Source organism: Streptomyces odontomachicola, from assembly GCF_039605595.1.
Taxonomy (GTDB): Bacteria; Actinomycetota; Actinomycetes; order Streptomycetales; family Streptomycetaceae; genus Streptomyces.
In genome coordinates this window covers 115,343-173,013 of record NZ_JBCFOK010000003.1, presented here as the reverse complement: position 1 = coordinate 173,013, position 57,671 = coordinate 115,343, and the positions used below count along the sequence as shown (strand labels likewise).

Below are 57,671 nucleotides of genomic sequence, written 5' to 3'. Positions count from 1 at the left end.
CCGCCCAGGCCTCCACTCTGGGTGCCCCAGCGGCCGAGAGCGGACGGCATTCCGGGGCCGCCGCGGCCGCCACCGCGCTGCCCGGCAGTTACGCGTGGAATTCCAGCGGTCAGCTGATCTCGCCGAAGCCCGATGCCACGCACAAGATCGCCGGAATCAAGGACCCGACGGTCGTGAAGTACAACGGCAAGTACCACGTGTTCGCCAGCGTCGCCAGCTCCTCCGGCTACAGCCTGGTCTACCTGAACTTCAGCGACTGGTCCCAGGCCGGCTCGGCCACGCACCACTATCTGGACCGCACCGCCATCGGGCCCGGATACCGGGCTGCCCCGCAGGTCTTCTACTACGCGCCGCAGAAGCTCTGGTACCTCGTCTACCAGACCGGCGACAACGCCTCGTACTCCACCAACTCCGATATCGGCAATCCGAACGGATGGAGCGCGCCGCGCACCTTCTACTCCTCGATGCCGGACATCATCCGGAAGAACATCGGCAACGGCCACTGGGTCGACATGTGGGTGATCTGCGACAGCGGCAACTGCTACCTCTTCTCCTCCGACGACAACGGGCACCTCTACCGCTCGCAGACGACGGCCCGGCAATTCCCCAACGGCTTCGGCAACACCGTCATCGCCGCCCAGGACTCCAACAAATACGCACTCTTCGAGGCGAGCAACGTCTACAAGGTGCAGGGCAGCGGACAGTACCTGCTCCTCGTCGAGGCCGTCGGCTCCGACGGCCGGCGCTACTTCCGCTCCTGGACCTCGAGCAGCCTGGCCGGCTCCTGGAAACCCCAGGCCGCGACCGAGAGCAACCCGTTCGCCCGGGCCAACAACGTCGCCTTCCCCACCGGCGCCTGGACCCGGGACATCAGCCACGGCGAGATGATCCGGACCGGCTACGACCAGACCCTCACCATCCCCGCCTGCCGGCTCCAATACCTCTACCAGGGCATGAACCCCAACGCGGGCGGCGACTACAACCTCCTCCCGTGGCGGCTCGGCCTGCTCACCCAGGCCAACCCGGCCTGCTGACCGACCGGGCCGCGGGGAGCGCTTCCGATGGGAGCGCTCCCCGAGCCCACGACCGGCCGGGTGGCGGCGCCAGGACAACAGCACCAGTGCGGGTCTGTCCTCCCGTCGCCCGCGAGGGTGGAGACCCCCCGGCAGTCCCGATCAGGCCATTCAGCCAGTTGGTGTGCGTGATGTGGCAGCCTTCGCCCTCCGCCGGCCCAGGCCGACGGTCAGGCGGATTCCCCATCAATGCGTCCCCCGTTGCGATACCCGCGAGCGGGTCAGACGGTGAGAACGAGCTTGCCCTGGAGGTGACCGTCGTCGAGCAACCGGTGCGCGTCGGCGACGCGCTCGAACGGGAACGTCTCCTGCACATGGACCCGGAGTCCGCCCTGTTCGACGAGGGCGACGAGGCCTCGCAGGGCGACCGGGTCGGGGTCGACCGCGATGCCGCTGAAGCGCATGCCGGCCGCCTCGGACCGGGCGGCGAGTTCCACATCCTCGTCGGCGACCGCCGTCACCAGGTGACCGCCCGGGCGGAGCACTTCGAGCGACCGCGCGGCAGTGTCGCCGCCGAGCGTGTCGAGTACGACGTCGATGTCGCGGACCGCCTCGGTGAAGTCGACCGCGGTGTAGTCGATCACCTCGTCGGCGCCGAGCCCCTCGACGAACCTCCGCTTGCTCCCGGCGGCGGTCGCGATGACGTGCGCGCCGAGCGCTTTCGCGACCTGGACCGCGACGTGACCGACCCCGCCGCCACCCCCGTGGACCAGGACGCGGTCGCCCTCGGCCACGCCCCCGAGGTCGACGAGGCCCTGCCAGGCCGTGAGCCCGACGACCGGAAGCGCGGATGCCTCGACGTGCGAGAGCGATACCGGCTTGCGTGCCAGGTGCAAGGCCGGCGCCGACACGGCCTCGGCGTACGCGCTCGCCGCCCGAGGGAACAGCGGCATCCCGAACACCTCGTCGCCGGGCCTGAACCGCCCCGTCTGCGCCTGTTCGACGACGCCGCTGACATCCCAGCCGAGGATGAACGGCGGCCGGCCGATCAGCGGGAACTCGCCGGCGCGCAGGCGCGCCTCCAGCGGGTTCAGCCCGATCGCCTTGACCCGGACGAGGACTTCGGTCGGCAGAGGCCGGGGCTCGGGCGCGTCCACGATGGTGAGTACCTCGGGACCGCCGAGCGTGTGCTGGGTGATGACTCGCATGACTCTCCTGGCTGAAGAAGGGGAGAAACCACGCTAGGTATCCGAAAGGAACCCGCGGGTACCTTTGGCGCCATGAGCGATCTTGGTTCCGGCGACCTCTTTCTCGCCGACTGCCCCGCGCGTCTGGCGGTCGAGCTGATCGCCGACAAGTGGACGGTGGTCGTACTCGCCGGCCTCAGCAAGGGACCGGTGCGCCATGGCGAGTTGATCGAACTGATCGGCGGCATCTCCCGCAAGATGCTCACCCAGACGCTCCGACGGCTCGAGGCGCACGGACTCGTCCGCCGTCATGCCTATGCCGAGGCGCCGCCCCGTGTCGACTACGAACTCACCCCGCTCGGGGCGACGCTGATCGACCCGATCCGCCTGCTGGCCGATTGGGCGAGAGAGAACGGCGACGCGGTGCTCGCTGCACGCGAAGCCGATCCCGAGACGATGGCCCACGGCGACTGAAGCCCCACCAGGGCACTGAAATCCCTCTGGCCGCTACTTGGCGCAGGCCCGGCCGCGCCCGCGAGGCCCTGCAACTCCCCTGCAACGAGTCCTGCAACAGGTGCTGCAACGCGGACTTGCACGATGAATTCCACGTGCCGTCGGCGGCCGCATGCCCAGCCGCGCGGCTCGGTCACCGCATGCCCGAGAGAAACCCAGAGCACCGAGGGCAACCGAGGGCAGCCCAGAGAAACCAAAAGCGACGGGGAGAAAAGGAATGCACATCCTCACCGGAGTCAACATGAAGTCCAAGGATCTCGTCCTGGTCCATTCCGGGCGGGACAAGTTGGTCAGGGTGCCGCTCGCGGACATCGACGGCTGGGTGCCGGCGACTCCGCAGCACTCGTGGATCGCCTCCGACGAGGTCACCGTCTACATAGCCACCGACGCCGTCCCGCCCTTCCACGCCTCCATCGTCACGCTGCACCTGAACGACGTGAACTGGGACGCCGGAACCGCCGACGTGGAGCTCCGGCAGATCTTTCCGCTGGACGTCTCCGGTACGCCGTCCGACATGCCGAACCTCCAGCAGACATCGCCGAACCAGCCGGTCATGCCGTGGACGCGGCCCTTCTACACGCAGACGCACGGCCCGACCTTCCTGCCGCGCTCGAAGTTCACCTATGTCACGCACTACACGGACGACCGCGTGCGCGGTTTCAAGATCAAGCCGGACGGCACGCTGGAGCAGCGCGTCCTGTACTCCCGGCGCGGCCTGACCCGGCAGACCCACGGCGTCAACTTCAACCCCGAGGGCACCGTCGGGCTCGGTGTCGGCTACGACTACGACATCGGTGAGGTGCGCGTCTACCGTTCCGACCGCCACACCGGCGAGGTCGAGGCGACCCACACCATCACGCTGGGGACGGAGACCGAGTACGGGGCGTTCGCGCACTACGCGTCATGGCTGGACAACCGATACGCCTACATCGGGGCCATGCAGATCGGGCCCACGTCGAGGACGCCCTTGGGGGCCACGGTCGTCGGACAGAGCGTCTGGCTGATCGACACCGAGCTCGACACAGCCGAACGCGTCATCGGCCCCACCGCCAAGCCGGGCGGCGCGGGCATGTACAGGTCGCCGTCGGATCTGGCCATCGCCAAGGGCAAGTTGTACGTGGCGGAGGAGGACTCGTGGGCCGGCCAGACGGACGACCCCTTCGACTACGGGCGCGACGGTTACATCTCGGTCTGGAACCTGTACGACCGCGACCGCCCCAGTTTCATCAAGCGGCTGCGCCCCGGCCGTGAACTGCCCGCAGGCTTCCGCAACGCGCACACGGCCACGGCCATGTTCAACGAGGAGTCGGTGTTCGTCTCCAGCTTCGTCAGCGATCACCTCATCCGGATCGACACCTCCACCGACCAGGTGGCGAAGGTCTACGACGCCGACGACGGACTGAGCATGTTCCACGGGGAGTTCGCGACCGGAAGGAACCGGTGACCGACGCAACCGGTTACCGGCGGAACCGGTAAGCGACGGAACCGGTGAGCGAAACGCACGCCCGGAGCCGTAACCACAGACGCACGACCAGAGCCGCATTCACATCGGAGCCGCAACCACATCGGAGTTGACCCCTTGAGCGAGGACAACGGGGGCCCGGTTCTCCGGGCTGAGCAGAACGACGCGCAGCACGACGACCTGTCGCACACCAAGATCATGCTGGGCCGGCTCGCCGCCAACTGGCCCCGGCGCGCCTACGTCAAGAAGGACGAGCTCGATCCGTTCTTCGAGGCGGGCGAGCCGGGTGAGCCCGGCAAGGAGGACTTCCTCGAAGGGCTGCTGCCCTTCAGGGACTTACCGCAGTACCAGTCCAGTTCGCCCGAGATGAAGTCCCGCGCCCTGAGCTGCGGCTGGCTGATGTACAACGCCAAGACCACGCAGATCGAGACGGAGATCGTCAATCCGTCCTGCCTCGACATCATCGCGGGGGCGATGCCGGGGCTGCGTACGGCCGACGCGCAGAAGGCCGTCTGCGAGACCATGGTCGACGAGTCCTACCACGTACACCTCGTGGAGCAGTCGAGCCGCCTGACGCGCAGCCGCCGTGGTCTCGAGGACCTGCACATCCCGCAGTTCAACCTGGTCAGGCACATGCGCGAGCGCCAGCGGACGGGCACGGACCCCTGGCACGGCCGGATGGTCCAGTTCGCCACGGCGGTGGTCTCGGAGATCTTCATCAGCGACTACCTGCACCTGCTCAGCGAGAGCGAGGAGATCCAGCCCTTCAACCGCATGACGGTGGCGGCACACCGGCACGACGAGATGGTGCACAGCCCCCTGTTCCGGTCCATGGCCCAGCTCTTCTCCCATGACCTGACGGTGGAGCAGCGCGCCGCGTTCGCCGACGTACTGGCCGAACCCGTCGTGTGGTTCGCCGACCGCGAGCTGGACATCTGGCTGTCCATGCTGCGGCAGATCGGCTTCCCCGAGGCCGAGGAGATGATCCGCGAGTGCCGGTCCCTGGGAGCCGCCGACCTGACGTCCCTGGACTACTCGGAGATCGTCACGCTGGCCGAGGAGATCGGCCTGCTGGACTCCGCCGCGGCCCGCGACAGCTTCGCCAGGCAGGGCCTGATCGCCTGAACGCACCCGAGTGGCGGGGCCGGGCGCGCCACCGCGCCCGCCCCACCACTTCCCATAACCCCTTTTCCGTACGAACTTTCCGTACGAGCTTTCCGTACGGAGGAAGTGCAGGAGCCAAGCACGTCATGGCAGTCGACACCGCGACACCGACGCTGCGCGGGGCGCCCAGGCCCCCTGACGAAACCACCGCCCAAACCACCACCGAAACCACCACCGTCCTCCGCGTGAGCGGGCGGACCAGGGGAGCCGACGGAGTGCTCACCCTGACCCTGGTCGATCCCTCGGGCCGGGAACTGCCCGAGTGGTCACCGGGGGCCCACATCGATCTGCTGATGCCCGAGGTCGATCTCGTACGGCAATACTCGCTGTGCGGCGACCCGGCGGACCGGTACGCCTGGCGCGTCGCCGTCCTGCTCGAACCGGGCGGCCGCGGCGGCTCGCGCCATGTGCACCAGGCGCTCCGCACCGGCAAGGCGGTGCGGGTCAGGGGCCCGCGCAACAACTTTCCGCTGGAGCCGGCGGCCCGCTACCTCTTCATCGCGGGCGGCATAGGCATCACGCCCATCCTGCCGATGGTGGCCGCCGCCGAAGCCGGGGGCCGGGACTGGCAGTTGGTCTACGGGGGGCGGTCCCGCGCGTCGATGGCCTTCCTCGACGAGTTGGAGGCTTACGGAGACCGCGTACGGGTCCACCCCCAGGAGGAGAGGGGACTGCTCCCGCTCGCCGAACTCCTCGACACCCCGCGCCAGGACTGCCTGGTGTACTGCTGCGGGCCCGAGGCCCTGCTCGGCGCCGTCGAGGAACGCTGCGCCGGATGGCCGTCCGGCGCGCTGCGCACGGAGCGCTTCGCGGCCCGGCCGGCACCGGCCGGCGACGGCGGCGGCACCGCCTTCGAGGTGGAGTGCCGGCGCTCCGGCCTGACCCTGGAGGTCGCACCGCACGAGTCGATCCTCGACGTGGCCGACCGGGCGGGCGTGCTGACGTTCGCCGCCTGCCGCGAGGGCGTCTGCGGTACGTGTGAGACGAGCGTCGTCGAAGGCGTTCCCGAGCACCGCGACGCCCTGCTCACCGAGGAGCAGCGGGCCGCAGGGGACAGCATGATGATCTGCGTCTCGCGCGCCCGCGGCTCCCGGCTCGTCCTGGACCTGTGAGCGACCGCTCGGCCTGTGAGCGACCGTTCGACATGTGAGCGACCGCCCCCTACCACCCGACGTTTGCGAGGCTGATCGAGATGACAGAGGCGCTGGCCGTCCGGCACGTCGCCTTCGAGGACCTGGGCACCTTCGAGGAGGTGCTCGAGGAGCGGGACATCCAGGTGACCTACGTGGATGCCGGACGCGGCCGGCTCAGGGAAGAGGTCGAACGGCGCTCTCCCGAGCTGCTCGTCGTCCTCGGCGGCCCCGTCGGCGCGGGCGAGACCACCGCGTACCCCTTCCTCACGGAGGAGATCGAGCTGGTCAGGGCCCGGCTGTCGCGCGAGGAACCCCTGCTGGGCGTCTGCCTGGGCGCGCAACTCATCGCCGCCGCGGCCGGCGCCAAGGTCTACCCGGCCGCGGTGCAGGAGATCGGCTGGCAGCGCGTCGACCTGACCGCGGCAGGGGCCGACTCCCCCCTGGGGGAGCTGACCGCGCCCGTACTGCACTGGCACGGTGACACCTTCGACCTGCCGACGGAGGCCGTGCACCTGGCCTCCACCCCGCAGTGCGCGAACCAGGCCTTCGCCCTCGGGCGTCGTGCTCTGGGAGTGCAGTTCCACCCGGAGGTCCGCGGCGCGGCCATCGAGTCCTGGCTGATCGGCCACGCCCATGAGATAGCGCACGCGCCCGGGGTGTCCCCCACCGGCATCCGGGAGGACACCCGCCGGTACGCGGGCCTGCTGGAGAGCCAGTGCCGGAGGTTCTTCGGCCGCTGGCTCGACGACGTGGGCCTGTAGAAGGGGTCATGGGCCCATGGCCAGCACGCGTTCGCGAAGGGCACAGGTTCACGGGCGGCATGGGTGCGCGGACGGCATGGGTGTGTAACGGAAGACGACACCGCCTACGCACTCGTACGCGGCGAAGCAGCCACCGCTCACCGGGCGCGCCTGGCCAAAAGCCATACCCCCGCCTCTTGTTGAAGGACCGCCGTGTCCCGTACCGCATCCGCGCCGGGCGGGGCGGCGGCTCCGTCGTGCGGGGCAGTGGGGCAGAACGGGCACCCGTACCGGACACCGCGGTGCGGGTGCGCTCCCGACCGGCGAACCGGTGCGCGGCGCGCCGGTTAGGTTGGGGGCGACTGCTTCACGGGGGAGGCGGTGATGGGCGATCCCATGACGTCCGCCACGCTGCAATTCGAGGTGCTCGGTCCGCTGCGGGTCCGGCGGGACGGCCTGGAACTGGACGCCGGTCCTGTGCAACAGCGGGTCATGCTGGCCGTGTTGCTGCTGTCCGCCAACCGGCCGGTGTCACGGGAGCGGCTCATCGACGCGATCTGGGGGGAAGCGGCCCCCGGGCGGGCGGTGAACCTCCTGCAGCGCCATGCCGCAGGCCTGCGCCGCGTACTGGAGCCCGAGCGCCGGGCCCGTACGCCGTCGAAGCTGCTGACCTGGACCGAGGCGGGCTACCTGCTGAAGGTGGCGCCCGGCGGCCTCGACCTGGACACGCTCACCGCACAGGTGGACAGGGGCCGTTCGGCGCGGGCCGCGGGGGACCTCCCCGCGGCCGCCGAGGCCCTGCACGCCGCCCTGCGGCTGTGGCGGGGCAGGCTGTGCGAAGGGCTTGGCGGTCCTCTGCTGAGCGCGGAGCGCGACCGTCTCGAGGAGGACCGCCTCGGCATCGTCGAGGAGCGCATCGAGGCCGACCTGGCGCTCGGCGCCGACGCCGGACCCGTGGCCGAACTGCGCCGTCTGATCGACGCCCACCCCCTGCGCGAGCGGCCGTACGGCCTGCTCATGCGCGCCCTGCACGGCTCGGGGCGGCAGGCCGAGGCCCTCCAGGTGTACCGGGACGCCCGCCGCCTGCTGGCCGACGAGCTCGGCATCGAACCCGGTGCGGAACTGCGCCGGGTGCACGAGCAGATCCTGACCGCCGACGCCGCGCTGAGCCCGGCAGCCGTGAGCCCGGCACCCGTGAGCCCGGCAGCGCCGGCCCGCGCGGAGGCGGCCGAACCGGCGCGGGACGAGGACGGCCACTCCGACGACGCCCACTCCGTCGACGGCCACTCCGACGACGGCCACTCCGTCGACGGCCATTCCGCCAGCATCGCCGCCAGCGCGGGCCAGCGCGCGGCGGGCAACCTGCCCGCCGAGCTGACCAGCTTCGTCGACCGGCAGCGGGAACTGTCCGAGATCGGCCAACTGGTGCCCGCCACGCGCCTGGTGACGCTCACCGGGGTCGGCGGCGTGGGCAAGACCAGGCTCGCGCTGCGCGCCGCGCTGGACCTGCGCCCGTGCTTCTCCGACGGCGTGTGGCTGGTGGAGCTCGCGGGCCTCTCCGACCCCGGACTCGTCGGGCACACCGTCGCCACGGCGCTCGGCATCCAGGACCAGTCGGGCCGGCCACCCCTGTCCGTGCTGGTCAGGCACCTGCGGAACCGGCACGTCCTGCTGGTGCTCGACAACTGCGAGCACCTGCTCAGCACTTGTTCCCTGCTCGTCGACAGCCTGCTGCGCGCGGTGGAGGGCCTGCGGATCATCGCCACCAGCAGGCAGCCGCTGGCCATCGACGGCGAGCGCATCTTCGCGGTGCGGCCGCTGTGGGTGCGCCCGGACGCCGCGTGCCCGCCCGCACCGGACGCGGGGCGCGCGGCCGAGGCCGAGGCCGAGGAGGACGGGGCCGCCGTCACCCTGTTCGCCCACCGGGCGCGCGCCGCGGTGCCCTTCGGGTTCTCCCTCTCCCCGGAGAACCGGGCGATCGTGACCCGGATCTGCCGGCGGCTCGACGGCATCCCGCTGGCCATCGAGCTGGCGGCCGGACGCCTGCGCGCCCTGTCGCCCGCGCAGCTCCTCGCGCGCCTCGACGACCGCTTCCGGGTCCTCGCGACGGCGCGGCCCACCGCGCTGCCGCGCCACCAGACGCTCCAGGCGACGGTGGACTGGAGCTTCCACCTGTGCACGGACGAGGAGCGGCTGCTGTGGACCCGGCTCTCGACCTTCACCGACACCTTCGACCTCGAAACGGCCGAGGCCGTCTGCGCCCTGGACGACCTGCCTCCCGAGGAGGTCCTCGACCTCGTCGACGGTCTCGTCGACAAGTCGGTGCTCATCCGCGAGGAGTCCACGGGCGGCGTCCGCTTCCGGCTCCTGGAGATGCTGCGCGAGTACGGGCGGAAGCGGCTGTCGGACAGCGGACTCCAGACGGCGCTCCGCCGCCGCCACCGTGACTGGTACCTGGCCCTGGCCGAACAGGGCGAGGCGGAGTGGTTCGGTCCCAAGCAGGCGGGCTGGGCGGCCCGGATGCGCCTGGAGCACGCCAACCTGCGCGAGGCCCTCACCTTCTGCCTGACCACACCGGGTGAGGGCCGGGCCGGTGTCCGCCTGGCGGCCGCGCTGTGCTTCTTCTGGGTCTGCTGCGGCCACGTCGAGGAGGCGCAGCACTGGCTCGGCCGGGCGCTGGCAGCGGACCGCGAACCGTCCCGCGAGCGCGCCAAGGCCCTGTGGGTGCTGAGCCGGATCGCGTACCTGCGCGGCGACATGCCCGGCAGCACCGCCACGTCGCAGGAGTGCTGCCGGCTGGCCAGGACGCTCGGCGACGACGCGGCCCTGGCCTACGGCACGCACATGGCGGGGGCCGCCGCCCTGCTCGGCGACGACCCGCAGCGCGCGCAGGACCTCTTCGAGGACGCCCTGCGGCGCTATGCCGCGCTCGGTGAACTGAACAGCGTGGTCGTCATGGCGCAGGTCCAGCTCGCCATGGCCGGCGTCTTCATCGGTGCGCCGGACCGCGCGGTCAGGCTCTGCCGCCGGGCGCGGACCTTCTGCGACGTCCACGACGAGAGCTGGACGCTCGCCTACGTCCTCTACGCGCAGGCCTTCGCCGAGTGGGCCATGGGCGACCGCGGGGCGGCGACCCGCCACGCCCGCGAGAGCCTGCGCCTGAAGCGGGACTTCTGCGACCGCCTCGGCATGGCCATGGCCGTGGACCTGCTCGGCTGGATCGCCGCCGCCGAGGGCAGGAGCCACCGGGCCGCGGTGCTGCTCGGCGCGGCCGAGGAGGCGTGGAACACGATCGGGCTGCCGTGGTTCGGCTCGGCGCACTGGCGGGCCCCGCACGACGAGGGGGAACGGCTGGCGCGGCAGGCCCTCGGCCACGAGGCGTGCGAGGACGCCTTCCGCACGGGCTCCCGCCTCGACCCGTACGAAGTCGTCGCGCTGGCCCTGGAGACGACGGCCGCGCCGAGTACGGGACGCCGCACCCCGGAGCACACCACGGGAACGGGCCGGCACGGGTGAGCCGCGGGGCCGAGGGGCGGGGGCCGAGGGGCGGGGTCTTCGGTCCCGCGTCAGGTCCGTTGCTCTTCGGTGGCGTTGTCGCTGATGATCCGGGCCTGATAGATATCCCGCATGGCCAGTCGAACCCAGGGCGTCCAGCCCATGACCGTGCGCGTCTCGGACGCCCTGCAGGACCGCCTCGACACCTACTGCGCCCAGGACGACAGCCGTACGCCGACCGCGGTGGCCCTCACCGCCGTCGAGCACTTCCGCGACGAACTCCCCGATCTGCTGCGCAACGCCCGGGCGCGCTACGCCTCCCCGTGGGCCAACCAGGACGTGCACTACCTCGGATCCGGACGCGTCCAGATCCGCATCCGCCCCGACGAGACCCAGCAGACGATGCTGGACCAGGTGTCCGCGGAATTCGGCGCGCCGCCCACGATCTGGCTCCCGCCGCTGCTCAACGCGTACCTGCCCGGCATCAAGGAACCGGGCAACATGCCCTGGCTCGTGCTGGAACGCTAGCGGCGCCGCGTGCCGTGGGCGCGGTTCACACCCTGTGCCCCGGGGCCCTGGGTCGGTCAGGCCGGGTCCTCCAGGGCTTCGATGAGGAGATGAGACAGGCGGCGGAACTCCTCGGCGTTCGCCCTGCCGAACTTCTCCAGCGCCGGGTCCAGTTGGGCCTCGACCTGGACGAAGGTCTCCTCCACCACCTTGTGCCCCTTGGCGGTGAGATGGGTGTCCATCACCCTCCCCCGGGCCGGGGAGCGCTCCACCAGGCCCTCCTCCTGCAGGGTCCGGATGAGACGGCTGACGGCCTGCGGCGTGTGGACCGCGGCGCGCGCGAGCTCCGAGGCGGAGGCGCCGGGCGTCCGCTTCAGCTCCCGCAGCACCGTCCACTGCCCGAGGGTGAGCCCCAGAGAGTGGATGACCTGCTCGATCCGGTCGGCGAAGTGCTGCCGGATGATCCTGGACAGCGCACCGATCTCGATGCCTTGGGGTAGCGGGTCGCCCGAGCTCTTCATCTTTGACAGTGTACTCGTCACGTTCTACATTGAATCCAAGTTCAATATGGAATCACAGTTCTAGGCCGGTCGGCTGCTCGCGCTCGCCGGAGCGGTCGAGGCCCACATCCGGAGATGGACCATGCCCGTGCCCGCAACCGCCCGTGCCACACCGGAGTCGAACGCGCGACAACAAGCCCCGCCCGGCTGGCTGGTCGTACTCCTGGCCACGTCCTGCGGGCTGACCGTCGCCAACCTCTACTACGCCCAGCCGCTCCTGGAGATACTCCGCCGGACCTTCCAGCTCCAGGACTCCACCGCCGGCCTGCTGATCACCCTGACCCAACTCGGGTACGCCGCCGGCATGGTGTTCCTGGTCCCCCTCGGCGACCGCATCGAGAACTCCCGCCTGGTCTCCGTCCTGCTCACCATCACGGCCCTGGCCATGGCCGCCGGCGGCCTCGCCCCCACCTTCACCGTCCTGCTCGTCGCCGCGCTCGTCGCGGGCGCCACCTCCGTCGTCGCGCAGATCCTGGTCCCCTACGCCGCCGACCTCGCCCCCGATCACCTGCGCGGCGCCGTGGTGGGCAGGGTCATGAGCGGACTGCTCGCCGGGATCCTGCTCTCCCGCACCCTCGCCAGCCTGCTCGCGGACGTCGCAGGCTGGCGCACCGTCTACCTGGTCTCCGCAGCCCTGATGGCGCTCCTGGCCCTCGTCCTGCGCCGCGCGCTGCTCCGCCGGGCCCCCACCAGCGCCGATTCGTACGCCGCACTGCTGCGTTCCACGGCGCGCCTGGTCCGCGTGCACCCGCAGTTGCGGCGCCGGTCCTTCTACCACGCCTGCATGTTCGCGGCCTTCAGCGCGTTTTGGACGACCATCTCGTACGTCCTGACCAGCGCGCCGTACCACTACTCGCAGCTCCAGGTCGGCCTGTTCGCCCTCGTCGGCGCCGCCGGCGCGCTCGTCGCCCCTCTCGCGGGCCGCCTCGCCGACCGGGGGCTCGTCCACCGGCTCACCCCCGTGACCTGCCTGCTCGCCTCGGCCAGCCTCATCTGGGCCGGCCTGGCCGCCCACCAGATCCTCGTACTCGCCGCCGCCGCGATCCTCCTGGACTGCGCCGTGCAGTGCTCCCTGATCTTCGGCCAGCACACGATCTACCAGCTCGACGCGGACGCCCGCGCCCGGATCACCAGCGTCTACATCGCCACCTTCTTCACCGGCGGCGCCATCGGCTCCCAACTCGGCACCCTCGCCTACCACATGGGCAGTTGGCACACGGTCACCGTCACAGCGGCAGCCTTCCCCGTGATCGCCGCACTGGCCTGGACCACCGACCGCACCCACACCAGCGGGAAGAGCCGGTCAGCGGGCACCATGTGAAGCCTGCTCCGCCTGCCCTCGCCATCTTCGAGGCCGGCTGCGTCTCGAACACGTTGCCCTGTGCCGGCTCGTAGCGCTCGGCAGCCATGACCAGTGCGATCGCAGCGACCTGTTCGAGGCCCTCCAGGGCCTCGCCCCGGTTGCGGAACCTGCAGGGCCAGCCGGTGTGCCATGGTCAGCCAGACAGTGACCATCTGGTCCCGCAGCATCCGCTCGGCGGACCTGTCAGACAGGTGAATCAACTCGGCGAACCCCGAGCAGAGCGACCGGCAACACGCAGGCCGGTACCGAACTGAATCTTGCTGGAAGCGCTGACCAGCGGATAGGGCGAGGCCAAGACCCCACCTCGCTGAAGCCGAGGCTGCGCAGTCCGTCAGACCTTGCAGAACCCGGTGGACCTGAGCGCGTCGTTGATCGCCCTGCCTTGGTCTTCGCCCGTAACGACGTCTTTGTACGTGAACCGCTGGGACGCCGACCAGTCCAGCCGCTTCGCGTTGCCATTGATCGCCTGGCACTGGTTGCGGGCCGCGCTGACGGCCTTGTCCTCGTAGCGGATGACGTCCGGCGCGACCTGAGCCAGTGCGTCGAGGAGCTTCTGCCGCTCGGCGCCAGTGGGCTTGGGAGGCAGACCGGTGGCTTTGGAGATCTGGTCCTTCTGGCGCTGGGTAAGTTCCTGCTCGGCCGGTGACGCAGAGGCAGGCGCCTCAGGCTTCGCATCATCCTGGTCGCCGCCGCTGCCAGCATCGCAGGCGGCGAGAGCAAAGGCCGCCGCAGCGAGCATGACAGCGGCGTGTAAGGCGGTGCGGGTGTTCACAGCTCTCCCATGGGCGTGGCACGTTATTGGCTCCCATATGACCCGTAAGGCGCTTCCACCGTTGCCCTGCATCACATGTGGTGACAGTCACAGGTGCAGCCTCCGCTTGCCGACGTCCGCACAGGCGGCATGCGTATGGCCGCAGATGTAGCGCGGACCAGCGCGGCGGCATGCGTCCTGAGGCATGCCAAGTACCTCCACCACGGCCGGGAGTTCCACTTCCTCAGCCAATTCAGATGCCGCCCACCTGTGCAGCGGACCCCAGCGCTCCGGAGTCGGTCAGGTCGAGACCCTTCACGGCGGATTCGGAGAGATAGCGGGCCAGTTGGCCTGTCACGTCTTCCGCGGCCTTCAGGAAATTCTCGGGGCTGAATGCACTGGAAAGCGTCCCGCCCTGGCTCAGAACTGTTTCAAGCACAATTTCCCTTTTCCTAGGAAGAGGAACACCGGGCGGCCATGGCGACCGCCCCGCGCATCGCACGTACACGCCGGCGGAACACGGTGCGACCCGGACCGGGCGACGACGGGGGTCGACCACCGGCGGGACGCCGGCGCACCGTCGGACTTGGTCACTCCATGTTCTTTCCCGTGTACGAGAAGTGACGCTAGGCGGTGCTCGCCGACCTGTGGCCGACCTGTGTGGGGGTAAGGAGCCATGACACCGCACAGGATTTAAGTAGCGGGTTCCCTCTCATGAGGGAGAAGACGTTGAACGCCGCCGGCGCACCGCCCCCGATCCCCCGGCAAGCAGCGCGCATGAATACACGGGCAAGCGCAAATTGATCGAAGAAGGCCGTTCTCGCCGATCAGCCGGACACACGGCCCGACCACGAGGATGGCCGGAACTAACGGCTGCTCATCACACCGGAGGATGAACGTCGCCGAGCCATGACAACAACTGGCAACCCTCACTGCCGGTCTGCACGGCGGTGCCATCCTCCATGCCTCCGGCTACGAGGCGTCCGAACTCCCGCCCTTCACGAGGTAGTTCAACTCGGCGCCCCGCTCCGCATGCTCATGGCATGATCGACAGAGCAGCAGCGTGCGGTTGGGGGGCGTGTGGCACGGGGGATCGAGCGGCTGAAGCACGATGTACCGCTGTGGTTGCTCTCTTCGGGACTGGCATACCTGCTGTGCGTGCCGCTGTTGGGAGGTCTCGGGGCGCTGGTCGGCACGCTGCTCCCGCTCGCCGTCTTCCACCCCGCCGTGGAGATCGTCGAATGCTGGCTCAGAACCCGTTCTCTTGACCTGTCACGGCCGGAATGGTCGTGGCGCGGCTTGGCGCGCCCGCAGAACCTGTGCAGTCTGGCTGCGCTGACGACGATCGTGATCGTCCTGTGGCCCATGTATGGAATGCCTGCGCAGCCACACCCCACCGCCGCGCGGTTCGCGCTTCTCGTCTGCGTCGCGTTGTTCCTGCCCCTCGGGGGATTGAGGATGCGGCGCAGCGGTCCGGACGGTGCGCGGCTGCCCTCCCCCTTTCTGACAGGGTGGACGCTGATCGGCGCAGGGCTGTTCGGCGTATCGGGCTGGATGGTGCAGCGCGTAACGCTGCCGCTGGCTTACGGCAGCGTCGCACCCACGCCGCCGACAGCGCCCTTCTGGGCGCCTGTCCGATGGCTGGACGGACAGATCCAGTCCTCGCTGTTCGCGCCTTCCTTCACTCAGTGGTACTGGCCCCTCCTTCTGGCCGGCGCCGGCCTGCTCACAGGCGGAGTCAGCGCGGGGCTGCGGGCCTGGGCGCTGCACAGTCCCGCAGCGGCGCCGAGCCCGCAGGCGCCCTTCGACCAGGTCTTTCTCAGCTACTCCCGCCAGGACATCGACAGAGCGCGCACGTACGTACAGGCGCTTGAGGACTCCGGTCAGACCGTATGGGCGGACTGGCAGGACATCGAGCCGTCCCAGGAATGGCGCCGCGAACTCGAAGAGGCCATCCGTGACTCGGGCGCCCTCATCGTGCTCCTCAGCCAGGCGTCGCTGCGCTCCCGGTACTGCCTGGAGGAGTGGCGCCAGGCGTTCGACGAGGGAAAACGCATCCTGCCCGTGCTCATCGACCCCGAGCTCGAAGCGCAGGGCGTCACCGCCGCTCTGCGGGAGGCCGGCTGGGACGAGCTCACCGCACTGCAGAGGCTGCCCCTGTGCACGCCGGAGGAATGGGAGCCGGGGGTCCGTGCGACGCTCGCGTTCGTCGACCGCGAGCACACTTGGGTGGCGCTGCACACCCGCCTGGGGAAACAGGCCCACGATTGGCACGAGCGCGGTCGTCCCGCCTCCCGGCTGCTGCGTCGGCACGAGACGGCCGAGGCGGAGGCATGGCGCACCAACACTCCCCGAACACCTCGCTTCGATGCCCACCCCACGGACCGCCAGTTGACGTTCATCGACGCCAGCCGGGCCGCCCTCCGCCGCCGTACGCGCAGGCTCGTCCTCACCGCGGTGGCCTCGGCCACCGCGCTCGTGGCACTCTCCTCGCTCGTCGTGGCCTCGCAGACCGACGCCCGCAGCCAGCGGCAGGCGATGCTCTCCCGCGCGCTCGCCGAGGCGTCAGCAGCCCATCCCGACCCGGGCGTCGACGAGTCCTCGCTGCTCGCCGCCGCAGCCTACGGGCAAGCAGACACCGCCGAAGCACAGCACGCCATGCTCACGCAGCTGTTGCGCTTCAACCACACCACCCGGCTGCTCATGGGCGCCAACCAGAACATGCTCTCCTCCGCCTTCAGCGCGGACGGCTCCGTCTTCGCCCTCGGCACCGGACAGGGCTCGACGCAACTGTGGGACCCCGTCCACTGGCGCCTGAAGGGCACCGTCCCAGGGGACATGCCCGATGTCGCCACGCATGCGCTGAGCCGGAACGGAGACCTCCTCGCGGTCCGGCGCGAGGGGCACGTGGCCACAGTGGACACCTCCCGGCTGCGTACTGTTGGCCAACTGCGCCCCACTGAGGCGCCCTTGGCGGGCAAGTGGTTCGGGGGCATCACGCCGGACGGCAGTCGACTGGTCGTCGGTGTCGACCCCGTCCCCGAGTGGACGGGCCCGGCACACGCCTGGACCGCACCGGCCCGCCGTACCTCGGGCGGAACGCACTTCTCCTGCCTGGAGCCGGACTTGTCGCCCCGCGGCACCTACGTCTGGTGCAGCGGAGGCACCGGAGACGCCTCGACCCTCCGCACGCTGCAGACCGGACGCAAGGTCCGCTTCTCCGGCAGACCGAACCTGGCCGGCTGGAGCGCGAAGGAGCACCCCATCGCCGACTCCCGGGGCACAGCACGGGTACTGGATCCCCGCGGCCCCGCACACACCTGGACCCCGCAACGCGGGATGGCGTTCGCCGCCGTCACCACCGACGGGCACCGCCTCGCCCTGCACCGCGCCGACTACGGCTCGCCCGGGCGATACGACGTCTGGGACCCCGACACCCACCGCAGGATCGCCCGCTCGACAAAGGACGGTCCGGCGGACGATCCGGAGACCAGGGATCGCGAACTGCCGGGCATCGTGGAGAACGTCCCCGGGCACAGCGGCTGGACAAAACCCCACGGCTCCCTTCCCCTGGCCGTCACCTACAGCCGCGACCGCCGCGCCGCCATCAGCCCCACCTCGGACGGTTCCGTGCTGGCCTGGCGCCTGGACGGGCGCGGGCGCATCGTCACCCGCACCCCGGTGCCCGCACTCGACAGCGAGTCCGGCGCGCTGAGTCCCGACGGCCGCACGCTGGCCGTGGTGCAGAAGCGACAGGTACGCCTGCTGCGGGTCCGTGATGGTCGCCAGCTGCGTGCCGTACGGCTGGCCGGAACCGGCAACACCGTCGCCTGGCGCCGTGACGGCCGTGCCCTCGCCGTCAGCGAGACCGTGGGCACGGGCGAGCAGACCGGCATGGGTGAGCGGCAGCGCACCCGGATCGAGCTGTTCACCGGCAACGCCGGACATCGCACCGGGACGCTGAAGAGTCCCGCCCCCGCCGATCCGCGCGAATTCCACCCCGCGATGTCCTTCTCCCCTGACGGCCGACGCCTCTTCCTGGCCGAATCGCAGGCCGGAGCCGTGCGGGAGTGGGACATCGGGAAACGCTCGCTGGCCCGCACCTACGGCGGAGGGAGTGCGGCGAACTATCTCGACGCCATGGATCTGAGCCCGGACGGCCGCACGGTGGCCACCGCCGACCGCAACAGATTCGTGCGGCTGTGGGATACCCGGACCGGCAGGCAGGTGTGGCAGCGCCCGGACGCGGGCGACATGGTGGCCTACTCGCCGGACGGCGGAAAACTCGTCACGGGGAACGGCGAAGGCGGCGGCGTCCAGGTGTGGAACGCGCATACGCGGCATCGGGAAGGGCCCCGTCTCAACGTCTCGCCGTCCGCGGGCGAGTCACTCCTCAGCCTCGGCTTCACCCCGGAAGGCCATCGGCTGCTCGTCGCCTCCTCCGACCCGGTCAAGGAGCGTTCGGTGGGCCGGATCCGGCTCTGGGACTGGAAACAACAGACCCGTGTGGGCCCCGTCCTGGCCACGGTGGGCACCGACACGCAGATGCACATGACGCCGGGCGCCGGCCGCGCGGTGGTGGCAGGGCGCGGGGAGATCGTCACGCTGGAAATGGACCCCCGGCGCTGGCAGTACTCCCTCTGCACGCTCGCCGACCGTTGGCTGAGTCGGTCGGAGTGGCGCGCCGCTGCCCCCAATCAGCGCTACCCCACCGCGTGCACGCCTCCCGCGTCGACCACCGGCTGACGGCCACAGCGACAGGCAGTCGGCCCAGGGCTGGGGAGGAGCATTTCGTACGTGAAATCTCTCTGCGGGAGGATCATGCAGTCGATCACAATCCCCCTCATGAGCGAAGGTGAGGCGGCAGACCCCCTCCGAGCGGTCTGGGACCAGCAGAGCGTGTGGTCACAGGCCGCCGACCGGCTCAAGACGACGGTCGCCCAGGCACGCGCCGCCTCGCTGGTGTCGGGGATCGCGGCAGCCGTCCTGGGTACGGCCGCCTCGCAGGTCATGGCATGGAACGGAGGCTTCGGCAAGGCCCTGGCCTTCGGGGCGGCCGTGGCAGCGGGCCTGGTGCCGGTGTTCACGACCCGTTCGGGGCCCCAGGCCGTGGCGAGCTGGACACGTCTGCGCTCGGTGAGCGAAGCCATCAAGAACGAGTGCTACACCTACCTGGCCGGCGTGACGCCTTACCGCGGCGCACAGGCGGAGGCGGAACTGCTGCGCAGAGTCGAGGAACTGCGTGCCGAAGCGTCCGATCTGCTGCCCCACACCATGGGCCTCCAGGCCACCCCGCGCACTCCTCCGGCGGTCACCGACGTGGATTCCTACATAGAACTTCGCCTCAAGAACCAGATCGAGGACTACTACCGGCCGAAAGCCGTGCACATGGGCCGGAGGGTCGCGGCCGTACGGCGTACCGAATTGCTGCTGGGCGTGGCGGGAACAGTGCTGGGCGCCCTGTCGGGCGCGCTGGGCGTGGAATCGGCAGCAGCATGGGTGGCCGTGCTGGCCACCATCGGATCGGCCGTCACCGTGCACGCGCTGGCGTCCAAGTACCAGTACCAGCACATGGAGTTCGCCCGCACCGCGGACGAACTCCAGCGCCTCACCAACCGGTGGGCGGCCGAAAGGCAGACCGATCCGGACGCGCAGCGCGAGGACGATTTCGTCCACTCCTGCGAGCGGGTCATTTCGGTCCTCAATGATGCCTGGATGGTCAAGTGGACCACCGAATGAGCGCCCGTCGGCGCAGATTCCGCTCCCGGGCCTCCTGGCTGACAGCGTGTCTGCTCGCCTGGCTGGCGGCACTTCCCTTGGTGGGGCCCTGGGCCGCCTTGGCCGCGATCGTTGTACCAGCCGCCGTCTTCGTGCGCTGCGACATGTGCTGGGCGATCCTCCGGTTGCAGGACATCCCCATGCGCAAGGTGCGTCTCTCCTGGTCGTGGCGGGTCTTCACCCAGCCCGAGCGACTGCTCCTGATCTTGACGCTCATCGGGCCGGTCGCCGTACTCGTGTGGGCTGTCTCCACGCCCCGCTGGGCACTGCTGTGCTATCTGGCCGGACTCCTGCTCGCCGTCCAGGCGCTGGTGACCAGCGGCGCGTGCCTGCCGGTCCAGGGTGGCCGGCAACTGCCCCCGGAGTTCCGGACCGCGCCAGGCCCCGCCGCCCGGCCCGGATGGTTCGTGGCCTGGTCAGCCGGTGCGGGAGCTGTCGTCTTCGGGGCGGGAGCCTGGCTGGCGCGGGCCGGCATCGACCATGCGGTCACCGCCGCCCGCCTGCCCCCTGCCTGGCGGGACCTCTCGCGCATTCTCCTGTGGCTGGAGGACCAGATCGCCGACAGCGTCTTCGGGCCGTCCTTCTTCCAGCCCTACTGGCCGCTGCTCGCCGCGGGCGCTGGGCTGGTCGCGGGCGGGGGCGCCGCCTTCGTACGGGAGTGGTCCGTCCGCACCCCGCAGACCGCCGAACTGTTCACGGAGGCCCTCGAGTCGGGGGCGCTGGGCCCAGGCAAGGGCGGCAAGGTCTTCGTCTGCTACTCCCGCCGGGACGCAGACACCGCCCGCGAGCTGAGCGGACTCCTCTCCGAACGGGTGCGCAAAGTGTGGATCGACTGGGAGGGCATCGAACCCTCCGAGCAATGGCGCCAGTCCATCGACGAGGCGATCCGCACCTCCGACGCGCTGGTGGTCCTGGTCAGCCGGAACTCGCTGGCCTCCAAATACTGCTGGGCAGAGTGCGAACGCGCAGTGGACCTGCGCAAACGCATCCTGCCGGTCATCATCGACCCCGAGCTGGCCTCCGGCACCACGGCAGCCATGAAGGAACAGGGCTGGGCCAGGCTGACCCGGTACGAATTCCTGCGGGCGACAGGCCCGGCCGGAGTGGGCGGCGCGGCGGAGGACATCGAGAGCTTCGTGGTGGAGCGCTATCGCTGGACCGCCTTCCACACCCGGCTGACCATCCAGGCGCACGAGTGGGAGACCGGCGGACGTCAGGCCGGAATGCTCCTGCGCGGCCATGAGTTGCTCATCGCCGAAGCGTGGCGTCGCGGCGCGCCCCATGAGGGCGCGTTCGGATCCGGACTGACCGAGCCCCAGCGCATGTTCCTGGAGGCCAGCCGACGCGCGGTACGCCGCCGTACGGCACAGGTGCGGACCGCGGCCACGGCCGTGACCGCCGCCCTGGCGGCTCTGGCCTCCCTCACCGTGTCGTTCCAGGACGATGCGGAGGCCCGCCGACGTGAGGCCACCTCTCATCGCCTCGCGGCGGAGGCCGACAAGCTCAGCGCGGGAGAGGTTCGGCGCGCGGCCCTCCTCAGCGGCGCCGCCCATGCCGAGGCCGACACCGATGACGCGCGCGCGTCCATGCTGCACCAGCTCCAGCGGTTCAACCGTGTGCGCGGTGTCGTCGACGCGAAGACGCCATCGATCAGCGAGGTGACGCTGAGCAGCACGGGACGTCTGCTGATCATCTGGGGTGAGGACGGCACGGCGGAGCTGTGGGACACCGTCACCATGCGCTCGCGCGGCACGGTCGCCGGAAGGCCGGTCCCCAGCAGGTCGCTCGCCGGCTCCGGCGGTGGCGAACTGTCCGCCGACGGGAGCACGTTGGCGATGATGCGCGGCAGCGGCACGATGGCACTGGTCGATACGCGAACCCTCCGCGACAAGGCCGTCGTCGACCTCTCCGTCTATGGGGTCACCGGCGCGTGGAGCGAGACCGTGGATCTGGCTCCTGATGGCAAGACGCTCATCGTCTGCGGCACGGGCACCGTGCTGGTCTGGGACGTGGAGAAGAAGAAGCTGGTGCGTCGGCTGCACGGTGACCATGCGGCAGGTGGACGCCGCGCATCCGCGGTGGTGGACCTGGGAGAGACGGGAAAGGAAGACACGCGGCTTCGCCCTCTGTCTCCCGGAGGAAGAGTCGTACGCGAACCGCGGGACGGGCACACGGTCGGCGTGAGCGAGAACGGCTCCCCTCTGATCAACGACGACGGCACCGCCCGGCTCCTCGACACCTCGGGGCGCAAGGGGTGGACTCCCCATCCGGGCGTGCCCGCCGGTCAGATCTCCTCCAACGGCCGCTATGCGAGTCTCTCCCGCCCGGACGGCAAGGGGCGCTACGAGGTGTGGGACCTGCGCTCCCACGAGCGCGTAGGACGCATCGACACTCCCTTCCACGGCGGCCGCGAAGACTTGAAGCTGAGCGACGACGGACGTTGGCTGGCAGTAAGCGATCAACCGGCCAACCCAAGCGGGGTGTTGGAGAAGAATTCCACGTTCCGGCTGTACGACGTCCGTTCCGGAAAGCTCATCGCCACCGCCCCAGGGGCACAACTCGCCCTGGCCGGACGAGGCCGGCTCGCCGCCGCAGCCAACTCCCGTGGCACCGTGACCCTGTGGGACCTCGGGGGCAAGGGACGGCTCATCTCCCGACACAAGGCTCCCAAGGCGCAAAAGGTGGCCGTCGCAGGTACCTCCGGAAGCCAGGTGACAGCACTCCTCGGCGACGACCGCACGGTTCGGTTGGTTCGCCGCCGCGACGGGGCAACCCTCCGCACGATCCGGCTGAACGCACCCGGACAGGCACTGGCCCTCTCTCCCCGGGGAAAGCTCCTCGCCGTAGCCGAAGTCGAAGGCAGAAACTACGACCGGAAATTCAGCGTGGAGGTCTTCCGTCTCTCCGATGCACGCAGACTGACGCGCCTGCACGATCCCGGCGCCGGGAACCCGACGGTCCAGGTGCCCCAGATGTTCTTCTCCGCAGACGGTGGGCATCTTTTCGTCGCCGAAAACAACGCACGGTCCGTGTATCAGTGGAAGACCGCGGGATGGCGATTCATCCGGAGCTTCGGCCCGGACTGGGGTACGGGAAGAACGGCCTTCGCGTCCGTCAGCCCGGACGGCCGCACCCTCGCGGTCGGCGGCGGTCAGATGCACGTTCAGCTCTGGGACGTGAAAACCGGCAAGCGGCTGTCTCGTCCACTCCCGGGCCAGGTCTCGGTCGCGTTCCTCGCCGACGGCCGGCTGGCTACAGGCGCCGAGTCCGGCGGCGGACCGGCGGTGCGCCTGTGGGACGCGCGCGCCCGGCGACAAGTCGCCGCTTCACAGGACGAGGCCAAGCGCGTCATCGGCATACAACGCAGCGCGTCGGGCGACACGCTTGTGGCCTTGCTGGCCGACGGCAGGCTCGTGCTGTGGGAGGCAGGGTTGAAACACCGTACCGAAATCGACGGCGTGACGGCCGACTCCATGGACGCCGTCGCTCTGGCCCCCGACGGCAGCGAGCTTGTGACCGTGCAGAAGGGACGGCTGACGTCCGTGGCCCTCGGCCCACACCGTTGGCGGGCCGCACTGTGTGACATCGCGCAACGTCCCCTGACGCGTCGTGAGTGGCAAAAGGTGGCCCCTGGCGAGCACTACCGCCAGGTGTGCTGAGGCGGCAGACCCCGGCGATCTGCCTCACTGATGCGCGCCCGCGCCGTACGAGGTAGAGCAGGAGGGCCAGCACCTCCAGCCCTCGGAGGCATCCGCCCTTGTCACCCGTACGCCGCGCGGGGCGAGGGGAGGTGCGCTGCGACCCGTTCCCGGTCCCACTTCGGGCGCGGTGCCGCCGCCGGCCAGCTCGCTCAGCAGCGTGCTCTGCGCGGCGGGCGCCGGGAAGGCATGGCGCGTCAACTCTCCTCGCGGGCAGTGAGGTTCGCAGCCGTGCCCGCCAACGCCTCCGCCCTCCCGTTGTCCTCCGCCGCGGCTGCATGCGGTGCGGCATACACCGCATGCATGTCGCCGTCGCGGCCGAGGAAGCAGTAAAGCGCCGCGGCCACCGCGGCGCCGCAGGCGACGAGCAGCAGTACGCGATGGTCCACCAGCGCCACCAGACCGGCGCCCGCGGCCAGGGCGACGGCGTTGGGGGCGAAGAGGAGGGAGTTGGCCGTCGCGGACACCCTGCCCAGCAGAGCGTGCGGCGTCTCGCGCTGCACCGCCGTCATGGACGCGACCAGAGCGCACGGGAGGCCCGCCCCGATCAGGACGCTCGCCAGTAGGGCCACGGGCACGGACGGCACCACGCGTAACCCCACCCCCAGGGCGAACACGCCGATGCCCACCGCGGCGAACACCCTCTCCGGCATCCTGCGCAGCAACGCGCCGGCACCCACCCCGACGAGCACCGACCCGACCCCCTGGACGGCATAGAGCACCCCGGCGAACGCCGGCGGACGATGCAGTCCGTCGTCCACCACGGCATACACCATCGCCCCGTTGAGACCGGCCATGCACATGGTGGCGGCGCCGGCCAGCACCAGACGACGCAGTCGCCTGTGCCGCCGCAAATACCCGCCGCCCTCGGCCACTTGCGCGGTCCAGCGCTGCGCCGTGTCCGGGGTCGGGGCGGGTTCCGACACGCGGATGAGGGCGAACGCCAAGCCGGCCAAGACGAAACTCAGGGCGTCCAGCAGGGCGACGGAGGCGCCGCCCAGCTTCACGAACAGGCCGGCGCCCAGGAGCGGGGCGACCAGTTTCATTCCTTCATTGGCCGTCATGCGCAGGCCGTTGAAGTCACCGCGGAGCCCTTCCGGGATGGCGTTGACCACGAGCGCGGCCTCGGCAGCGTCCATGAGCACGGAGCTGGACCCGTACACGAGGAGAACGGCGAAGAGGAGCCAGACCCCGTCACGGGACCTGATGGCCAGCAGCGGCAGCAGCACGACGGCCATTCCGATGTTGGCCCAGATCAGAAGGGGCTTGCGGCGTGTGCGATCGGCGACCATGCCGATGAGCGGGCCCAGAAGTACCGGGGCCCAGACGCAGAATGTCGTCAGCGCGGCGAGGCTGTCGGACCCGGTGAGCGTCTTCGCCCATACCCCGGCCGCCAGAGACATGGCGGAACTGCCGAATCCGGAAACCACCACGCCGGTCAAATAGCATGCCGCATTGCGGTCTCGCAGTAGCCGCCCCGTGCCCCAGCCCATGCGTTCTCCTCCAGTACGGAACCTCCGCGGAATTCGGCTCCGGGTCAGCCTAGGGGCTGTCCCGTAACCGCGGCCGTCCCCCTCGACCAGGGCCGCTCCCCGACTCCCGGATCAGCCGAAGATGAGCTCTGCCTTCTTGTCCACGCAGGACCGCAGGACGGTGACCAACTGACTGACGTCTTCGCTACGCCGGCTCAGGAGTGGGTCAACGCTGTCGTCCGGAAGACGGAGGTCGAGAATTGCTTCCAGCCGGGGCAGCATGGCCGCGCATTGAGCGGGCGTGAGGTCGGGCCCATCGTCGTCTGGATGGTTGAGTAGTGGCTCCAGGGTGGTGGAGACGCTGGACCACTGACGGTCTCCGCCGAAGCCCTCCATCTCGGTGAGCACGAAACCTTCGGTCTGGGCTAGCCACTCCCTGAACATGCCGAAGCCGGTGTATGACCAGGAGACGTCCGGACTCGCCACGTCGTCGTCACCTGGGAAGAGCATGAGTCCCACTTCGTTCCCCTCGGTTGCTGCGTCTCCAGGATCAGCAGAGAGACGGGCTGTCGGCAATTGAAATGATCTCCGGATGGCTGGTGTGATCACGGCGTCGGAGTCGTCCTGGATAGTTCCGTTCACGGGGCTGAGCCCGCGCTGCTTCAGCAAGTTGGTGGCTGTGGTGCGCCGCGAAGTGGCAGACGAGCCGCGGCGCGGACGGCCGTGGAGCCTGCCGCTCGAAGACCGAGTGCTGCTCGTCGCGGCGTACTGGCGCACAAACTTGACACTGCGCCAGTTCGCTCCGCTCTTTGGCGTCTCGAAGTCCGCCGCTGGCCGGATCATCGACCATCTCGGCCCGAAGCTCGCGCTCCAGCCGCGCAAGCGATTCGCGAAGGACACAGTGCTCATCGTCGACGGCACCCTGGAGCCCACCCGTGACCACACCATCGCCGAGCAGTCGAAGAACTACCGCTACTCGACCAACCACCAAGTCGTCATCGACGCCGACACCCGGCTCGTCGTCGTAGTAGGACGGCAGCTGCCCGGCAACCGCAACGACTGCCGGGCATGGGCGGAATCCGGCGCGAAGGAAGCCGTCGGCAAGACGATGACCATCGCGGACGGCGGCTACCCCGGAACCGGCCTGGTGATGCTGCACCGCCGCGCGAAAGGCCAGACCCAACTCCCCGATTGGAAACAGGAGCACAACCGCACTCACAAGCAAGTACGAGCCCGCGTCGAGCACGCCTTTGCCCGCACGAAGGGCTGGAAGATCCTCCGTGACTGCCGCCTGAAAGGCGACGGAGTGCACCACGCGATGCTCGGCGTCGCCCGCCTGCACAACCTCGCCCTGGCAGGCTGAGCGAACAACTCGCGTCGGGCATCTGCGTCATCACCTCAACGGAGATTATTTACGGGACAGCCCTTAGGGAGAAGCGTCGCGCCCCGGGTGCGGAATGCAGAGTTTCTCGCTCGCCCGGCAGGACCCGCGCATGTCCGTGGCGCCCGCCGGTGCTCAGCCGCGCCGGAATCCCAGCGCGGCGAGGGGCCCGGCAACGGCGCCGTGGGAAGAGCCCGAGCTCCTGAAGGCGGAGCACGAACCAGGCGGACTCCAATCCCGCCATGGCCCCGGAAAGTATTTCCACGGGGCTATGTGTGGGGTTCTCCAGCATGCGGTTTACGACGCAACTGGCCACTCTGATACCGGCTCCCACCCCAATGGTCGGCAGGGCGGGATAGAGCATCGCTTCGGCGGCAGCGGTGTCCTCCATGCGTAAATCCCCGCTCGCAACAATTCCTGTGTGCGCGAGGAGAATAAACCGGCCGGTGTGTGGACGGTGAGGCCGTGGGTCGAAAATGTCTAGTGCATAGGGATCCTGGCACCGAGGATTCGAGGGCTACACGGGACCGGACCGTGTGCAGGACGACACGGCAGGCGGATCCCGCCCCCAACGGGGTCTACCTGCGAAAACGCTGCATCAAGGCGACCATTCCGGTGCCAGCGGACCGAGGCCGTAACCGTCAGAAACCCGGTCCCCGTGATGGTCGGCAGCCGAAGTTCGACCAGGCCGGCCACCGCGAGCGCCACGCGGCCGAGTGCGGGAGCACCCGATTCAAGCGCCACCTGGCCGTGCCGCGGATACGACAAACTTGCCGTCCGCTACGAGGCAACCGTGTTGTGCGGCGCGGTCGGCACTTCCGCAACACGCTCTGCATCGCGTACGGGGAACGGTTGGCTCCATGGGGCCGTCCGCCACCTGGCGAGCCCCGGCGAGCGCGGCGCGCTCCTCGGCGGCCAGGATGCGCTGCGCGGAGAGTGCGCAGGGAAGGGCGAGCTCCCCGGCCCGGCCCCGTCCGCGGCAGAGGCCGTTGATGACCGCCAATCCCCGATGCAGGCGAGCGCCACACTCCCGCGACTCCCAGGCAACCGGCGGCACCCGTAACCCCGCCGGCCGCCCCTCGTCGTATGTGCTGACGCCGCTGCCCGCCCCTGTCCGGCACCGGCGTACCCGTCGGCGACAGGGGCCCGTAGGGAGCGGAACATGCGGCACCGCACGCGACTTCGTATCGCCACGATGGGGGCGGCTCTGCTGCCCCTCACGGGGATGGCTCCCGCCGTTGCCGGACCACACGCGGCCAGGGCGGCAGACGCGCCGCCGCCCGCCGCCACCTGCCGCACAACAGCGGAACGCTGCGTCGAGCAGGCCCGGGCCCGCCTCGCCCTCCTCCGCGAGCAGCTCGGCTGTGATCACCGCGGCGTCTTCCCCGCCGTATACACCCACGTACAGGGGCAGTTGCTGGAGACGCTGCGGTCCCGGCCCGGCTATTTCGCCGAGCCGGACTGGCTGGCCGGGGACCTCAACACCGGGTTCGTCTCGCTCTATCTGCGCTCCTATCGCGACGACCGGAACGACCGGGACGGGCACGCGGTGCCGGAAGCCTGGAAGATCGCCTACGACGCCGCACGAGCCGATGACGTCAACGCCGGGCAGGACGTCCTGCTCGGGGCCAACGCCCACATCCAGCGCGACATGCCGTACGTCCTCGCCGCCAACGGCCTCCTGCGTGGGGACGGCGGCAGTCGCAAAGCCGACTACGACCGCTTCACCACGGTCCTGGAGCGCGCCTACCAGCCCGCCATCGAGGAAGTGGCCCGGCGCTACGACCCCGTGGTCGCCCTCGGCGACGCGCGCTGGAACCCGATCGCCGAGTTCACGGTGCTCCAACTCCTGCGGCTGTGGCGGGAGAACGCCTGGCACGCCGCCGAACGTCTGGCTGCGGCCCGTACGACGGCGGAACGGGCACGCGTGGAGGCGTCGATCGAAGACGGCGCCGCCCACTGGGCCCACCTGCTGGCGGCCGTACGGGTCCCCGGCTACGGCGCGACCCGCGACCAGCACTGCCGACGCCACGCCACAGCTCCTCAAGACCAGACGCCGTAGACGGCACCGTCGTACGGGAAATCCACCCGACTCCCCCAGCCGTATGAAAGCCGTGCAGGACAACCCCCCCCGGTTCAATCCCCGCGCTGCGGGGCTCCACTCCCGTGATCGCGGTGCGGACGGCCGAGCGCCGTCGGCCCGTCGGATGGAAGGAAACCGAGGACCCATGCCTCCTGAGATTGTCGGTCGTCGAGGCGCCCTGGCCGGGGAGCGGTTCGGCATCGGGGACACGCCCCTGACCTTCGGCCGCAAGGCGGCCAACAGCGTGGTGCTGCGCGAGGTGAGCATCTCGCGCTTCCACGCCGAGGTGCGCCGCGAGGGCCATGGCTACGTCCTGTACGACCTGGGCAGCAGCAACGGCACCTTCGTCAACGGGGAGCGCACGGCCTCCCGCGTGCTCCAGCCCGGCGATCTGATCACGATCGGCGGGGAGACGTTCCGCTTCGAGGCGGCCGGTCCGATGGAATCCATCATGGACCTGGCCGTTCTGGAGACGCTCACGCTGCCCCCGGCCGAGGAGCCGGTCCCGGTGCTCAGGGTCACGGTGTCGGGCGGTGGTCCTGTCGGGCTGGCCTTCGCCCTGCTGCTGGAGTCGCTCCTCGGCCCGCGCGTCGCCCTCACCGTCTACGACGGCCGGTGGACCCGGGCCGACGGCAGGGTCGTGTGGAAGGACGAGGACCAGGGCAACGTACGGCGGCAGCAGGTGGTCACGGTCCAGAGCCGCCAGTACCTGGGGCTTCCCCTGGAGGTCCAGGACAGGCTGTTCAGGGACGGCGCGTACACCGAGATGTGGCCGGCGGGCCCGGACTCGGTCCAGGGCCGCGACCCGCGCAACGTCCGGATCGCGTACGTCGAGGACACGCTCCTGGAGATGGCCAACGAGAAGCCGGACCGCATCCGCCTGGTCCCCGAGCGGTTCGACCCGGTCGCGTACGAGAAGTCCGCCGCCAGGGGCCACGTGCTCGCCATCTGCGAGGGAGGCTGCTCCCGGACGCGCGAGCACTTCACCGCGAAGTTCGGCCAGGCGGACACGTCGATCTACTCCCTGGAGGGCGAGCACCTCCAGGACGTGGTGCTCGGCCTGCGGGTCAGGTCCGCGCTCCCGGACTCGGCGTCCGTGCTGCTGACCGTGGCGCAGAACCGGTTCCTGCTCAACTCCCTGCGCGGTGAGGGCTTCTTGAACATGCGGCTCACCGACGAGGAGGCCGAGGAGGTGGTGGGCATCGACCCCGTACGCCAGGTCTTCGAGGAGTGCATCGCCTCGCGCCCCTGCGTGATGAACCGGGGCGAGGACGGCGACTTCCGCTGCGGCATCCACCGCACCCTGTTCCTGCCCGCCCTGGTCAGGGGGTCGGCGCTGTGGCAGCGGGTCAAGGAGGGCCTGAAGCTCTTCGCCGTGCCCGAGGAGGACCTGACCGCCGTCACCGCGTTCCGGCTGGACATGGTGCAGCGGCCGCGGTTCACCGCGCGCCTGTATCCCCGTACGTGCACCAGTCCCGGTACGTACGGCTTCCTGCTCGGCGATGCCGCCAACGCCATCCACTTCTGGCCCGGGCGCGGGCTCAACAGCGGCCTGGGCTCCGCCATTTCGCTCGCCCGGTCGCTGAGCGGGACCTGGCGGGGGCGCCCGTTCCGCGACGCGGACTTCGTACGCCACGAGGCGGCCATGTCGATGCTCCAGTACCGGCACAAGAGCCGCGCCTGGAACTGCATGATCGCCACGGACGAGAACGGGGCGACCCGCGCCATCAAGGACAGGATCGGCGAGAGCATCACCGAGTGCCCGGAGCGGGAACCGGACCGGATGTCCGACCTCGACGCGCTCATGGACCGGCTGCGCGCGATCCGCGGCCGCTTGGAGGGGCGCCTCCCCGACCTGCCCGACGACGCGGCGCTGCTCAAGCATCTGGAGACCCTGGACAGTTCGACCCTGTACACCCTGGTCCGCAGCGGCGCGTGGGACACCCAGATCGTCGGCGGCGAAGAGGTCGACATCGACATCTTCTACCCCGGAGGGCAGCCGGCCCCGGACGGAAGCTGACCGGGCGGACGGCCACAAGCCTGCGTGCGGGTCATACGGAGTACGTGTCATGCCGCGCCCTTGTCACCGACACCCTCCTCGTCGTGTGATCGGCGTGACGGACCGAAAACCGGGCGTAGGGAGAGGCGATGACGCAGACGCTGGACGCCGTACGGCAGGGTCGTTCCCCGCAGGCGCGTGTGGACGACTGGCTCGCCCGGTTCGAAGCCGCGCTGGCGGCGCGGGACGTGGAGGCCGCGGCATCGCTGTTCGCCGCCGACAGCTACTGGCGGGACCTGGTGGCCTTCACCTGGAACCTCAAGACGGTGGAGGGGCGGGCCGACGTCGCCGACCTGCTCACCCACTGCCTCGCCGGCACCGACCCGTCCGGATTCCGTACCACCGAGACACCGGCGGAGAACGGCGGCGTCACCGAGGCGTGGATCGCGTTCGAGACCGCGGCGGGGCGGGCGCAGGGCCACCTGCGGCTGACGAACGAGGGCGCTTGGACCCTCCTGACCAGCCTGCACGAGCTCAAGGACTTCCCAGAGGCGCAGGGCGAACTGCGGCCCACGGGCACGCGGCACGGCGCGATCGCCCAACGCCGTACGTGGGCCGAGGAACGCGCCCTGGAACAGGAGGAGCTGGGCTACGACCGCCAGCCGTACGTGGTGGTGATCGGCGGCGGCCAGGGCGGCATCGCGCTGGGCGCCCGGCTGCGCCAACTCGGCGTCCCCGCGCTGGTCGTGGAGCGCAACGAGCGGGCCGGCGACTCCTGGCGCAAGCGGTACAAGAGCCTGTGCCTGCACGACCCCGTCTGGTACGACCACCTCCCCTACCTGCCCTTCCCCGACACGTGGCCGGTGTTCGCGCCGAAGGACAAGATCGCGGACTGGCTGGAGATGTACACCCGCGTCATGGACGTGCCGTACTGGACACGTTCGGAGGTCACCTCGGCCTCGTACGACGAGGCGAGCGGGACCTGGCGAGTGGTGGTGGACCGCGGCGGCGAGGAGGTCGTGCTCTCCCCGCGCCACCTGGTGTTCGCCACCGGTGTGTCGGGCAGGCCCAACGTGCCCTCGCTGCCCGGCATGGACGACTTCGCGGGCGAGCAGCACCACTCCTCGCAGCATCCGGGCCCGGACCGGTACGCGGGCAAGAAGGCGGTCGTCATCGGGTCCAACAACTCCGCGCACGACATCTGCGCGGCGCTGTGGGAACACGGCGCCGACGTGACCATGGTGCAGCGCTCCTCCACGCACGTCGTGAAGTCGGAGTCGCTGATGGATCTGGGGCTCGGCAACCTGTACTCCGAGCGCGCGGTGCGCGCCGGGATCACCACGGAGAGGGCCGACATGGTCTTCGCCTCGCAGCCGTACCGGATCATGCACGAGTTCCAGACCCCGGTCTACGAGAAGATCCGCGAGCGCGACGCCGACTTCTACCGGCGCCTCGCCGAGGCCGGATTCCGGCACGACTGGGGCGATGACCGGTCGGGCCTGATGATGAAGTACCTGCGCCGCGGCTCCGGTTACTACATCGACGTGGGCGCGTCCGAGCTCGTCGCCGACGGCAGCATCAAGCTCGCCCACGGCCAGGTCGACCACCTCACCAGGACCGGTGCCGTGCTCGCCGACGGGACCGAACTCGACGCCGACCTCATCGTCTACGCGACCGGCTACGGCTCCATGAACGGCTGGGTCGCCGACCTGTGCGGCCAGGAGATGGCGGACCGCGTCGGCAAGTGCTGGGGGCTGGGCTCGGACACCACCAAGGACCCCGGCCCCTGGGAGGGCGAGCAGCGCAACATGTGGAAGCCCACCCAGCAGCCCGGCTTGTGGTTCCACGGCGGGAACCTGCACCAGTCGCGGCACTACTCGCTCTACCTCGCGCTACAGCTCAAGGCGCGTTACGAGGACCTCCCCACCCCTGTTTACGGGCTCCAGGAGGTCCACCACCGCGCCTGAGCGGCAGCGCGACCTCGCCGCGTTCCGTGCTCCGCGCTCCTCGTTCTCAGTGCCGGGTGAGCGCGGCGCGGAACTCCTGCGCCGTGGCCAGGAACGCGTCGCCGGCGAACCGCAGGGCGGCCAGGGAGCGTTCGGCGGCCTCCTGGTCGCCGCCCGCGCAGGCGTCGGTGATCACGACCGGCACGTACCCCAGGTCCGCCGCGTGGCGGACGGTCGGTTCGATGCCGATCTCCGTGGCCACCCCGGCGACGGCGACCGTGGTCACGCCGCAGTCGCGCAGCACGATGTCGAGCCAGGTGCCCTCGAAGGCGGACATCGTGACCTTGTCGACGACGGCCTCCTGCTCCGTCGGCTTCAACTCCGGGATGAGTTGCGCCTGTTCGGAGGCGGGCGGGAAGGGCGAGACCACATCGTCGGCCCGCTCGGCGCGCTGCCACGCCCGCCACATGCGCAGTTGCGAGGCGCCCATCAGCTCGGGCGGCAGCGTGATGTGACGCAGGAAGAAGGTGCGGACCCCTGCCGCCCGCGCGGCCCCGACCACCTCGACGACCTGCCGTACGACACGCTCCCGCTCCGGCAGTTGCCGCAGGATGCCGACCTGCATGTCGTAGACCAGCAGCGCGGTGCGCGCCGGGTGGCAGGACTCCTCCAATGAACGCGGAACTATCAGCCCATTTCGCTCATCCATGGCGCGACGGTACCGCCCCCGGTTCGCGACGGACCCGGAACGCGGAGTTTCTACGACGGCGTACGCCGCGGGGCTGCCCCGGTGGGCCCTCGGCGCCTGTTCCGCCTAGCGTACGAATGTGAGCGAATCCGGTTCCCCCAGCCGACCCACGACCGCCCCGAGCAGCCCCGCGCGGGAGGACAGGCAGCGGTGGAAGGCGCTTGCCGTGTGTCTGACCGCCGGGTTCATGACGTTGCTGGACACCTCGATCGTCAATGTGGCGCTGCCCTCGATGGAGCGCGGGCTTCAGGCGTCGCAGGCCGACCTGTCGTGGGTGGTGTCCGGGTACGCGCTGACCTACGGGCTGGCGCTCGTGCCCGCGGGGCGGCTCGGCGACATGTGGGGGCGGCGCGAGGTGTTCCTGGTGGGGCTGGCGCTGTTCACGGTGGCCTCGGCGGCGTGCGGGCTGGCGCCGGGCGCGGCCTGGCTTGTGATCTTCCGGCTGCTCCAGGGCGTCGCGGCCGGGCTGGTGTCCCCGCAGGTGGCCGGGCTGATCCAGCAGATGTTCCAGGGCGCGGAGCGGGCCCGCGCCTTCGGGATGCTCGGCAGCACCATCGGCATCTCCACGGCCGTCGGACCGCTGGCCGGGGGCCTGCTCATCCAGGCCTTCGGCACGGACACCGGCTGGCGCTGGGTGTTCTACGTCAACATCCCGATCGGGGCCGCGGCCCTGATCGCCGCCCTGCGGCTGCTGCCCGCGCGTCCGCCGGAGCAGCGGCGCCGGGAGGGCATCGACCCACTCGGCGTACTGCTGCTCGGCGCCGCCGTGGTCGCCGTGATGCTGCCGCTGGTGCAGGAGCAGGCGTGGAAGGGCCAGGCGAAGTGGCTGTTCCTCCCGGCGGGAGCGGTGCTGCTCGCGGCGTTCTGGACCTGGCAGCGGTGGCAGCGCGGGCGCGGGCGCTCACCGCTGGTCGAGCCGCGGCTGTTCGCTCTGCGGTCCTTCTCCCTCGGCGCCCTGTTGTCGCTGGTCTACTTCGGGGGCTTCACCACGGTCTTCTTCATCTACACGCTGTTCCTGCAGAACGGCCTCGGCCACACCGCGCTCCAGGCGGGTCTGGCCTCGACGCCGTTCGCCGCCGGTTCGGCCCTCACCGCCGCGGTGAGCGGACGGCTGGTGGTCCGCTTCGGACGGCGCCTGGTCGTCTTCGCGCTGATCGGTGTCGCCGTCGGACTGCTGTGCACGGCCGGGGCGGTGCACCTGGTGCCGGGGCGGAACGCGGCGTGGGCGGCCGCGCTGCCGCTGCTGCTCGCCGGGCTCGGCTCCGGGCTGGTCATCGCCCCCAACACCACGCTCACGCTCAGCCGGGTGCCGGTGGAGCTGGCCGGGGCGGCCAGCGGGGTGCTGCAGACCGCCCAGCGCATCGGCACGGCGGCGGGCATCGCGGCGGTCGGCGCGGTCTTCTTCGCCCACGTGGGCAACCACGACCACTGGGCCCTGGCCCTCCAACTGGGCCTGCTGACCGCGACGCTGCTCGTACTGGCGGCGCTCGTGTGCGCGGTGGCCGACCTGCATACGAGGCGGCGCGCCCCGGAGACGTCCGCTCAATAGCGGGGGCAGCGGCCACTGCTCTCGCGCACGCTCACGGGAGCGCGGGGCGCTGTTCCGCCGCAGCCCGTGGCCCCGTGCGCCCCCGTAACCCCTGACCGTGCCGGGTAGTTCCGTCGATATGCGCACAAGCCCCCCACACGATCCACACGATCCACGCTCCGCGCACACCGCTGAGTCCTCCCTCCCGCAGGTGGCGGCCGCCTCGCTCGCCGGTACCGCCGTCGAGTTCTACGACTTCTTCATCTACGGCATCGCCGCGGCCCTGGTGCTCGGGCCGCAGTTCTTCCCGACGATCTCGCCGCTGGCCGGGAGCCTGGCCTCCTTCGCCACGTTCGGCGTCGGCTTCGTGGCGCGGCCGCTCGGCTCCGTACTCTTCGGGCACCTGGGCGACCGGCGCGGGCGGCGGCCCGTTCTGGTGATCTCCCTGCTGCTGACCGGGCTGGCCACGGTCGCCGTCGGCCTGCTGCCCACGTACGACTCGATCGGCATCGCCGCCCCCGTACTGCTGGTCGTGCTGCGCTTCGCCCAGGGGCTCGGCGTGGGCGGCGAGTGGGGCGGGGCCGTGCTGCTGGCCGCCGAACACGCGCCGGCCGACCGGCGCGGACTGTGGTCGAGCTTTCCGCAGGTCGGGCCGCCGCTGGGCTCCGTACTGGCCAACAGCGTCATGCTGGCACTGTCGGCTGGGCTGAGCGACGCGCAGTTCGCGGCGTGGGGGTGGCGGCTGCCGTTCCTGTTCGCCGGCGTGCTGACCGCGGCCGGGCTCGCGCTGCGCACCTCGCTCCCGGAGAGCCCCGACTTCCTCGAACAGCGCGAGTACGCGCGCATGCCGCTGCTCGAAGTCGTACGCGAGCACTGGCGGCTGGTCCTGCTCACCGCCGGGGCGCTCATGACCGCGAGCGCCGTCACCTACACCCTCTCGACCTGGGCGCTGTCCTACACCGTCGACCGACTGGGCGTGGACCGCACCCTCATGCTCGGCTGCACGCTGACCATCTCGGTCATCGCGGGCGCGCTCACCCCCGTGATCGCCGTCCTGGGCGACCGCTACGGGCGGCGGCCCCTGTGCCTGCTCGGGTGCGCGTGCTGCGCACTGTGGATGTTCCCCACGATCGCGCTCCTGTCGACCGGCGAACCGCTGTCGATCTTCTTCGGCGCGCTGGTCGCGCAGCTCGGGTGCACCACGATGTTCGCGGTCGTCGCGGCGTACCTGCCCGAGCTCTACACCTCCCGCGTCCGTTGCACGGGCGTGTCCGTCGGCCACAACCTCGGCACGCTCCTCGGCGGCGCCCTCACCCCGATGGTGGCCACGGCCCTGACCAGCGGCCCCGGCACACCGTGGGCCGTGGCCGCCTACCTGACCGCCCTCGCCCTCCTGAGCCTGGGGTGCTTCGCCGTCCTTCCTGATACGAGGGCGGCGCGGGTACGGGCGGCTGCGGTCGTGGGATAGGGCGGCCGATTCGTCCCGGGCCGGCGGAATGGGCTGTCCGTTACGAGCGGAATCGGCTGTCCGTGACGACAGAGCGCCGCGACCACGCACGCCGGGAGCGGGCTGAGGCGTGTGCCGCCTCAGCCGGACTGCCCTGTCGGGCGGATCGTGATGTGGTTGACGTCCACGCCGGCCGGCTGGGCGAGGGCGAAGACGATCGTGTCCGCGATCTGCCCGGCCGTCATCGCCGGCGCCGCCTCGGGAGTGCCGCCGCGCTCGTCCCAGAAGGGGGTGTCGACCACCCCGGGGGCGACGACGGTCACGCCGACCCCGTCCTTGCCGACCAGCAGCCGGGTGTTCTCGGCCAGCGCGTGCGCGGCCCACTTGGTCACCGAGTACAGGTTGCCGGGTGTGTTGCGCACCCCGGCGACCGAGCCGATGATCACGATCCGGCCCCTGGACGACCTGAGGCGCGGCAGGACCTCCCGTACCAGCAGAGCCGGGCCCAGAACGTTGGTGAGGACCATCGCGCGCATGTCCTCGGGGTCGTGGCTCTCCAGGTTGCCCGGGAGCGAGAAGCCCGCGTTGGCGATCACGTTGTCCAGCCTGCCCCATGCGTCCGCCACCTGACGCACGGCGGAGGCGACGTCCTGCGCGTCGCCGGCGTCGCCAGTGATCGTCAACAGGCGCCCGCCCGCGTCGGCCGAGCCGGCGAAGGCGGCCAGCTTGTCCGCGTCCCGTCCGGTGACCGCCACGCGGTGGCCCTCGGCGAGCAGGGCACGTGCGGTGGCGGCGCCGATTCCGGTCGAACCACCGGTGATCAGTGTGACGGGCTCCATGAGGCGGACTTCTTTCGCGATGCGGTCATCGGGGTCCGGATACGGTCATCGGTGTCCGAACGCGTGCACTATACCCACACAACTCCCCTGGCCCCGGGGTGCTTTGCGATCCCGAGGAGTCCCGGCACTCCTCGCTGCCACACCTGTCATTGCCACGCCTGTCGTTCGCGACTGCGCGGGTCCTCGGTCCGGGTCCACTCCGTGTCGATCCGCATCGTGAGCCTGTGCTCGGGCTCGTACGCGGGCCAGCCGGGGTGTCCTGTGGCGGCGAAGCGGAGCCAGGTCGCGTGCATGCGTGCGGCCAGCTCGGCGGGGTGGTCGTCGGGGCCGAGCAGGGCGGTGGGGCCGTGCAGTGCGGGGAGGTGGGCGAGGTCGAAGACGTACGGCAGCTCCACCGTGTGCGCGGCGCCGAGTTGTCCGTCCAGGGCCTGGGAGCGCCAGGCGAATTCGTACGCATAGGTGCCGGATCCGGCGTCGTCGGCACGGTCGGCGAAGCCGGCGGCGTGCGCGTCGGCCAGGGCGCGGCTGCCCGCGCCGAACAGTGCGTCGCCCATGATCGCGGAGCGCAGCTCGCCGGGTGAGGCGTCGGGGCGTGTCGCGCGGTAGGTCGCGACGAGCCCCGCCGGGTCGGGGTGGGAGCGCGCCGCGGCCTCGTACACGTCCTCCGCGGTCGAGGTCCCGTACGCGTCCACGGGCACCAGGTAGAGGTTGCCCTCCTCGGCGTTGGTGCCGATGAGCAGGTCGACGTCCGCGCCGAGGCCGGCGGCGACGGCCTCGGCCGGCTGGGTGTCGAGGACCAGGCTGAAGGGGCTGAGGCCGATCAGCGGGTCGCGGTGGGTCGCGGTCCGCAGGTCGAGGCCCGACAGCCGGGATGCGGTCTCGACCAAGCGCTCGTCGGAGATCTCCGCGAAGGCGTCCGCGCGGGGCGCGATGCCGAGCGCTCCGGCCGCCGCCCGGGTGACGCGGGCGGCCTGTTCGGTGCTGAACGCCCCGAGCCCGCTGCCGCTTTGGACGATCGCCCGGCGGAAGAGGCCCGCGGCTTCGGCGGTGGCGAGGAGGGCGCCGACGATCGTCGCCCCGGCCGACTGGCCGAAGAGCGTGACGTTGTACGGGTCACCGCCGAAGGCGCCGATGTTCTCCCGCACCCACCGCAGCGCGGCCACGACGTCGAGCAGGCCGCGGTTGGCGGGCGCGCCGGGGATGTCGAGGAATCCGGCGATGCCGAGGCGGTAGTTGAGGGTGACGAGGACGGCGCCGTCGCGGGCGAAGGCGGAGCCGTCGTACAGCGCGGCCCGCGACGATCCCGCGACGAAGCCGCCGCCGTGGACGAAGACCATCACGGGCAGGTCGCCGCCGCCGTCCGTCGCGGTGTCCGGGGTCCAGACGTTGACGGTGAGGTAGTCCTCGCCGCGGCTCCAACCGGTGCCGAAGTAGGGCGACATGTCGATACGGCCCAGCTTGCGCGCGGCCTGCGGCGCGGTGGGCCCCGGAACGGCGGCGTCCCGCACGCCGCCCCACGCCGCGTGCGGTTGCGGCGGCGCGAACCGGGCCGCGCCGCGCGGCGGGGCGGCGTAGGGGATGTCGAGGAAGGCGGTGGTGCCGCCTCGGCGGGGGCCGCGTACGGATCCCTGCGTCGTGGTCACGACGGGTTCGATGGGGTGCTTCACGAGGGTGCCTTTCCGCCGGGGCGTCTCGGGTATGTGGTCTCGGGTGGGTGGTCTCATGTCGGTCGTCTCAGGGCTGCTCGGCGTACGGGGCGAAGGGGGCCCAGCCCTTGATCGCGAACCTGTCTCCCTCGCGCGCCACTTCGGCGGCGCCGTGGCCGCCCAGGTGCGCGGGGATCACGAGCGCATTTGTGTCGGCGGCCCAGCCGAGCACCTTGCGGCGGGTGGCGCGGGCGCCGGCGGGGTCCTCGCAGAAGCAGCTGTTGGCGTCGGGTTCGAGGATCTGCACCGGGCTGTGCAGCATGTCGCCGACGAACACGGCACGGTCTGTACCCGAGGCGAGGGTGAGGACGCTGGAGCCGGGGGTGTGTCCGGGGGCCGCGTCCAGGCGCAGGGCGGAGTCGATCCGGTGGCTGCCCTCCCACAGCAGCGTCTGTCCGGCGCGGTGCACCGGGGCGACGCTGTCCTCGAAGACGTTCTGGTTGCCGCGGCCGAGCAGCGGCTTGTGACCGTTCTCCGGATTCCAGAAGTCGAAGTCGTCCTTCGGCATCAGATAGGTGGCGTTGGGGAATGTGGGCACCCAATTGCGGCCGTACAGATACGTGTTCCAGCCGACGTGGTCGACGTGGAGATGCGTGTTGATCACGAGGTCCACGTCCTCGGGTTCGACTCCGGCCCGGGCGAGGTTGGCCAGGAAGCCGGTGCTCAGGTGGCTCCAGACCGGTGCGTACGGGCGCTCCTTGTGGTTGCCCACACCGGTGTCGACCAGGATGGTCCTGCCCTCGCTGCGCAGGAGCCAGGTCTGGATCGCCGAATTCACGATGCGGGTTTCGGGGTCCAGGAAATGCGGGGTCAGCCAGGAGGATTCGTCGTCCCAGACTTCCTTCGCACTCTCCGGGAAGAAGGTCTCGGGCTTCATGTCGACCGGGCCGAAGTATTCCCATACTCGGGTGACGCTGACATTGCCGAGCATGATGTGGTCCATGAAACGTCCTTCGGAATTCGGGGAGTTGGGAAGGAATTCCTGAACCGTACGGGCGGCCTCGGCGACCGGGGTATCCGTCACATGACTGCACCTGCCGCAGCCCGGCTGTCCGTGGCGCGGCCGCTTGTAGCCTGGTCGGGCAGGTCAGGCCGGTTCGCGATGGCGAGCCACGATGCGTGGAGACCCCGTGTACGAGGACGAGTACGCACACGCCCTCGGTGCGGAGCCCGGCGGCCCCGACGAACCGTTCGTCGGCCGCGACGCGGAGTTGGACCGCCTGACGCGCGCGGCCGACCCGGTGGTGATGCTCGTCGGCGACATGGGCACGGGCAAGAGCGCCCTGCTGGACCGTGCGGTACACCGGGCCGCGGCGGACGGCGGCGTACGCATTCTGCGCGCCGAGGGCAGCGAGTCGGAGGCGAAGCTCGCATTCTCCGCCCTGCACCAGTTGCTCCGGCCGGTCCTGGCGTACGCGGACGACCTGCCGCAGCGACAGCGCGCCGCACTACAGCACGCCTTCGGCGCGGGCCCGGCCACGCGCGGACACGCTCACGCGCACGATCGGCCCGCGAACGGCCCCGCGCACCCCACACCCACCCCCGACCCCATGCTCATCGGTCTCGCCGTGTTGAACCTCCTCTCCGCCCTCGGCGACCAGGAGCGCGTGCTCGTGGTGCTGGACGACGTGCAGTGGTTCGACCGTGCTTCTCTGGGCGCGCTGTCGTTCGCCGCCCGGCGGCTGGAGGGGGAACCGGTCACGATGCTGGTCGCGGCACGTGACGGTGAACCGCCCCCGGGGTTCGGCCGCCACATGCCCACGCTGACCCTCGAACCGCTCGACGACACCGCGGCGAACCGGCTGCTGGACCTCCAACCCGAGCGCCCCACCGGCCGCACCAGGACACGCATCCTCGACCAGGCGGCCGGCAACCCCCTCGCGCTGGTGGAACTGACGAAAGCCGCCGCCCAGGCCCACCCCCACGTCCCGACTGCGGGCCCCGACCCCCTCCCCCTCACCGACCACCTGGAACGTCTCTTCGCCGCCCGCCTCGACGGCCTCCCCTCCGACACGAAGCGGAGGCTCCTGCTCCTGGCTGCCATGGACAGCGCGGACTCCCCGTTCGCCGCCGCGGCCCGGCTGCCGTACGCCGAGGGCGACCCCTGGCATCCGGCCGAGCGGGCCGGGCTGATCCGACGTACCGGACCGCACCTTGGCTTCCGCCATCCGCTGGTCCGGGCCGCCGTGTATCACGCCGCACCCGTCCAGGCCCGGCGCGAGGCTCATCGCGTACTCGCCGACCTGCTGCGCGACGCACCCGACCGGCGCGCCTGGCATCTGGCCGCCGCCTCCGACGGACCCGACGCGGACGTATCGGCGGAACTGGAGCGGACCGCCGAACGCGCACGCACGAGCGGCGGTCACGCGGCGGCTGCCACGGCGCTCCAGCGCGCGGCGGAGCTCGCGCCGGGACGCGAGGACGGTGCCCGGCTGCTGGTCGGAGCCGCTGCGGAAGCCGTGTTCACCGGCGAACTCGGCTGGGTCGAGGAACTGACGGCCGCGGCCCGCGCGCGTACGGACGACCCGTCGCTGCTGGCCTCGGCCGCCGTACAGGCCGGACGGCTGGCGATCCTGACGTCGCGTCACACAGCGGTCTTCTCCCGACTGGCCGACGCCGCCGAGGAGCTGGCGGCCGAACAGCCCGCCGCCGCACTGGACCTCCTGGCCGGCGCCGCCGTGGTCCGCTTCTACTCAGGAGAGGAGGACCAGCGCCGCCGCATCCACGACCTTCTGCGCCGTCTCCCCGAGGACGACGCCACGTCCGCCGGCCTGCGGGCCTGGGTACGAGCCGTGTCCGACCCCTTCACCCACAGGGCCGAATTGACCGCCCTGCTCCCCCAGTTGACGGCCCAGGCGCAGGCGCGGCCCGAGCAGCTCACCGCCGTCGGGATCATGGCCTGGCTGCTGGACGAGACCCCGCAGGCCGTACGGGCCTTCGACGCGGCATTCGACCGCTGGCAGGCGCGCGGAACCCTGCCGGAGGGCCTGGGCGGCGCCGTCGCCTGGGCCTACGTGGAACGAGGCCGGTGGGACCAGGCCCGCGAGTCCTGCGCCCGCATGGCCGAGATCGGTCTGGCGGCCGGACTCGACCACGCCGCGGCGTGCGCGGCCACCGTGGACGCCGCCGTACTGGCCTACCAGGGGGCCGTGACGGCCGCCCGCGCCCGGGCCGACGAGGCGCTCGCCCTGATCGACCCGCTGGAGAGCCGTTCGGTCGCGGTCTACGCCCGCCGCGCGCTCGCCGCCGCTGCGGCAGCGGAGGGCGCGCACGAGACCGCCTACGGCCAACTCCGCAGGGTTTTCACGCCAGATGGCGTGCCCGTGCACTACCACGCCTCCGCCCCGGCCCTCGCGGACCTGGCGGCCGCCGCCGTGCGCTGCGGCCGCCGCGAGGAGGCGGCCGGGATCGTCGAGCGATGCGCGGGACTCCTCGGGGGCAGCGCCTCGCCCCGCCTGCGCGCGCTGATCAGCCGGGCACGCGGACTGCTGGTCGCTCCCGGAGGCGCCGGACACGAAAGCACCGGGCGCCGGGGCGCCGAGCACGAAGGCACCGAACACGCCGATAACGCGGAGTCCCACTTCCGCTCCGCCCTGGCCGAACCCGCGCTGGAGCACTGGCCCTTCGAGCGCGCCCAGGTCCTGCTCGACCTCGCCGAATGGCTGCGGCGCCAACGGCGCGTCGCGGAGGCGCGGGCTCCGCTCACCGAGGCCCTGGAGATCTTCGGGCACCTCGGCGCCCGCCCGTGGACCGAGCGCGCCCGCGCCGAAGCGCGCGCCGCAGGGCTGGACGTGACGGACGCGGCGCCGGACGCGCTCGCCGAACTCTCCCCGCAGCAGCGGCAGATCATCGGGCTCGCCGCCCGCGGGCTGACCAACCGCGAGATCGGCGAGAGGCTGTTCCTCTCCCCGCGCACGGTCGGCTCGCACCTCTACCGCAGCTTCCCGAAGCTCGGCATCACCGCCCGCTCCCAGCTCCGCGACCTCCTCGCCGGCGCCCCCTCACCCGCCGCGTACCAGGACTGAGAACGCGTACGTACGGCCGCGAAGGCAGCCCCTCACGGCCGTACGACAGAAAAGGGGCAGGTCCGGCGGGACCCCTGGGTGTCGTCGGGGCCCCGCCGGTCTGCCCGCGCGGTGTCAGCTCGTGTGCCGGTCAGCTTCCGCCGACGTAGTCGTGCTTCCAACCGGTGGCCTTGAAGTGGTGCTTGTCGCCGGGCTTGAAGGCGAACGTGACCTTCTTGCCCTTCGAGCACGACGGCTTGGACTGGTCGGTGTCCTTGAGCCGGCCGTTCTTGTACCACCACACGACGGCCTTGTAGCAGCCGCGGCTGGTGTTGTTCCTGATCCAGCCCGCCGCGCCCTTGCCGTTGAGCCTGGTGAACTTGACCGTGGCGAGCCTGTCCTTGACCTCCACGGTCCTGTCCTTGGCGTCCACGGTCCTGTGCTGCGCCGGCGCGGCCGACGTCCCGGCGACGCCGGCGGCGTCGACCGCTGTCGCCGTACCGGCCGTGCCGAGCAGCATGATCCCCACCGAGGCCGCGCCGACGGCGGCCTGGGTCCGTGCGTACATCCGTCGCTCTCCTTGCTGCGCCGTTTTCCCCCGGGACGGCGCCTCCCCCGGCTTTCGCATGGAGCGCTCCGGTCACGACCGTAAGGGCGAACACTCCTGCACGCACAGGGTTTTCCGTCCGGCTCACCACTTCGGCACAACAGGGACCATCCGTTCCGCCGGCACCCCTGATGCCCCCTCACCTCTCGTGCCCCGCTCCGGCGGAGCGGCCCCGCCGCCGCTCAGGAGAAGAAGCGGCGGACCAGGCGTACGGCCTGGCCGGGTGAGAGGCGGGGCAGGTACGCCTTGCTGATGGCGCGGCTGATGCCGGGCAGCGCCGCGGGGTCGGGATAGGACAGATACAGCGGCCGGTACTCCGGCTGGAACTTGGCCTTGAAGTGCAGCAGGGACCGGAAGCCGTACACCGGCTCCAGGCTCTTGCCCGCGTAGTCGAGAACGCGGTTGAGCAGGACCGGGGTCGCCTCCTCGTCCCCACCGTCGCCGCCCTCGCGAGCGAGGGGCGCGCCCGAGAGGCTGAGGAACTCCGCGCCCTCCTCCTTGAACGTCAGCGCCGCCGAGGCGATGAGGAACTCCATCGAGCTGCGGAACCCGTCCCCCCTCCGGCGCATCAGGTCGATCGTCCAGCCCACGGGGCGCCCCGCGCCGCCATCCGCATACACCGGCATCCAGCTCGTGACGCCGTGCACCCCGCCCTCCTCGTCCACCGCCAGCAGGCAGCGCACGCGCGGGTCGTCCAGCTCGTCGAGGCCGCCCAGGGTGAAGCCCATCTCGGGCAGACCCTTGTCGGACACCCACTCCTCGGAAATGGCCCTGACCCGGTCGCGCAGCTCGGCGGGCGCCTCGGAGAAGCTGCACCACTGGGCCGTGATGCCCTCCTTCGCGGCCCTGTTGAGAGCGGTGCGCACGTCCTGCCACTTCTTGCCCTTGAACGCGAGCTCCGGCAGCGGCACCACGGTGTCGACGGCCACCTGCAGGGACTTCCAGCCCAGCTCCCCGGCCTGCTCGCGGGTCCCGGCGTCCACGCTGTAGAAGGCGGGGGTCCAGCCGCGCGCGTCGCAGTAGCGCGCGAACCCCGCGACGGCCTCGGCCCGCGCGTCGCGGTCGCCGAAGGGGCCGCAGGTCGTGAGCGCCACGGTCCCGCACACCCGGTAGGCGACGGCGGCGCGGCCGCAGTCGCTGAACCAGTAGTGGTTGCCGTCCCAGGTGGTCAGATACGAGAGCGTGGAGCCGCCGTACTCGGTGAGGAGCGCGCGGGCGCGCCGCGCGTCCTCGTCCGTGCCGTGCACACGGGGGCGGCGGAACGTGGCGTACAGCGTGATCAGCGTGGTGGCCCAGAACAGCAGGTCCAGCACGTGCCGCACGGCCGGCACCCCGCCGCCCGGCGGATCGGCCACGCCCAGGTCGACCGGCGGCGTGGACGAGGCGGGCAGGGCGCCGTGGAACACGCTCAGCACCAGCCGCCCCATCGAGACCTGCGGCGCGAGCGCGCTCTGCGCCACGGCGTCCACCACCGCGTACGCCAGGCAGGTCGCCACCAGGGCACCGGCGATGAGCGCTCCGGTCCTGCGGGCCGTGTGGAGGGGCATGCGCTGGACGAAGAGGCCGCGTGCGCGCACCAGGAGCGCCAGGACCAGCACGAGCACGGCGCCGAGCAGCAGGATCTGCCAGAGCAGCGCGGGCACCGCCGCTCCCCCGTGCGCACGCGGCTCGTGCGCGGTGGGCTCCGCGGGCACGGTGAGCGCCCGATACACCAGCAGCCCCAGCCAGCCCGTGAGGACGAGCCCGGTCAGGCGCCAGGCCACCCGCAGCCCGCGGCGCAGTCCCGCCGCGAGCACGAGCAGCAGCAGCGGGAAGATCAGGGCCGTCAGCGGCGCGGGCTCATGAGGCAGGTCGGCCCTGCTCAGGATGAAGTGGCAGGAATACCGGGAGTTGGCGCAGTACGCGTCGATGAGCTGGTCGTCAGGGGCGCCCCCGGCGAAGAGGCCCGCCAGGGTGTGGAACGGGCCGACCGCGTCCCTGTAGAGCGCGCCCACCGCGGGGCCGACGGCGAAGGAGCCCACCAACAGGGCCGTCAGAACGCGCCGTTCGGCCTGAGTGGCGGGCCGGGTGCGCGGCAGGGCCGCCCCCTTCCGGTGCACCACGGCCGGTACGGCGAGCAGGCCGACGGCGATCCCGCCGAGCCGCAGCACGTCCTGTACGTGGCCGACGTACAGGAAGAGGACGAGCGGCACGATGGTCACCAGGAGCCGTGCCCTGCGCTGCCACACCGCGGGGAACGCGTGCGAGGCGGCGAGGCCGACGGCCAGGGCTCCGGTGGTGGGCGCGGCGGTGTTCCACTGCGCCAGCTCCTGGAGCCAGTTGACCCCCGCGTCGGCGCCGAGCGCGATGAGCCCGGTGCCCAGCAGGGCGCCGAGGATCTGTCCTGCGACGAGCACCACGGCGGTGCGCGCCGTGCCCAGGCGGCGCTCGGCCGGCGCGAGGAGTAACAGCAGGACGAGAGCACTGCAGACGTAGTCGGCGAGGCCCGGCGCCCACAGCAGGGAGCTGAGCGGACTCCACCAGTGCCCCTGCGAGAGCGAGGGGACGCCGACGCCTATCCGGTGCAGCAGCGGCAGGGAGGGCCCGGTGAGGAGCGATCCCGTGGCGGCGCCCAGCACCCACTGCGCGAGGAGCAGGCTCAGCGTCAGCGGGGAGCGCCCGGCCGCCGCCGCTGCGGAGGCCAGGCGGTGGTGGAGCGTCCCGCGCGAGATCATGCGCCGCCGTGCGTACGCCTTCGCGGAATCGGTCTGCGATGTGTCGGAACCGGCGAGTTGTGCCATCACTTGGGCCTTCCCGGGATCAGTCCGGTGTTCTGCGCGATCCAGGGCAGTTGGACCTCCAGGGCACGGCGCCACACGTGCCAGTCGTGGCCGCCGGGCAGGGTCTCGGAGCGGACGCGCATGCCCGCCTCCCTGGCGGCCTTGCAGACCGTGCGCTGCTGCGGGCCGTAGTGGATGTCGCCGCTGCCCACGATGAAGAGCCCTCGGGTGCGGGGGAAGTTCTTGCGGGCCATCACATGCAGCGGGTTCACCTGGGCGAAGGCCGCCTCGTCGCCGCCGAACGCGGCGTTCACGGTGCGCCGGTGGCCGCCGAGCGTCGGCTCCCTCTGCCCGGAGATGTCGACGAACCGCCCGAAGGTCCCCGGGGCGTTGACGGCGAGCTGGAGCGCGCAGGTCCCGCCGAACGAATAGCCGCCGACGGCCCAGTGCGAGGGTCCGGTGGCGGTCTGGAGGTGGGTGCGGATCCAGTGCGGCACGTCCTGGGTGAGGTACGTCTGGACGTTGCCGCGCCGGGAGTTCATGCAGAGGTTGTTCACGAACGGGGAGCCGTTCGCGTCCGCTATCACGACGATCGGGGCCAGGCCGTGGTGCCGGGCGGCGAAGTCGTCCAGCGCGTTCACGATGCGCCCCGACTGCACATACGTCTTCGGCTCGCCCGGCTGGCCCGGGATCATCATGACCACCGGCAGCAGGGGGCGGGGCGAGGACTTGTAGGCGGGTGGCAGATAGACCAGGCCCGGGCTGGAGGCGTACCCGGAGCGGGTGTCGGGGAAGGAGACCTTCGTCAGGACGCCGTGCGTGGGCATGCCGGGCGAGGGGTGGAAGACCTGCGAGAGCGTCTTGCCGTGCGGCGGCCTCAGCACCGTCTCCTTGTGTCCCGCCGCCGCCTTGAGGCCCTTCGTGGGGAGCGCCCAGGGGCCTGGCATGGTCCGCAGCGTCGGGTACTGGTCGAAATACACGTTGACCTGGGAGGCGCCCAGGAGCACGACCAGCGCGGCGCCGAGCACGGCCGCCGCGCGCCCCCGCCACCGCAGCGACGGAATGCGGAAGACCGCCAGGAACAGGCCCAGTATCGCCAGGCCGATGGCCGCGTCGACCGGCCGCGGGAGCGGCTCGGGCAGCGGCCGCCACCAGTCGTCGACGGCGACGACGAGCAGCCAGGTGGCCACGATCGCGAGGACGGCCGCGGCCGGTCCCCACTGCCGCAGCCAGGTGCGGCGGCGGGACGCGCAGAGCGCCACCAGGGCGCCCGCTCCCAGCACGGTCACGATCACCGGGAAGGGCCCTGAGGTCAGGGGCCAGTCCAAGGGGCCATTCGCCAGGTAATGAAGACCTTCGGGGCCTAACCCGTCATTCATTGATGGCACGCATGGTCCTCCACAACCCCTCGTTGCTGACATGCAGGTCACATACACAGGAAGGCAGAAAAACGCATTGATTCTGCCAGATGTGTTTCACGGTTCGGTGACGGTGAGGTCTCGGGCCGGGGGCAGGAACGCATGCCTGCGGAACGCTCCTGACGCGCACGCGGTCGCGTCGGGGCCGGCTGCCCGGCTCGCCGTCGCCGGCGGTGCCCTGCACTTGTCTCGGCAGCTCTCGTCTCACCTGGTCCGGCGCGCATGAACGGGCGCCGGACGTGGCCCGAACGCCGTCGGAACGGTGCACGAGAGAACGGGGACACGGCAGAACAACGCCCGTGACCGCGACCGGGTTCCGCAACTGCCCTTCAAAAAAGGGAGGTTGCGGCGGGGCACTCCGGCGGCCGTGACCAACACCCCTTCCGCACCGCCGCTTTCCCGCCATCCTCGGACTCTCCCCAAAAGCCCCCACACCACCCGGTTCCGGCATCCCGGAGAAGAGCCGTCATCACAGGTCACACGGCACGTCTCGGCACGCAACGGGACCGCAAACGGTCATCATTCGCTCGTTCTGCCTTCAAAGTTCGACCACAACTTCCACGCCTCCCCCTCTTCATACGGGCACCGATGGTCTACATTGACCCTGCTTCACATGTTTGGACACGAGGCGACAAAACGTGATCTATAGGTCCGGCGCACGGGCAGCCAGCTGTCGTACCGGGCGCCAGACGTGGGGGTGATCGGTTCTTCGGGCCCGCGGGGGCCTCGGCTGTGGGGTGCATCCGAGGTTTCGCCGGGGGTTCCCGCACGCCTCGAGTGCCTGGCGGGACACACGGGTCCGCCGTCTGGTGGGGCGTCACACAGCGCTGCAAAAAAGGGGAGTTGTCACGCGCGGGAGGCAGGGGCCTCCCGCGGGGAAGAACGGCGCGGCGCGGGAGGCGGGGGCCTCCCGGAGGAGCGGAAGAGGGCGGGGGGCGGCGGCGCCTCCCGGGGGGAGGGAACCGTGTGGAGCGAACACGCCGAGCCCGCAGACGACCTGCGGGGGTCCGTGCAGCAGGACGACGTGGGGGAGAGAAGGCCCGCGCAGAAGGAGTTACCGGGCACGCTCATCCCCGCGCCGAGACGTGCGGCGGACCGGGTGATGGGCCGTCCGGCCACCGACTGGGAGCAGCGGTACCGCCGTACCGTGATCATCAGCGACACCGTGGCCACCGCCGTCGTGGTGGCGGCGATCGGCGGCTTCTTCGGGGTGCGGGACGCGGCCAACTGGCATGAGAAGTGGACCTTCCTCGCGTTCGGCACCGAGCTGCTGGTGCTGGGGGCGCTCGCGGTGGGCCGCTCGTGGACGCCGGCCGTGCTCGGCCAGGGCGCCGAGGAGTTCCGCCGGCTGGGGCGCGCGCTGTTCGCGGCCGCCGTGGTGCTCGCGCTCGGCGGAATCGCCCTGACCTCGCGCAACATCAAGCTCTGGATCTTCGTCGCGATCCCGGCGATCGCGCTGGTCACCATGACCGCGCGGTATCTGCTGCGCCTGTGGCTGCACAAGCAGCGGATCGAGGGCCGGTGCCTGAGGCCGGTGCTCGCCGCGGGGAGCCCGGCGACCGTGCGCGATCTGATCGCCCGTACCCGCAGGTTCCCGCACATCGGCTGGCGTGTGGAGGCGGTGTGCACGACGGACGGCCGCGGGCTCGAGGACGACCTGCTGGACGGGGTCCCCGTCGTCGGCCGGCTGACGGACGTCGCCAAGCACGTACGTCACGACGGCTACCGGGTCGTGGCGGTCACGCCGGACGCGCACTGGACACCGGACCGGCTGCAGCGGCTGGCCTGGAACCTCGAGGGCAGCGACACCGAGATGGTCGTGGCGCCCGTGCTGATGGAGGTGGCCGGTCCCCGGCTGCACGTCGACGGGGTGCTCGGGATCCCGCTGCTGCGGGTGAGCATGCCGGCCTTCACCGGGGGCCGGCGGGTGGTCAAGGAGGTCGTCGACCGGCTGGGCGCCGCGGTCCTGCTGACGCTGTTCGCGCCGCTGATGCTGCTCGTGGGGCTGACCGTGCTGCTGGACAGCCGGGGCGGGGTGTTCTACCGGCAGCGCAGGGTCGGCAAGGACGGGCGCGAGTTCACGATCTTCAAGTTCCGCACGATGGTGGCCGGGGCCGACAGGGCGCGGGCCGAGCTGGCGGAGCTGAACGAGGGCGCGGGGCTGCTGTTCAAGGTCCGCAGGGACCCGCGCGTGACCCGGGTGGGGACGGTGCTGCGCCGGTATTCGCTCGACGAGCTCCCGCAGTTGTTCAACGTGCTCGGCGGCTCGATGTCGCTGGTGGGTCCGCGACCGCCCTTACCTGAGGAGTCGGCCGCGTACGACCCGGACATCCGGCGGCGACTGCTGGTCAAGCCCGGGCTCACGGGGCTGTGGCAGATCAGCGGGCGCAGCGACCTGCCGTGGGAGGAGGCGGTCCGCCTCGACCTGCGGTACGTGGAGGACTGGTCGCTCGCGCTGGACACGGTGATCTTGTGGAAGACGCTGCGCGCGGTGCTCCAGGGGCAGGGGGCGTACTGATGCGCGGGGAGCGCGGTCAGGGGCGCGCACGCACGGCGGATGTGCGGAAGGGCGGCACACGGACGGCCGGTGCGCGGAAGGCGGGTGCGCGGAAGGGCGGCGCACCGACGGCCCGCGCACACCGGGCCGTTGCACGGACGGCGGGCCACGAGGGCCTGCCCGGAGGGGGGATCGGATCATGAGGATCAGTGTCTTAGGGCTCGGCTACGTGGGCTGCGTGTCGGCCGCGTGCCTGGCCGGACAGGGGCACGAGGTCATCGGGGTGGACGTGAACCAGGTCAAGGTCGACCTGGTCAACGACGGCAAGGCCCCGGTGGTCGAGGAGCGCATCGGCGAGCTGACCGCCGACGTCGTACGCAGCGGTGCCCTGCGCGCCACCGTCGACGTGCGCGAGGCCATCCTGGGCAGCGACGTGTCGCTCATCTGCGTCGGCACGCCGTCGGAGCCCAACGGGAGCCTGTGCACCGCCTACTTGGAGCGCGTCACCGAGCAGATCGGCGCCGCGCTGGCCGAGCGCAAGGGGCGGGGCGGCACGCGGCACACGGTCGTCTTCCGCAGCACCATGCTGCCCGGCACCTGCCTCAACCTGCTGGTGCCGATCCTGGAGAAGGCCGTCGGCGGCACGGCGGGGGTGGACTTCGGCGTCGCGGTGAACCCGGAGTTCCTGCGCGAGGGCACGAGCGTCAAGGACTTCTTCGACCCGCCCAAGACCGTCATCGGCGAACTCGACCCGGCCAGCGGCGACATGGTGGCCGCGCTCTACGAGGGGCTGCCGGGCGAGGTGTTCCGGGTGCAGGTCCCGGTGGCCGAGGCGATCAAGTACGCGGACAACTCCTTCCACGGGCTCAAGATCGGCTTCGCGAACGAGCTGGGCGCGGTGTGCCAGGCGCTCGGGGTGGACTCGCACCAGGTCATGGACGTGTTCCTGGCCGACCGCAAGCTGAACGTCAGCCCCGCCTACCTGCGCCCCGGCTTCGCCTTCGGCGGCTCCTGCCTGCCCAAGGACCTGCGCAGCCTGGTCCACGTGGCGCAGCGCGCCGACGTCTCGGTGCCGATCCTCTCCCACGTGCTGGCCTCCAACGCCGACCACCTCCAGCGCGCGGTGGACCTGGTGGAGCGGACCGGAAAGCGCCGGGTCGGCATGTTCGGGCTGTCCTTCAAGCCCGGCACCGACGACCTGCGCGAGAGCCCGCTGGTCGAGCTGGCCGAGCGGCTCTACGGCAAGGGCTACGACCTGAAGATCTACGACGCCAACGTGAGCCTGTCCCGGCTGATGGGCGCGAACCGGGAGTACATCGAGACCCGGCTGCCGCACATCGCCCAGCTCCTCGTGGACTCGGCCGAGGAGGTGCGCGAGCACGCCGAGGTGTGCCTGGTCGGGACCAAGGACCCGGCCGTGCTGTCGGCGCTGCCCGAGGGCGGCACCCCCGAAGGGCCGGTGCTCGTCGACCTCGTCCGCCTCCCCGACGCCGAGAAGCGCCGGGCCGAACCGGGGTACATGGGCCTTGCTTGGTGACACGGCGTCAGGCGACGCGGCGCCCGGCGGCACGAACGGGCGCGACGGTAGGGGACGGCGCGCGCTGATCCTGGTGGAGAACCTCTCGGTGCCCTTCGACCGGCGCGTGTGGCAGGAGTGCACGACCCTGCGCGAAGCCGGCTGGGAGGTGCACGTCATCTGCCCCCGCGGCGAGAAGCGGGACACCGAGGCGGAGGCGGTGATCGACGGTGTCCGCATCCACCGCTACCCGCTGCGCGCGGCCACCGGGGGCCCGGCCGGCTACCTCAAGGAATACGGGACCGCGCTGTGGCACACGCTCCGGCTGGCCCGCAAGGTCGGCCCGGTCGACGTGGTCCACGCGTGCAACCCGCCGGACCTGCTGTTCCTGCCCGCGCTGTGGCTCAAGCGGCACGGGGCGCGCTTCGTGTTCGACCAGCACGACCTCGTACCCGAGCTGTATCTCTCGCGGTTCGACCGCGGCGAGGACCTGCTCTACCGGGGCGTGTGCGCGCTGGAGCGGCGTACGTACAAGGCGGCGGACGTCGTGCTGGCCACGAACGAGAGCTACAAGGACGTCGCGGTGCGCCGCGGCGGGAAGCGGCGCGAGGACGTGTTCGTGGTGCGCAGCGCGCCCGACATCGACCGGTTCCAGCCGGTGCCGCCCGAGCCGGAGTTGAAGCGCGGCAAGCCCCATCTGCTGTGCTACCTGGGCGTGATGGGGCCGCAGGACGGCGTGGACTACGCGCTGCGCGCCCTCGCGAAGCTGCGCGACGAGGTCGGCCGCACGGACTGGCACGCGGTGTTCGTCGGCGCGGGCGACGCCTTCGACGCGATGGTGGAGCTGTCGCGGGAGCTCGGGCTCTCCGAGCAGGTGCAGTTCACCGGGCGCGTCCCGGACGCTGAGCTGGTGCGCTACCTGTCCAGCGCCGACGTGTGCCTCTCCCCCGACCCGCGCAATCCGCTCAACGACGTGTCGACCATGAACAAGGTCCTGGAGTACATGGTCATGGGCCGGCCGATCGTCTCCTTCGAGCTCAAGGAGGCGCGCGTCTCCGCGGGTGAGGCCGCCGTGTACGCGCCCGCCAACGACGAGGCCGCGTTCGCGCGGAACATCGCGCTGCTGCTGGACGACCCGGAGCAGCGGGAGCGCATGGGCAAGACCGGGCGGGAGCGGATCAGCGGGCAGCTCTCCTGGCGCAACTCCCAGCGCGCGCTGCTCGACGCGTACGACGCCGCCTGCCGCGGCCGCGCTCCGGTGTCCTCGCGCTCCCGGCGCGGGACGGGCATGTCAGGGAAGAAGGCGCGTCGTTGAGTGAAGAAGCGATACGCCTGGTCACGATCGGGCGGATCTTCCGCCGGCGATGGCGGCTGCTCGTCGCCGCCGCCGTGGCGGGCGCGCTCGTCGGCTTGGGCGCCTCGCTGGTGTTCCCGCCGCGCTACACCGCCTCGGCCTCCGTACTGCTGGCCGGGCAGTGGGAGGAGCGCGAGCTGCTGACGCAGGCGGAGATCGCGGCCAGTTCGGCGGTGGTCGACCGCGCGGCCACCACGCTCGGCCGCAAGGGCGCCGACCTGGACGGACGGGTGAGCGCCGAGGCCGCTGACGGGAACATCATCAAGATCTCCGGCACGGGCGACAGCCCGCGGCAGGCGCAGCGGCTGGCCGACCAAGTGGCCCAGCAGTACGTCGCGTTCGCCAAGCGCATCGCGGGGGACGGCTCGGCACCGGAGGCGGCGGCCGAGCCCGAGGCGCTGCGCAAGAAGGTCGAGCAGACCGACCGCCGCATCACCGAGCTGGCCGACTCCGCCGATCCCGGCAAGACCGTGGAGGGCGTGCAGGCGCGCACCGAGCTGGAGAAGCTGCGCACCTCGCTGCAGGACGCCATGAAGAAGCTGGACGAGGCCGACCCGGTGGCCGACAAGTCGAACATGGTCGTCATGGGCCCCGCCGCCCTGCCGACCGGTGAAGCACCGCCGACGCGGGCGCAGTTCATCGTCGTGGGGGCGTTCCTCTTCTTCCTGTGCGCGGTCGTCGGGCACCTCACCGCCGCGCGGATGAGCCGCCGCCTGCGCAGCGAGCCGGAGATCGCCGCGGCCCTCGGCTCCTCGCTGCTGGGCACGGTCGATGTGCCCGGCGAGGTGCCCGCGCGCCGGGCGCAGGAGCGGGGCCCGCGCGCCTCGGCCCGGCGCCTGCTGGGGGCCGACGCGCCGTGGGACGTGCCCGCGCCCCGTACCTCGGGCGACGAGGCCAGCAGGCGCGTGCGCTACCAGCGGGTGTGCGCGCGCCTGCGCGAGACGCTGCCCGCGCCGCGGCGGCTGCTGGTCGTCGTGCCGGACGGCGACGAGATCGCCCGCCGCGCCGCGGGACGGCTGGTCGCCGAGGCGGCGAGCGATCCGCTCCTGCGGGTGGTGCCGGTCTCGGTGGAGCGGCCGATGGTCCCGGACCGCGGCGCCGAGTCCGGCGCGCTGGCCGTGCTCAGCGCGGGCGCCTGGACGGCCGGCGAGCTGGCCGGCATCGCCGAGGCGTGCGCCGAGGGCCGGCACGAGGTCGTCGGCATCGTCCTCGCCGACCCGGTACGCGGCCGTACGGAGGCGGCGCCCGGACAGTCACGGGACGACGACACGCTGGCGCTCGCGGTGCGCGGCCACACGACGGGAGGTCAGTCGTGACGACGAGCACGGCAACCGAGCCGGCGGGCGCCGCTCCCCTGCTGAACCTGCAGGCGCTGGTGGCCGCGGTGCGCAGGCGCCGCCGCCTGTGGTGCGCCCTGGCGGCCGCGGGGCTGCTGGCCGGCGCGGCGTTCGCTGTCCTGCGTCCGCCGCCGCCGAGCGCGGTGACCAAGGTGCTGGTCGCCCACGAGGAGGACCAGGCGAACGACACCGGCACGCTGATCCGTACGGATGTCGAGCTGCTGGGCACCACGCGGATCGCCAACGAGGCCCTGCGGGCCCTCAAGTCCCCGGAGAAACCCGAGGACTTCATGCAGGAGTACCGGGGCACCGGCGTGACGAACAACCTGCTGCAGATCGATGTGACGGGTGACAACGACAGGGACGCGGTGGCCCGGGCCGAGGCGCTGGCCACCACGTTCGTCGCGAACCACGTGCGGCGGATGCGGGAGGCCGCGAAGGCCGAGTCCAAGGCCCTGCTGGAGCAGCGCGACCGCATGCGCGAGGAGCTCGACGAGGTCAACAGGACGATCGGCGGACGCTCGCCGGAGAGCAGCAAGAAGGAGCCGGCGAGCACCGAGTCGCTGTTCGCGCGCAGGGCCGAACTCAACTCGCGCATCGCGGACTTCGACCAGCGCGCCGAGGAGGCGCGGGTCGGCACGCCGCGGATCGTCGCGGGCACGCAGATCGTGGACGCCCCGCGCGCGGTGCGGCAGTCCCTGGTCAAGGCCGTCGTCACGGACGCCGGGCTGGGCGGCGTGCTCGGGCTCGTCCTCGGGCTGGTGCTGGCCGCTGTCGGCTCGGTGGTGGCGGACCGTCCGGTGCTGCGCCGGGACATCGCGGCGCACCTGGGTGCCTCGGTCATCACCGAACTGCCCTCCAGGCCGCGCCTGTTGAGCAGGCTCCGGCAGGGCAAGCGCGCCGGGGCCGCGCGCGAGCGGCTCACCGCGACGCTGGCCCGCACCGTGCGCGGCTCGGCCGAGCCGGTGTCGCTGCTGGAGCTGGGCTGCGCGCGGGACACGGGCGTGATCGCGCTGGACGTCGCCAGGGCGCTGGCGGCCGAGGGGCCGACGGTCCTCGTCGACGGCCTGCCGGGGGCCCAACTCTCCGAGCTGCGCAGGCAGTCCGGGGACCCGGAGATCGTCGGCGGCGAGCGCGCCGGCTCGGTGCCGCACCAGACGCGCGGGCTCGGCGTCGGCTCGGTCGCGCCCGGCACCGCGTGGACCGACCTCAGGTTCCTCGGCGGACGGACCGTCCTCGTCGTACGGGCGGGGCACGGCAGCGCCGCATGGCTGCACACCGTGGCGCGGCAGCTCGCCGACCTGCGCATTCCGGTGATCGGCGTGGTGCTGCTCGACCCCGATCCGCGCGATCGGACCGACGGCACCCTGTGGAACGGGCTGCACACCGCGCTGCGCGGCCACCAAGAACCGCTCGAGCGGCAGTACGGGAGGGACGGGACGCGCACGGAGCGGCGGGCGAGGCACGCCGCGCGGGTCCCGGACAGCGATCAGGAGGCGCGGTAAGGCATGTGTGGCATCGCAGGCACGTACGGATGGCCGGAGGGCAAGGCCGTCACCGACCGGCTCACCGGTCTCCTCACCCACCGGGGCCCCGACGGCTCGGGCCGCTACAGCCACGCCGCCGGGGACGGCGAAGTGCACCTGGGGCACCGCAGGCTGTCCATCATCGACCTGTCGGAGACCGGCGCTCAGCCGATGGTCTCGGGCGGACTCGCGCTGACCTACAACGGCGAGCTCTACAACGCGCCCGAGCTGCGCGCCGAGCTGGCCGCGGCGGGCGTGCGCTTCCGCGGGACCTCCGACACCGAGGTGCTGCTGGAGGCCTGGCGCCGGTGGGGCACGGACTGCCTGCCCCGGCTGCGCGGCATGTTCGCGTTCGGGGTCTTCGACGAGCGCACCGGTGACCTGGTGCTGGCGCGCGACCAGTTGGGCATCAAGCCGCTGTTCCTGCTGCGGCGCGACGGGGGTCTGGTGTTCGCCTCCGAGCTCAAGGCGCTGGCCGCCGTCACCTCGCTGGAGCCGGACCCCGCGGCGCTGGTGGCCTCGCTGCTCTACTACTGGGTGCCGGACTCGCGCTGCGCATACCGCGAGGCGGAGAAGCTGCCGCCGGGGAGCTGGGCGCGGTTCCGCGCCGACGGGAGCGTGCAGCGCGGCCGCTACTGGAACCTCAAGGACATCGCCGCCGAGGGCCAGGAGCGTGCGCGCTCCGGGGAGCGGCCGGACCTGGCCGCCGTGATCGAGGAGTCGACGCGGCGCCACATGCTCGCCGACGTGCCGGTGGCGACCTTCCTCTCCGGCGGCCTCGACTCCAGCTATCTGACCGCGCTGGCGGCCCGGCACCAGCCAGGGATCTCCGCCTACACGATCGGGTTCCGCGCCGAGGACGCCAAGTTCGAGGCGATGCCGGACGACCTGCGCTACGCACGGCAGGTGGCCCGGCGGTACGGGGTCGACCTGCGGGAGATCGAGATCGCCCCCAACGTGCTGGACCTGCTGCCGCAGATGACCTACAGCCTGGACGAGCCGATCGGCGACCCCGCGGCGATCAACACCTTCCTGATCTGCTCGGCGGCCCGCGAGGCCGGGGTGAAGGTGATGCTCTCCGGGATGGGCGCCGACGAGCTGTTCGCCGGCTACCGCAAGCACCTGGCCAACCTGATCGCGCTGCGCTACCAGCGCGTTCCGCGCCCCGTGCGGCACGGCCTGTCGGCGGCCGTGGACAGGCTGCCGGTCGCCTCGGCGCGCCGCGGGTACCGCTCGGTGCGCTTCGCCAAGCGGTTCCTCTCCTTCGCGGATCTGCCGGAGGAGACCGCCTTCCGGCGCAGCTACACCATGTACGACAGGAACGAGCTGCTGGCGCTGATCGACCCCGATCTGGCGGGGACGGTCGACGACGTGCTGGGCGAGCACGCGGACGTCTACGAGGACAACGCGCTCGACGACTTCGTCAACCGCATGTGCCTCGGCGACGCGCGGATGTTCCTGCCGGGCCTCAACCTCGCCTACACCGACCGCTCCAGCATGGCCGCCTCGACCGAGGTGCGGGTGCCATACGTGGACGTCGAGGTGGTCAAGGCGGCGTTCGCGGTGCCGGGCGACCGCAAGATCGTGGGCCGGCAGGGCAAGGCGGTGCTCAAGGAGGCGGCCACCTCGGTGCTGCCGAAGGAGATCGTGTACCGGCCCAAGGGCCTGTTCAGCGCCCCGCTGCGGGCCTGGATGAGCCGGGACCTGGCGCCGCTGGTGCGCGAGGTGGTGCACGACGGCGTGCTGGTCAACTCCGGGTTCCTGCGCCGCGACGCGCTGGCGCGGCTGGTGACCGAGGACGCCGCGGGGCAGCGGGACTACTCCAAGCACCTGTGGCACGTGCTGACCCTCGAGTACTGGTACCGCGGCGCGACCTCCGGGTCCGGCCAGAACTCCCCATTCACGGCGTGACCGACGGGCCCGCAGAGCGACAGGCACGGGCCGACAGGCACGGGCCGACGGGCACAGAGACCAAGGCGCACAGAGACCAACGGGCACAGAGACAAGAGGACTTCGCGTGAAGCAGGTAGTGCAGAACTACAAGAGCGGCGAACTGGCGCTGCTCGACGTGCCGGTGCCGGGGTGCAAGCCGGAGGGTGTGCTGGTCAGGAGCGCGTACTCGCTGATCTCCACGGGCACC

38 protein-coding genes and 1 pseudogene (1 of these 39 cut by a window edge) are annotated in these 57,671 nt (G+C 71.3%); 26 read left to right on the top strand and 13 right to left on the bottom strand.

The window, feature by feature from the left end; all coding sequences use genetic code 11:
* Positions 1 to 8 precede the first annotated feature (8 nt).
* Positions 9 to 1,034, top strand: a pseudogene (locus ABEE00_RS05965) (glycoside hydrolase family 62 protein); the annotation flags it as partial.
* 260 nt (positions 1,035 to 1,294) lie between these two features.
* Here ABEE00_RS05965 and ABEE00_RS05960 read toward each other — a convergent pair.
* On the bottom strand, positions 1,295 to 2,221 hold the full coding sequence (locus ABEE00_RS05960; RefSeq protein ID WP_345744189.1) for an NADP-dependent oxidoreductase: 927 nt from the start codon (positions 2,219 to 2,221) through the stop codon (positions 1,295 to 1,297).
* A 72-nt stretch (positions 2,222 to 2,293) separates the two neighbouring features.
* On the opposite strand from ABEE00_RS05960, the gene ABEE00_RS05955 reads away from it, so the two are divergent.
* The 7 genes from ABEE00_RS05955 to ABEE00_RS05925 all read left to right on the top strand — a co-directional run bounded on the left by ABEE00_RS05955 (position 2,294) and on the right by ABEE00_RS05925 (position 11,235).
* Positions 2,294 to 2,674 carry a winged helix-turn-helix transcriptional regulator gene (locus tag ABEE00_RS05955; protein ID WP_345744188.1) on the top strand — a complete coding sequence of 127 codons (381 nt, stop codon included), beginning with the start codon at positions 2,294 to 2,296 and terminating at the stop codon, positions 2,672 to 2,674.
* A 256-nt stretch (positions 2,675 to 2,930) separates the two neighbouring features.
* The gene (locus tag ABEE00_RS05950) at positions 2,931 to 4,157 is read left to right on the top strand and encodes a lactonase family protein (RefSeq protein ID WP_345744187.1); all 1,227 of its coding nucleotides are present in this window, start codon (positions 2,931 to 2,933) and stop codon (positions 4,155 to 4,157) included.
* Between the two features lie 135 nt (positions 4,158 to 4,292).
* Positions 4,293 to 5,300 (top strand): diiron oxygenase, encoded by a 1,008-nt coding sequence (locus tag ABEE00_RS05945; RefSeq protein ID WP_345744186.1) that lies wholly within the window; start codon positions 4,293 to 4,295, stop codon positions 5,298 to 5,300.
* Between the two features lie 125 nt (positions 5,301 to 5,425).
* Complete coding sequence (locus tag ABEE00_RS05940) at positions 5,426 to 6,451, top strand: PDR/VanB family oxidoreductase (protein WP_345744185.1); 1,026 nt, start codon at positions 5,426 to 5,428, stop codon at positions 6,449 to 6,451.
* A gap of 80 nt (positions 6,452 to 6,531) precedes the next feature.
* Complete coding sequence (locus tag ABEE00_RS05935; protein WP_345744184.1) at positions 6,532 to 7,233, top strand: glutamine amidotransferase; 702 nt, start codon at positions 6,532 to 6,534, stop codon at positions 7,231 to 7,233.
* Positions 7,234 to 7,596: 363 nt separating this feature from the next.
* Complete coding sequence (locus ABEE00_RS05930) at positions 7,597 to 10,728, top strand: AfsR/SARP family transcriptional regulator (RefSeq protein ID WP_345744183.1); 3,132 nt, start codon at positions 7,597 to 7,599, stop codon at positions 10,726 to 10,728.
* Positions 10,729 to 10,839: 111 nt separating this feature from the next.
* Positions 10,840 to 11,235 carry a hypothetical protein gene (locus tag ABEE00_RS05925; protein ID WP_345744182.1) on the top strand — a complete coding sequence of 132 codons (396 nt, stop codon included), beginning with the start codon at positions 10,840 to 10,842 and terminating at the stop codon, positions 11,233 to 11,235.
* Between the two features lie 56 nt (positions 11,236 to 11,291).
* Here ABEE00_RS05925 and ABEE00_RS05920 read toward each other — a convergent pair whose 3' ends face one another.
* Positions 11,292 to 11,735 (bottom strand): MarR family winged helix-turn-helix transcriptional regulator, encoded by a 444-nt coding sequence (locus ABEE00_RS05920; protein ID WP_345744181.1) that lies wholly within the window; start codon positions 11,733 to 11,735, stop codon positions 11,292 to 11,294.
* 121 nt (positions 11,736 to 11,856) lie between these two features.
* Here ABEE00_RS05920 and ABEE00_RS05915 point away from each other — a divergent pair, with 121 nt between their 5' ends.
* On the top strand, positions 11,857 to 13,095 hold the full coding sequence (locus ABEE00_RS05915) for an MFS transporter (RefSeq protein WP_345744180.1): 1,239 nt from the start codon (positions 11,857 to 11,859) through the stop codon (positions 13,093 to 13,095).
* Positions 13,096 to 13,468: 373 nt separating this feature from the next.
* Here ABEE00_RS05915 and ABEE00_RS05910 read toward each other — a convergent pair whose 3' ends face one another.
* On the bottom strand, positions 13,469 to 13,909 hold the full coding sequence (locus ABEE00_RS05910) for a hypothetical protein (protein ID WP_345744179.1): 441 nt from the start codon (positions 13,907 to 13,909) through the stop codon (positions 13,469 to 13,471).
* 232 nt (positions 13,910 to 14,141) lie between these two features.
* The gene (locus ABEE00_RS05905; RefSeq protein ID WP_345744178.1) at positions 14,142 to 14,327 is read right to left on the bottom strand and encodes a hypothetical protein; all 186 of its coding nucleotides are present in this window, start codon (positions 14,325 to 14,327) and stop codon (positions 14,142 to 14,144) included.
* Positions 14,328 to 14,968: 641 nt separating this feature from the next.
* Between ABEE00_RS05905 and ABEE00_RS05900 the strand changes: the two genes are divergently transcribed.
* The 3 genes from ABEE00_RS05900 to ABEE00_RS05890 all read left to right on the top strand — a co-directional run bounded on the left by ABEE00_RS05900 (position 14,969) and on the right by ABEE00_RS05890 (position 23,325).
* Positions 14,969 to 18,634 carry a toll/interleukin-1 receptor domain-containing protein gene (locus ABEE00_RS05900; protein ID WP_345744177.1) on the top strand — a complete coding sequence of 1,222 codons (3,666 nt, stop codon included), beginning with the start codon at positions 14,969 to 14,971 and terminating at the stop codon, positions 18,632 to 18,634.
* Positions 18,635 to 18,733: 99 nt separating this feature from the next.
* Positions 18,734 to 19,627: a DUF4231 domain-containing protein gene (locus tag ABEE00_RS05895; protein WP_345744176.1), complete on the top strand. Its 894-nt coding sequence runs from the start codon at positions 18,734 to 18,736 to the stop codon at positions 19,625 to 19,627.
* Positions 19,628 to 19,725: 98 nt separating this feature from the next.
* Positions 19,726 to 23,325 (top strand): TIR domain-containing protein, encoded by a 3,600-nt coding sequence (locus tag ABEE00_RS05890; protein WP_345744175.1) that lies wholly within the window; start codon positions 19,726 to 19,728, stop codon positions 23,323 to 23,325.
* Positions 23,326 to 23,561: 236 nt separating this feature from the next.
* Here the strand turns inward: ABEE00_RS05890 and ABEE00_RS05885 are convergent, their stop codons facing one another.
* Together ABEE00_RS05885 and ABEE00_RS05880 are read right to left on the bottom strand one after the other, a co-directional pair.
* Positions 23,562 to 24,857 (bottom strand): MFS transporter, encoded by a 1,296-nt coding sequence (locus ABEE00_RS05885; RefSeq protein WP_345744174.1) that lies wholly within the window; start codon positions 24,855 to 24,857, stop codon positions 23,562 to 23,564.
* Between the two features lie 111 nt (positions 24,858 to 24,968).
* Positions 24,969 to 25,355, bottom strand: a complete 387-nt coding sequence (locus ABEE00_RS05880; protein ID WP_345744173.1) for a hypothetical protein — start codon at positions 25,353 to 25,355, stop codon at positions 24,969 to 24,971.
* 73 nt (positions 25,356 to 25,428) lie between these two features.
* Here ABEE00_RS05880 and ABEE00_RS05875 point away from each other — a divergent pair, with 73 nt between their 5' ends.
* The 4 genes from ABEE00_RS05875 to ABEE00_RS05860 all read left to right on the top strand — a co-directional run bounded on the left by ABEE00_RS05875 (position 25,429) and on the right by ABEE00_RS05860 (position 32,266).
* Complete coding sequence (locus ABEE00_RS05875) at positions 25,429 to 26,199, top strand: transposase (protein WP_345744172.1); 771 nt, start codon at positions 25,429 to 25,431, stop codon at positions 26,197 to 26,199.
* 1,180 nt (positions 26,200 to 27,379) lie between these two features.
* Positions 27,380 to 28,279, top strand: a complete 900-nt coding sequence (locus ABEE00_RS05870) for a DUF5995 family protein (protein ID WP_345744171.1) — start codon at positions 27,380 to 27,382, stop codon at positions 28,277 to 28,279.
* Between the two features lie 166 nt (positions 28,280 to 28,445).
* Positions 28,446 to 30,320: an FHA domain-containing protein gene (locus ABEE00_RS05865; protein ID WP_345744170.1), complete on the top strand. Its 1,875-nt coding sequence runs from the start codon at positions 28,446 to 28,448 to the stop codon at positions 30,318 to 30,320.
* Positions 30,321 to 30,448: 128 nt separating this feature from the next.
* Positions 30,449 to 32,266, top strand: a complete 1,818-nt coding sequence (locus ABEE00_RS05860; protein WP_345744169.1) for an NAD(P)/FAD-dependent oxidoreductase — start codon at positions 30,449 to 30,451, stop codon at positions 32,264 to 32,266.
* A gap of 46 nt (positions 32,267 to 32,312) precedes the next feature.
* Here ABEE00_RS05860 and ABEE00_RS05855 read toward each other — a convergent pair whose 3' ends face one another.
* The gene (locus tag ABEE00_RS05855) at positions 32,313 to 32,954 is read right to left on the bottom strand and encodes a cysteine hydrolase family protein (RefSeq protein ID WP_345744168.1); all 642 of its coding nucleotides are present in this window, start codon (positions 32,952 to 32,954) and stop codon (positions 32,313 to 32,315) included.
* Between the two features lie 118 nt (positions 32,955 to 33,072).
* Here ABEE00_RS05855 and ABEE00_RS05850 point away from each other — a divergent pair, with 118 nt between their 5' ends.
* Together ABEE00_RS05850 and ABEE00_RS05845 are read left to right on the top strand one after the other, a co-directional pair.
* Complete coding sequence (locus ABEE00_RS05850; protein ID WP_451918501.1) at positions 33,073 to 34,542, top strand: MFS transporter; 1,470 nt, start codon at positions 33,073 to 33,075, stop codon at positions 34,540 to 34,542.
* Between the two features lie 118 nt (positions 34,543 to 34,660).
* The gene (locus tag ABEE00_RS05845) at positions 34,661 to 35,989 is read left to right on the top strand and encodes an MFS transporter (RefSeq protein WP_345744167.1); all 1,329 of its coding nucleotides are present in this window, start codon (positions 34,661 to 34,663) and stop codon (positions 35,987 to 35,989) included.
* A 119-nt stretch (positions 35,990 to 36,108) separates the two neighbouring features.
* On the opposite strand, the gene ABEE00_RS05840 is transcribed toward ABEE00_RS05845, so the two are convergent.
* From ABEE00_RS05840 to ABEE00_RS05830, 3 genes are all read right to left on the bottom strand, one after another.
* Positions 36,109 to 36,807: an SDR family oxidoreductase gene (locus tag ABEE00_RS05840; protein WP_345744166.1), complete on the bottom strand. Its 699-nt coding sequence runs from the start codon at positions 36,805 to 36,807 to the stop codon at positions 36,109 to 36,111.
* A 146-nt stretch (positions 36,808 to 36,953) separates the two neighbouring features.
* On the bottom strand, positions 36,954 to 38,474 hold the full coding sequence (locus ABEE00_RS05835; protein WP_345744165.1) for a carboxylesterase/lipase family protein: 1,521 nt from the start codon (positions 38,472 to 38,474) through the stop codon (positions 36,954 to 36,956).
* 67 nt (positions 38,475 to 38,541) lie between these two features.
* Entirely contained in the window at positions 38,542 to 39,456 is a 915-nt protein-coding gene (locus ABEE00_RS05830; RefSeq protein ID WP_345744164.1) for an MBL fold metallo-hydrolase, read from the bottom strand.
* 172 nt (positions 39,457 to 39,628) lie between these two features.
* Between ABEE00_RS05830 and ABEE00_RS05825 the strand changes: the two genes are divergently transcribed.
* Positions 39,629 to 42,538 carry a helix-turn-helix transcriptional regulator gene (locus tag ABEE00_RS05825; RefSeq protein WP_345744163.1) on the top strand — a complete coding sequence of 970 codons (2,910 nt, stop codon included), beginning with the start codon at positions 39,629 to 39,631 and terminating at the stop codon, positions 42,536 to 42,538.
* Between the two features lie 130 nt (positions 42,539 to 42,668).
* On the opposite strand, the gene ABEE00_RS05820 is transcribed toward ABEE00_RS05825, so the two are convergent.
* From ABEE00_RS05820 to ABEE00_RS05810, 3 genes are all read right to left on the bottom strand, one after another.
* Positions 42,669 to 43,085 (bottom strand): hypothetical protein, encoded by a 417-nt coding sequence (locus ABEE00_RS05820; RefSeq protein WP_345744162.1) that lies wholly within the window; start codon positions 43,083 to 43,085, stop codon positions 42,669 to 42,671.
* Between the two features lie 221 nt (positions 43,086 to 43,306).
* Positions 43,307 to 45,904, bottom strand: coding sequence for a bifunctional lysylphosphatidylglycerol flippase/synthetase MprF (locus tag ABEE00_RS05815; protein WP_345744161.1), 2,598 nt, complete (start codon positions 45,902 to 45,904; stop codon positions 43,307 to 43,309).
* Positions 45,904 to 47,211, bottom strand: a complete 1,308-nt coding sequence (locus ABEE00_RS05810; RefSeq protein ID WP_345744160.1) for an alpha/beta hydrolase — start codon at positions 47,209 to 47,211, stop codon at positions 45,904 to 45,906. Before ABEE00_RS05810 ends, ABEE00_RS05815 begins: the two co-directional genes overlap by 1 nt.
* Positions 47,212 to 48,403: 1,192 nt before the next feature.
* On the opposite strand from ABEE00_RS05810, the gene ABEE00_RS05805 reads away from it, so the two are divergent.
* The 7 genes from ABEE00_RS05805 to ABEE00_RS05775 all read left to right on the top strand — a co-directional run.
* Positions 48,404 to 49,819: a sugar transferase gene (locus tag ABEE00_RS05805; protein ID WP_345744522.1), complete on the top strand. Its 1,416-nt coding sequence runs from the start codon at positions 48,404 to 48,406 to the stop codon at positions 49,817 to 49,819.
* 178 nt (positions 49,820 to 49,997) lie between these two features.
* Entirely contained in the window at positions 49,998 to 51,335 is a 1,338-nt protein-coding gene (locus tag ABEE00_RS05800; protein ID WP_345744159.1) for a nucleotide sugar dehydrogenase, read from the top strand.
* Positions 51,325 to 52,629, top strand: a complete 1,305-nt coding sequence (locus ABEE00_RS05795) for a glycosyltransferase family 4 protein (protein WP_345744158.1) — start codon at positions 51,325 to 51,327, stop codon at positions 52,627 to 52,629. The genes ABEE00_RS05800 and ABEE00_RS05795 overlap by 11 nt, the downstream gene beginning before the upstream one ends.
* Entirely contained in the window at positions 52,626 to 53,984 is a 1,359-nt protein-coding gene (locus ABEE00_RS05790) for a Wzz/FepE/Etk N-terminal domain-containing protein (RefSeq protein ID WP_345744157.1), read from the top strand. The genes ABEE00_RS05795 and ABEE00_RS05790 overlap by 4 nt, the downstream gene beginning before the upstream one ends.
* A complete protein-coding gene (locus tag ABEE00_RS05785) occupies positions 53,981 to 55,510 on the top strand; it encodes a Wzz/FepE/Etk N-terminal domain-containing protein (protein WP_345744156.1) in 1,530 nt (509 codons plus the stop codon). The genes ABEE00_RS05790 and ABEE00_RS05785 overlap by 4 nt, the downstream gene beginning before the upstream one ends.
* Before the next feature lie 3 nt (positions 55,511 to 55,513).
* Complete coding sequence (gene asnB, locus ABEE00_RS05780) at positions 55,514 to 57,442, top strand: asparagine synthase (glutamine-hydrolyzing) (RefSeq protein ID WP_345744155.1); 1,929 nt, start codon at positions 55,514 to 55,516, stop codon at positions 57,440 to 57,442.
* A 106-nt stretch (positions 57,443 to 57,548) separates the two neighbouring features.
* Positions 57,549 to 57,671, top strand: the 5' end (the start) of a protein-coding gene (locus ABEE00_RS05775) for a bi-domain-containing oxidoreductase (RefSeq protein WP_345744154.1). Its footprint extends 2,082 nt past the window's final position; 123 of the gene's 2,205 nt are visible here — the first part of the coding sequence; it begins with the start codon at positions 57,549 to 57,551; its stop codon lies beyond the right edge, outside the window.

What these genes read in the sequence shown, in the direction of transcription:
- ABEE00_RS05960 (WP_345744189.1), bottom strand. Translation starts at nt 2,221, where the DNA reads ATGCGAGTCATCACCCAGCACACGCTCGGCGGTCCCGAGGTACTCACC.
- ABEE00_RS05955 (WP_345744188.1), top strand. Translation starts at nt 2,294, where the DNA reads ATGAGCGATCTTGGTTCCGGCGACCTCTTTCTCGCCGACTGCCCCGCG.
- ABEE00_RS05950 (WP_345744187.1), top strand. Translation starts at nt 2,931, where the DNA reads ATGCACATCCTCACCGGAGTCAACATGAAGTCCAAGGATCTCGTCCTG.
- ABEE00_RS05940 (WP_345744185.1), top strand. Translation starts at nt 5,426, where the DNA reads ATGGCAGTCGACACCGCGACACCGACGCTGCGCGGGGCGCCCAGGCCC.
- ABEE00_RS05935 (WP_345744184.1), top strand. Translation starts at nt 6,532, where the DNA reads ATGACAGAGGCGCTGGCCGTCCGGCACGTCGCCTTCGAGGACCTGGGC.
- ABEE00_RS05930 (WP_345744183.1), top strand. Translation starts at nt 7,597, where the DNA reads ATGGGCGATCCCATGACGTCCGCCACGCTGCAATTCGAGGTGCTCGGT.
- ABEE00_RS05925 (WP_345744182.1), top strand. Translation starts at nt 10,840, where the DNA reads ATGGCCAGTCGAACCCAGGGCGTCCAGCCCATGACCGTGCGCGTCTCG.
- ABEE00_RS05920 (WP_345744181.1), bottom strand. Translation starts at nt 11,735, where the DNA reads ATGAAGAGCTCGGGCGACCCGCTACCCCAAGGCATCGAGATCGGTGCG.
- ABEE00_RS05915 (WP_345744180.1), top strand. Translation starts at nt 11,857, where the DNA reads ATGCCCGTGCCCGCAACCGCCCGTGCCACACCGGAGTCGAACGCGCGA.
- ABEE00_RS05895 (WP_345744176.1), top strand. Translation starts at nt 18,734, where the DNA reads ATGAGCGAAGGTGAGGCGGCAGACCCCCTCCGAGCGGTCTGGGACCAG.
- ABEE00_RS05885 (WP_345744174.1), bottom strand. Translation starts at nt 24,857, where the DNA reads ATGGGCTGGGGCACGGGGCGGCTACTGCGAGACCGCAATGCGGCATGC.
- ABEE00_RS05875 (WP_345744172.1), top strand. Translation starts at nt 25,429, where the DNA reads ATGGCTGGTGTGATCACGGCGTCGGAGTCGTCCTGGATAGTTCCGTTC.
- ABEE00_RS05870 (WP_345744171.1), top strand. Translation starts at nt 27,380, where the DNA reads ATGCGGCACCGCACGCGACTTCGTATCGCCACGATGGGGGCGGCTCTG.
- ABEE00_RS05865 (WP_345744170.1), top strand. Translation starts at nt 28,446, where the DNA reads ATGCCTCCTGAGATTGTCGGTCGTCGAGGCGCCCTGGCCGGGGAGCGG.
- ABEE00_RS05860 (WP_345744169.1), top strand. Translation starts at nt 30,449, where the DNA reads ATGACGCAGACGCTGGACGCCGTACGGCAGGGTCGTTCCCCGCAGGCG.
- ABEE00_RS05855 (WP_345744168.1), bottom strand. Translation starts at nt 32,954, where the DNA reads ATGGATGAGCGAAATGGGCTGATAGTTCCGCGTTCATTGGAGGAGTCC.
- ABEE00_RS05845 (WP_345744167.1), top strand. Translation starts at nt 34,661, where the DNA reads ATGCGCACAAGCCCCCCACACGATCCACACGATCCACGCTCCGCGCAC.
- ABEE00_RS05840 (WP_345744166.1), bottom strand. Translation starts at nt 36,807, where the DNA reads ATGGAGCCCGTCACACTGATCACCGGTGGTTCGACCGGAATCGGCGCC.
- ABEE00_RS05830 (WP_345744164.1), bottom strand. Translation starts at nt 39,456, where the DNA reads ATGGACCACATCATGCTCGGCAATGTCAGCGTCACCCGAGTATGGGAA.
- ABEE00_RS05825 (WP_345744163.1), top strand. Translation starts at nt 39,629, where the DNA reads ATGCGTGGAGACCCCGTGTACGAGGACGAGTACGCACACGCCCTCGGT.
- ABEE00_RS05820 (WP_345744162.1), bottom strand. Translation starts at nt 43,085, where the DNA reads ATGTACGCACGGACCCAGGCCGCCGTCGGCGCGGCCTCGGTGGGGATC.
- ABEE00_RS05815 (WP_345744161.1), bottom strand. Translation starts at nt 45,904, where the DNA reads ATGGCACAACTCGCCGGTTCCGACACATCGCAGACCGATTCCGCGAAG.
- ABEE00_RS05805 (WP_345744522.1), top strand. Translation starts at nt 48,404, where the DNA reads ATGGGCCGTCCGGCCACCGACTGGGAGCAGCGGTACCGCCGTACCGTG.
- ABEE00_RS05800 (WP_345744159.1), top strand. Translation starts at nt 49,998, where the DNA reads ATGAGGATCAGTGTCTTAGGGCTCGGCTACGTGGGCTGCGTGTCGGCC.
- asnB (WP_345744155.1), top strand. Translation starts at nt 55,514, where the DNA reads ATGTGTGGCATCGCAGGCACGTACGGATGGCCGGAGGGCAAGGCCGTC.